The following is a 41533-nucleotide window of genomic DNA, read 5'->3' on the forward strand; positions in this document are numbered from 1 at the left end:
CTGTCATTTGGTTTTGAATAAAACTACATCAATCGAATCAAGCCTGCAACTGCCAAGTTACAAATAATTTACAAGTAAACGTTTTCACCAATAGTAAACCATTGTTTTTATTGGAAATAAAAATTAGGAAAGTCTTCATTCAGTAAACAATAACACTAAAAGAGAGTGCTAAATGATAGGATAAGAAGCTGTTTTTCCTGGTAAAAATAAGTGTCGCACTCCATTGAACTCGGCATTGATTAGCGCGAGTACAATGGAGATCACACGGAAAGTAACTAGGTAATTTAAGCTTGTGTAGAGGCGCGAACAACCAGTTCAGGAACGAAGAATCTAGTCGAAGGTTGTTGGGTTTTGCCACTTTTCTTCCGAAACTTCAGACTTTGAATCAAAGAAGATGCCGCACTTTGAGCAATCAAACTGGTCGGCTGGGCTGCTGTTGTGAGAGGAGGAAAGGTTTGGCTAGAGAACGGGCTATCCTCGAACCCTGCAATAGCTAGATCTTTGGGAACGTCCAACCCTTTCATGCGCGAACCAAACAAGGTTCCCGCCGCAATTTCATCGTTACACGCAAACACTGCAGTAGGTTTGTGCGTCATACTAGCGATGGTATCGGCACTTTTTACACCAGTCTCAAATGAGTAACTCCCATCAATAACAAGAGATTCGTCAAAGCTAATCTGATTTTCTGCCAAAGCAGCTTTGTACCCTTCTAAGCGTTCAATCGTAGATTTATGCTCTTTCTCACCCGAAATAAACGCAATGCGTTGGTGGCCTTGTGAAATTAAGTGCTCGGTAATGGCGTGGGCCGCTTTAAAGTCATCAACCAACACACAAGGCAAGTCGGTTTGTGGTGACTCGCTTCCTGAAAGAATACGCACGTAGCATATCCCCTTCTCGTCGAGGGCGTTTAATACGTCTGGCATTTCGGACAACGGTGGTGACAAAATCAGACCTGCGAGCCGAGCACTGGCGACCATGCTAAGTATTTCAGTAATGATAGTTTCGCTCGATGCGTCACAAGGGTGTATCAACAACTCATAGCCACTGTTACGGCATTCATCCAAAATACCTTGCTGCATGTTAATGATGTAATAGGCGTTGGGGTTGTCATAAACGTAACCCAACACAAAGTTGTCTCTTCCCGCCAAATCCCGAGCGGCCTTGTTGGGGCGATAATCCAGTTTTTCGATGGCTTCTTGTACTTTTGCCAAAGTTTCTGACTTAACCGAGCCTTCGTTATTGATAACTCGAGATACGGTTTTAAATGACACTCCCGCGTATTCGGCGACATCTTTAATTGTTGCAGCCACGTTTTCTCCAAGATGCTGTAGCACTATTTTTTATTATTGAATGGCCTGCGTAAAGGGTACAAGCGCAGGCCGTTATCCCACGAGTCTATTACGATTGGGGCAAAGATTAAACCTTTGCGCAACACCTGCCCTTCACTATTGCATGTTCAAAAAATTAGCAATTTGTTATTTTTTGTTTGCAAGTTTACTTTTTGTAATGTAACTTTATCGCAAATGACAACGCTGTCATTTTATATCAACAGCAAAAAAGTGTAAGTACATAAATGACTCAAGCAACGTTTTACATAGGAATAGACGGTGGCGGCACTAAGTGTAGAGTGCGCATTGAAGATGCTGACGGAAAGCATCTTAGTACAGCCACAAGTGGCTCTGCTAACATTATGCGAGATATGCCACTCGCTCAATCGTCTATTATGCATGCCATTGAGCATGCCGTAGCAAATGCTCCTGTCCCTATTCCCTTGGAACAGTGCGTGGTGGGCGCAGGACTCGCTGGTGCTAACGTGCCATCAGCTGCCCAGTTGTTTAAACAATGGAATCATCCATTTCACTCAGTTTATGTACTCAGCGATTTACATGCCGCCTGTATAGGGGCTCACGGTGGTGAAAACGGCGCAGCTATTATCATAGGAACAGGGTCTACCGGTGCATCATTTATCGATGGCAAATTCGAAGATGTGGGTGGACATGGCTTTCCTATAGGAGACATCGGTAGCGGTGCATGGCTTGGTCTACAAGCCATTCAGCACACACTACTATCACTCGATGGGCTGCAAGCGAGCGATGCCTTGAGTAGAGCAACGGCAGACCACTTTAACGCGAAGACCCCTTTAGACTTGGTACAAACCTGCGCTGGCTTTGTTCCCTGTGACTACGCATCTGTAGTGCCTAAGATTGCTCCACTATTAGGCGATAAGGATCCGGCCGCATCGCATCTGTTCGACCAAGCAGCAGCCTATATACAGAAAATGGCTGACAAGCTCATCGGTGACAACGACCTCCCCTTATGCTTGATTGGTGGCCTGTCTCACATCATTGCAGAGCGTTTATCTCCAAAAACACAACGCAGATTACGCAACGGCGTGGCTTCACCTGAGAAAGGTGCCCTGACCTTTGCAAAACAATCCCTAAATTTACAAGAGATCATTGTATGACCACCACTATTATGGCGAAAGAGGCAAAGCAGAGCCCTGACGTTATTCGTGAACAACTCAGTGCCAACAAGCCCGTGTGTGAGGCTATTGCTTCAAAACTTAAAGCGATAAAACCAAACCTCGTATTTTTAATTGGTCGCGGCTCGTCAGATCATGCTGGGGTGTACGCTAAATACCTTTTTGAAGTAGAACTTGGTTTACCTGTCAGTAGTGCTGCTCCTTCGGTGTCTGGGGTTTTCAATCAAACGCTGAGCTTAAAAAATAGTGTCGCTATTGTGATTTCGCAGTCGGGCAGAAGCCCAGACATTCTAAAGAAAACCGAACGAGCTAAAGCGGGCGGAGCTTTTACCATTGCATTAGTGAATGACGAGACCTCACCGTTAGCTAACATGGTTGACGCGGTACTCCCACTGCGCGCTGGTCCAGAAAAAGCGGTAGCGGCAACAAAGAGCTATTTGGCAACACTCTCGGCACTATGTCAGCTGTGTGCCACATGGTCGGAAAACAATTCACTACTTGAAGGGCTAGACGCACTACCCAATGCTATGGCGGAGGTGATTAGTCATCCAGCTCAGCTAAGTGCAGAGAAACTAAAAGATACACGAAACGCCGTGGTGCTTGGACGCGGATTTGGTTATGCCGTAGGTCGCGAGGTTGCCCTCAAGTTAAAAGAAGTATTGAGTATTCATGCCGAAGCCTTTAGCAGTGCAGAGTTTATTCACGGCCCGGTAACCCTAGTAGAGAACGAGTTGCAAATCATCAACCTTCCGGTTGACGACGAATCCAAACCGTTTCACGACGAAATCATTAAAGATGTTGAGCGCCGAGGTGCTGAACTGCAAACTATTGATATCGGCTCGCCAGCATTGCACAAAAGGTTATTGCCACTGCTTACTCTTCAACGTTTTTACCTTGACATTGAAGCCATAGCAGTTGAACTTGGGCTCAATCCTGATACGCCTCCTGGCTTAAACAAAGTAACTGAAACCCATTAATCATGAAATTATCTGTAGCACGTATTCTGACCAAAGACGGTTGGCTGTCGAATCAAGTTATTGAAGTAAATGAAGGTGTGGTGTCATCTATTTCGCCTATCAAAGAAGGCGACGCAAAGGGCACACTGCTCCCTGGCCTAATTGACACCCAAGTCAACGGTGGTGGCGGTATTTTGCTAAATCAAACCCCTACCCTTGAAGGCATTGAATGTATGGCCAAAGCGCATTTGAGCTTTGGCACCACAGGTATGCTGCCTACCTTGATAACCGACTGCGCCGACGTGATGGCACAGGCTGCAGATGCTGTTGCTGAAGCTATGAGTGAAAATTTACCCACCATACTGGGTATTCACTACGAAGGGCCGTTTTTGTCTACCGCGAAAAAAGGCGTGCACGATGCGTCTTTTATCCGTGTTCCTACAGACAAAGAGCTCGCAAGCTTGATGCGTAAAGACATTGGCAAAGTGATGGTCACCTTAGCGCCAGAATCAGTATCCACCTCTTTTATCAAAGAACTCGTGGCTGAAGATGTACTAGTGTGTTTGGGCCATTCTAACGCCAATGCGGAGCAAGTGTTTGATGCGATAGAGGCAGGTGCAACTGGCTTCACTCATTTATATAACGCCATGTCACCATTAACTAGCCGTGAACCCGGTATGGTAGGCGCGGCTTTGTTAGCCGATAGCGCCTATTGTGGTTTGATTGTAGATCACCATCACGTACACCCCAAAAGTGCTGAATTCGCTATAAGAGCAAAAGGTAAACACAAAACCATGCTGGTTACCGATGCTATGGCTCATGTGGGTACTGACCTAGACAACATCCCTTTCTTTAATACAGAAATACGCCGTACGAACGACAAATTAACCACCCCAGAGGGCACCCTTGCAGGCAGTTGCCTAGACATGATTGGTGCAGTGCGAAACACCCATCAAGACTTACAGGTACCTTTGGAAGACGCCGTTGTAATGGCAAGTCAGACACCTGCGGCGTTTTTAGGAATGAGTCATTCCCATGGCGCAATAGATGTGGGCATGCAAGCAGACTTTTTGCTTGTTGACGACAACTTGAACATAGAAAAGATTTGGCTCAAGGGAGAGCTAGTTTAAGCAAAGTATTGGGCAGGTCACCTGCCTAAGCGAGATAACAACAAGAGGTTCACAAATGAATACCACGGCTACCCCTATAGACAGAACAGCCACCAGTAATCTAATGCCCATACTCAGTATCGGCTTACTGTTCTTTATATTTGGCTTTGTCACTTGGCTCAATGGCGCGTTGATCCCTTTTTTACAAATGGTATGTGAACTCAGTGAAATCGAAGCTCTGTTTATTGCCTTTTGTTTTTATGTTGCTTATGTAGTGATGGCGCTGCCCATGGCAAAAATACTAGAAAAAACGGGCTATCAGAAAGGTATGTCATTGGGATTGGTTATCATTGGTGTGGGGTGTTTGCTCTTTGTGCCCGCTGCGATGAGTCAAACCTTTGCTATATTTCTTATTGCTCAGTTTATTGTTGGGTCTGGCCTAACCATCCTGCAAACCGCATCAAACCCCTTTATTGTTCGACTCGGCTCTGAAGAGAGCGCAGCGGCGCGTATTGCCTTTATGGGCCTGCTTAATAAAGCTGCAGGTGTTCTTGCACCTATGGTATTTACCGCAATGGTTTTGGGCGAGTTTTCTGGTATCAACCAAGTACAACTAGCGTCAATGGATGCGGCCACCAAAGCAGCACAAATCTCAAAAATGTCAGTGCAGCTTGTACAGCCCTATTTGGCTATGGCTGTTGCGCTACTAGTGCTGGCTTATCTGTTTAGTTTGCTAAAACTTCCTACTATTGCGCAAGACGAAACCACCAGCGACACAACCGAATCCGGCCAGCGCATTACTGACTTTCCACACCTTATTCTAGGCGCTATTACCCTATTCTTTTACGTAGGCGTTGAGGTTGTTGCCGGTGACACTATAGGGCTTTATGGTTCATCAATCGGAGTAGCGAATGCCACATCGCTGACATCATTTACCATGACAGCCATGGTTATAGGCTATGTTCTGGGGCTGATTTTGATTCCAAGAGTTATCTCACAAAGTCATGCTTTGCTTGGCTCAGCAACACTCGGTGCGGTGCTTACTGTTGCAATCACCTTTGCCTCTAACTCATCAACAGCTATCAGTGACGTTTTGTGGGGCTGGTCAGGTATTCAAACGCTACCCAATAGCATTACGTTGATTGCATTATTGGGGTTAGCCAACGCCATGGTATGGCCAGCTGTATGGCCTTTAGCACTAGCCGGGTTAGGTAAACTTACCCCTAAAGGTTCTGCCATACTCATTATGGGTATTGCAGGCGGTGCGATTTTACCTATGGTGTACGGCGGATTCAGCGAGTGGTTAGACGGGCAATCAGCCTACTGGATCATGTTACCTTGCTACTTGTTCATTGGTTATTACGCGCTTTGGGGCCACAAAAAGAGCCAATGGTAATTCCTCATTTACGACCATTCTGCCCGTAAACAACTTGCCCTGGGACTACCTAGGGCAAGTAAAACTTGCCGCACATCGAAGATAAATCTATATCGGTAGAACGAGAAATTATGGCTATGTAGCCTTTTTCCTTTTCTTAAATTGCTCCCACAAAAATATGACAAAAGGTAATAGAAGTACCTGAATTAAGTACTGCCAGTTATTGCTTATGAAGTCTGATAGCGAGCGTTGTGTAGATACTGCAACCACGACTCTTTTAGGTTCATCAATCAATACTGGTTTTTGCTCCACGCCATTGATGGAAGCAATCACACCTACCTGTAAATAGAGTGTTTGTTCGCCCTCTTCTATTGCTTCGATTTCCCAGCGCCAAACGTTAGGCGTTAATGCAGAAATGGTCATTACTTTACTGCTATTGAGGCTTCTAACGCCTAGGCCACTCGATGCATCTAAGGTGGCATACATCTGATCGCTCAACAGAATAGTATCTATCGATACCGCTGGTAGTGATACTCCCTCACGCTCAGCAAACTGCCGCCGAATATTTTCAACACCAGACGATGGAGACAACTCAAGCGAAATTGTTTGCTTGTCACCCTTCACCATGCTGGAAGGTGTGTTGTAAACCATACTTCCCGAAGGGAGAGTAGACAAAAAGTCATCGAGTGCACTAACGAAACTCGCCGTACTTGCCGTTTGGAGTGCAACGTTTTGTCTTTCTAATGCTTCAACGTCGGCATTTCGTTCTTCAAGTCTAGTTTCGAGTTGTTCCATTAGCTCATTAGAAGCAGTAAGCTGCGCCATCGCTTGTGTATATTGCTGACTTTGCCTGCTCAATTCATATTGCGTGGTTTCCACGTTTTGCTGCGCTACTAAGTAATTTGAAGCGAGCTCTTCATTAACTTGCTGGCTTTGTTCAACGGCCTGCTCAATCTGATACAAAGCATCTTGTGCCTGCTTTAACTCCTTTTCTGTTCTTATTTTTTCAGCCTCTTGCTGCGCCACCAGTACAGCCAAGTCATTACTTTTCGCCTCGGCTTTTTCTAGATCTTGGGTGAGTTGAGTTACTGAACTGGTGGTATCTGGGGCGCTTCCGGTGGGGTTTGACGAGGTACATGACTGCAAGCACAAGGCAAAAAGTAAGACTGAAAACGATCTAATTAACATGTGGGCTTCCTTGTATATGTGGTCAAAACTACCACCAAACTGTATAAAAAACACGCAAGCGCTTTAAGCTAGTGTACAAGGAATACACAAAACTAAAAGTAATTAATCAATAAACATACCTCAAGAAAACTCCACAATAATTGCGCAGCTTCTGCACAATTCAGAATAGATTCAAGAATATACTAGCTGACGTGCAAGACTGATTGAGGAAACGTTACGAGGGGCAGTCACAGTGCGCAACGAAAAACTCTAAGTTCACGTACGAGGAATACAAGAATGATTGATTCAGTAAGCGGAGGTTTTAGGACTCCTCCACCGCCAAGAGATGGCAGCAATGACACCATTACTGACGAGCAAAGCTCGCTCATTGAAGAAACGCTATCAAACTTTGACGCGGAAAATTTATCAGCCGAAGACGCTGCCAGTATTGTAGAAGCCTTTTCTGAAGCTGGCATAGGCCCTAGCCCAGCGTTCGCAGATGCTCTTGCAGAAGCTGGCTTTGACGCAAGAGAAATTGGCGATTTAGCAAATGTTGGCTCGGGTAACCGACCACCACCTCCGCCTCCTCAAAGTGAATCCAGTGTTGACCTATCGTCAGTAACTGATTACTTGGAATCTTTGTCTGATGATGAAATTCAAAGTTCCACAGGCTCTAAACTGGCAGAAAAAATCGCACAAGAGTTTGGTCTTACTGAAGGGCAATCACTCATCGACGAAACCGTCTAGTACAAATAACTAGCGAGCATCTGCAACAGTTTTTAAGTGAAGGCTGCCTCACGGCAGCCTGATGTGTTTTATTTTAACGTGTCTCTTGGTGACAAGAACAATGTAGTCTGTCCTTTTTTGACATTTTCAGCGCTGTAGTTAACCCAATCCACTCTTTGATCATTATTGTCGTACAGCTTAATAACATCACTTTTATTGGAGAGTTGTAGCGAAGATTGAATATTATCGAACACTCGAGATTCCCCTGGTACAAGCGTTGGCCTAAACGTTTGACTCGTAAGACTATCAAGTAAAGCCTTGTTACCACTGTTGTCACACAGTGACCATCCGGTTAAATCGATATCATCTACGCCCAAGTTTATGACTGAAATCCACTCTTTACCTCTGTCGTTACCGTCGGGGTCAATTAACGCTGCCGCGATGTATACGTCAATGTCATCGTCTAGCACCGTTTCTCTTGTCGTGTTTTCATCAACAAGATCGTCAGCTTTTGCTACTTCGATTCTTTCCGGTACCCGAATAATGTTTTTCGACGAGTCTCTATGCTCCTCACATGCAATAAGTGGATTGGCTTTATAGATATCACTAGAAAACTGCAATCCAGTGAGCGCCTCAATCTCAGAAATAGTCACCTGATAGTGTTGATTATTGTATTTGGCGGCACCTTTGCGATCTTTTATCGCCTCTTCATCTTGGTACATGATAAAGGCTCTTACGTCCAACTTATTGGTATGTTTGTTGATGAAACAAACCACCTTAAAAAAACCAGCGGGAACAAGTGCTACGGGTTGTCCAGAAGGGCGAATAACTCTGTCGTACTCGCCGTATATCGGTCCATTCATCGAAGTAATTTTCTTATCTTTGGCGATATCGAGATGTTTCACCCACTCTTCTAATACGTTTAACCACTCGTCTTTATTGATATTTTCGTGTTGTAAAACTGCGTTAGTGTAGTAATAGGTCTCTTTAGAACGAAATTGTGCCTCGCTCTCAGTGTCGCCCCACGCAGCGGTAGCACGACGAGCCATGTGTCCTCTATCCCAAGGATTTTTATAGTAATAGTCATTATCGAGTTGATAAGTGTCGCTGAACCTCGGGTCAGTTTTCCATCGGCCACTTCCTACTTTGTAGTACTTCGATTGATCAATATTAAGCATAACAATAGCGGGGGAGCGCTTATCTTGATGTCCGTTTTGAATAACAGAATAATTCGGGTAATCAAAAATCTTCCCTTGCTCAACCAGTTCACTTTCAAGCTCAAGCGTGAAGGTTGGCGGCGGTAAATGTACACCTATAAAATCCGGATCGTAACCACGCATCTCTTGTTCCTTTTAGTCTATTTATAAAGGTAAAAATGTTGTTCCTCATACTGCGGGCGAACAAAATTTAAACAGAAAGAAGCGTAAAAGATAAGTAAAAATTAGTATTACCGTCAGTTTATAACGACGATATCTGCGTTACTCTGTGCACTGGTTTGAAACATAGTTTCATTTATCGTTTCAGATTAAATTTTACTAAAAAGCTAAATACACACTACTAAATTTTGGTCGAGGGTAGTAACATCGCATTGAACAAAAAACAATCAAATGGAATTGAATAATGAAACAAAGTAGTGTTTTGTGGATAGTCCTCGGTTCGGTTTTTGGAACTGGTGCTTTGGCTTTCCTATTTTTTGCTTGGCTATCCAAAACGCAGGGAGAAATGTTTAATACCTTTGACGTAAATACTTCCACCAGTGTCTCTGTTGATTCGAATCAACGCGCGATCACAAGTGTTCTAAGAGAAGAGCGAGATAAATCAAACAATGTTGTCAGCTCGCGTTTTGTTGTATGTGCAGAACCTAGTCCTGATAGTATGCTGGGCAAAAGCGGTTCAATGACAGCGGAAAATTCATCTCCGAGTTTGCTAGCTAGTTCTAGCCAAGGGCAGAAAATGACAGTCTCTGGAGAGCAAACTATTACCCCATCTACAATAGGGGAACGAAACGACACGATACAGTTGTTGAGGGACGGGTTGTATCGGTCTTGCGAGGCTTATCAGAATGGCGCGCTTGATGAGACGGAATATAGTCTTTTGGCAAATAAGTATGCCAATATCATGGTGACATTACTCGCGATTGAGAAAATGACCGATGCTGTTGAAAACTTCTCATCGAATGGGACTCCTAACAATTCCTCAGAGACATCAACTGATCCAAAAACAAATCCAATTGAGGTTCTTGCTGCATCAATCACTCAACTGGTAAAAATAGGACTTCAAGAAAACACCGAGAGAGTGCTTACCAGACGCTGCTTGACTTATTTGAGTGGACTAAAGTATGAAGACCCAAATCTTCCATTGGTAAAACTTTGCGAATCAGAGTTACTCAAACAATCTGATCCATCACCCGAATCCAGTTTGTCTCCAACAGGCGTACCCCAATACCGTGGCGAGAACCTAAATAATATCGACTTAAACCAAATCGCGACAAGATTTTTGTTGGACGAGGAAACTAAGTGGTTTAGCTTTGAATTGAGTTCGCCAGAGCAACTCTTAATTTCTGCGATACCTGAGCAAGAAAGCGGAGACCCTTATATCTATCTCTACAGGTTTGAAGAACCTGGAGAAGCAATACTCTTAAGTCAAAACGACGATGCTGATAATTTGATTGTAGAGTTTATGCAAGATATGACACCTCGAAGTTCATTGATTCATGAGCCACTAGCACCCGGGAAGTATCTTATTGCAGTTCAGTGGTACGGAATTTCTGATAACATTGGAGACTTTATGCAACAAAGATTGCGGCTTCAATTACAAACAGCTGACAACTTTGACGTGCAAGGAAAATAAACTCTTTAGAACAAATTACTCCCGGCGATAATTGGAACAATGTGTCTCTCGATACAGAGAGTACTTACACACTATTCAGAGTGCAGATAGAAGAAGCTGGAGACTACGAGCTTTTTGTTAAATCAACCAGCTTTGATCCTGTAGTTCTATTGAACAACTTTAGGAATAATACGTTTCAGCAACTGTATGCTAACGACGATATTGATGTTAGTAATTCTTCAGTAATGACCGAACATGACCTAGCCTCGACAGACTCGTACATCTCTGCATATTTAGAGAGTGGGACATTTATAGTGGCGATACGCCCTCTAGGTTCAGCTGGAAGTGCAAGAGCTCAGCTAAAGTTAATACGAAAAGTTCCTGATGGAACAAGCGCAGAAAACTAACCCTTCCGCCAAACCAATAAAAAGTTGTTTGATGGCATGTCTACCACGTGCTCGAGTACAAGCTGGCCGTTACTCCACCTAGCCATGTCATCAATATCAATTAATCCACCATAGCCTTGTTGTTGCAGCCAAGTGTGAAACTCTTGGTTTGACTCAGTGGTAAATTCGCCGTCTTTTTTAAACGGGCCGTAACAAATAAAACGTTCCCCCTGTTTGAGCTTGTCGCAGACTTGCTCAATCAGGCTTTTTGCTTGGTTTGGTTGGATGATATGTAACACATTGGCGCAATACAGGGAGCTGGCCTGTACATCAGGTAACTGGCCTTGGTCAATGGAGTAACTCACTGGCGAAGAAAAGTTGTCGATTCCCTCTTCGCAAGCAACTTGAGCCCACGCCTGTAAAACAGGGAGTCGTTCTTCAACCTCTGAAGGTTGCCATTTGAGGCTTGGCGCAAGCGCACAGAAGTAAATGCCGTGCTGCCCCGTACCCGACCCTATTTCAAACACAGTGCCATCCAGTAAACCCAAAGTGGAAAGCGCCTCATATATGGGCTTTTTATTTTTCTCAGCAGCCTGATTTACAGGTAGCTCGGTGGTATTGATTAAGCTCACCCCGTTGCTCCATTACCTAACAAGAATAAATGGGGTCAGTGTACAATATAGAGAGACGTTATATTACTCTGACCCCATTTATTTATTCAGAGCTTAATGAATATGCGCTTTTTGTAGAGCCAATGAGATAAAGCGTAAAAGATACTTACTGCGATGAGCGCAAAAGCCAGTGACGCGGCCTTTTCACTGAGTGGAATTGTGAGTGCTTGATAAAGGGCACCATAGGCAGAGGTGTTGCCTACAGGGATGAGCAGCAACACACTGGCGTAAAGCCACGCGAGTACATAGATAAACAACGGGTTGGTGCCGTAAATCTCCATCCACTTAAAGCCTTTGTCTTGCTTCACAATATCAACCACAAAAATGATAGCGGCCAATATGATCCATGCCCACGCGGTGGTTACCAATACATATGAGCTTGTCCATAGCGCTTTATTAATGGGCAGCACCGTGTTCCACACACAACCGGCTGTAAGCGCAATAGCGGCTAGCGCCAATAGCTTTTTACACTTGTTTTGTGCGCCACTGGTGTTAGAAAGCATGGCACTGGTTTGATAGCCCATGAGCAAAGTCACTACTGCGGGTAAGGTGCTTAAAAGCCCTTCTGGGTCGAAGGCTACGCCAAAGCCTTGATACAGGTGATTAGCACCAATCAGTGCTAAATCCCATTGCCTTACGATATTCCCTTCTAAGGTGTAAGGTTCAGGTACTGTGTTTAACAGCCCCCAGTACCCCAGCAAAATCCCACCGCAGGCTATCCATAAACCGTTTCTGGGCAAGCTTACAATCAGCACAGCGCCAATAAAGTAAGCAATGGCTATGCGTTGCAGCACTCCCATATAGCGTAATGATTCAAAGGCTTCGGTAAATGGGAAGGCATTTAAGCCCAGCCCAATTAGAAATAACAAGCCAGCGCGTTTACCAATGCGCTTTCCTGGAATAGCCTGCCCTACTAGCTTCCCCATTGAATGGAACATGGCAGCACCCACTATAAACACGAAGAAAGGAAAGATCAGGTCAGTTGGCGTTATGCCGTGCCACGATGCGTGTCTGAGCGGGGCATAAATGTGCGCCCACGTACCCGGCGTGTTCACCATTATCATTGCGGCTAGCGTTAAGCCGCGAAACATATCTAAGCTGCGTTCTCGTTGCTGCATGATGAATTCCTTACTCTTGGCCAGCGTTGAGCCACAAGGTGTGACTACGTCGATTGTTTTCATGGATAAAGCTGCGAACACCAACCTTTGACCCTGCTGCAAGTTCCACTGATTCTGAATAGGCCACCCAACTTACACCGCCATCTAGAGTGTATTCAGCGGTAAGCATTGGCCAAGAGTTAATGACTTCAAGCCTATTGTTTTCAATCACAGCTCCCGGTGGAGGCAATCGATAAAACACGCCTGCACGTTCTAAGCGCGGCAATATATTCGTGCCAAAGGCATGAATAAAGCCCTGCCAGTCGGCCCTTTGCTGCGCTTTCATATCGTCGGTGAAATAGCGAGTTGCAGGGCCATAGCTTCTACCAGCCTCATAGGGTACTTCCCAGTCTGCTTTATGCCACGCACGTTCCGCCACTGCTACTAAACGAGGGAACAACATGTATTCTGCTTGCGCTTCGTGACGCAGGGTTTCGCTCCATACTTGTGCTTGAATACCTGCAAATCCGCTGCCACTGGTGAGTGGAGAAGTATCATCACTGGAATACGAGTTACCCATGTTGTCTTGCCAGAATTCGGCGTGTGCGGGTAGGTTTTCAGGCATGAACTGGAACACTTGAAAGGTACTGGTGTATCTAGAGCCCCAGTAGTAACCGCTTTCGTCTGGGTGTGGCATGTAAGGAAAATCGAAATACAACACGTCGGGCAGTGATAACACCGCATCCCAGCCTAAGTTAGCCATTTCGTGGGCTTTGTGCTGACCACCAGACGGTAACGTTTCCCACAAGTTTGATTGAATGCGACTACCGAGTTTCATGGGCTCAACATGGCTTAGCCCGTCGCTCCACGCTCCTGCCATGACTCCCATGTCGTTGACCATTTTGGTGACCTTAGCAACAAAGTACGCGGTGAGGTGTTTGGCTTCATCAATCCCCTCTTCTTCCATGAGTACTTTACAGGCGGGAGATTCAACCCATGCACCGGCGGTTTCATCGGCACCAATATGGTATCGCTGAAGCGGCACGCCGGCCTCGTCGTGCATGGCTTTTATTTCGGTCAGTACTTTATCAATAAAATGATAGGACGATGGCAAACACGGATTAATGGTGTTGTCGTTGTAGTACTGAATCGACGAATACACAGTGGTATCTTCAGGCTCAATCAGCATAAACTCATTTGCACGCTCAGGCATTTCTTGTTGAATAAATCTGTCGTGTCGTGCGTTCATTGCTTTCACTGCAGCACGAGAGTGCCCCGGCATATCCAGCGACGGGATCACTTCGATGTGATGTTGTTGTGCTACCTGTAGCAGCGTTTTGTAATCCTCTACCGTTAAATAGCCATTCACCTGACTGGCGGGATCAGTGCCTGCACCAAGTTGAGGCTGTAAACAGGTTTTGTCTTCCAAATCTAAACAGCGTACCGCACCTATTTCCGTCAGCTCGGGTAACCCGGGAATTTGCAAACGCCATGCTTCATCTTCTGCCAAATGTAGGTGCAACTTATTGAATTTAAGCGCCCCCATTTGTTCAATCAGTCGCAATAAAAACGCTTTGTCGTGATAGTTTCGGGCAACGTCGGTGTGCACGCCACGAAAGGCAAATCGAGGCGCGTCAGTCGCCTGCCCCATGGGAAAGCTCTGAGATTGTGTATCAAAAAGTTGTGTAAGCGTCTGTACGGCACAGTACAAACCTGCATCGTCACCTGCGGTGATCACAATGCCATCGTGTGCGATCTCTAAACCATAGCTTTCCGGTGCCATAGACTGCTGAGTAAAGTGAATAGGCAAGCCATTTTCACTCACCGTAACGCCTACTGCATTTAAGCTATCTTCAAGCACTTTAGATAGCTCAAAAGTCGTGTTAACGCCCGCCGCTAGCTTAATTCGCTCGTTCGTCCATTGGGTGTCGAGCAACGAGGGAATAACACGATTTTCAGAGATTGCAGCATTGGACTGCTGCCCTTGATATTGCTCGTAAAGCCACTGTGCAGTGGCCAGAGGTACATTGTCGTTCGCGCTTCTACGCCACTGTTCCGGTGTGGTAAATTCACCGGCGTGAGGCAACTCCCATAATGACGTTTCAGTGTTAAAAACCTCTTGGGTAGAGGCAATCACCACTGGCGCGTTGTTACCTTGTTGATAGATAAAATTGGGCATTACGTCATTCTTAGTCACCGTTGCCCCCATGGCTTGAAACGGAATTACGTAAGATGTGTTTGCCACAAACCCAGTGAACTCAGCAGTTGGCGTAACCTTGTGTAAATCGCCATTGATATGCTCAATATCAAATAAAGAGCTACTGTCGTACTTAATGGGTTTAGTATTGCTAAAGTAGATCGCCCAGTCGGTATGATTGGTATCAATGGGTAACGTAAGCGTTAGCCTTGCATCAAAACAGTCACCAGCAAACTGACAGCTGTTGTTGAGGTTACTCACCACTTCATAGTGAACATCGAGATTGTCAGCTATCTTCGTAGACGAAACCACAGGCGCAGTTTGTGTACTGCTTTCCACCTGTGTAGACGATGACGGCTCACATCCCATCAACCCGACACACAGTGCGCTTAATGCAAACCTTGCTGCTATTACCTTCATATGAATTCCGTCTTAAATACCGATTACAAAATCTATCATTAAAATCTACGTCACATTGGTTTGTACAAAGTATCGTTATGACAACCACTGTGACAACGTTGTCATTCATACTAACAAATGTTACATTAATTGCAAACAGATGTTATAAACCTTCACCAGTAGGTTGGTACAAGGCCATAAATTTGGGGAACCAAAAAATGAGTAAGGCAGTTAAACACCTGGTTATTGTAGGTGGCGGCACCGCAGGGTGGATGGCGGCGGCCAGTATGCAGCGCTTTACGTCGTTAGGTGCTTTCGAAATTACGCTTATAGAATCACCCGATATTCCTACCGTTGGCGTGGGCGAAGCAACGATTCCCAACATCGTTAACTTCAACCGCAACCTTGGTATTGACGAAATTGACTTTATTCGACAAACCCAAGCAACGTTTAAATTAGGCATTCAATTTGAAGATTGGGCAAACCAAGGAAGTCACTTTTTTCACCCCTTCTCAGATTACGGCATTGCCATAGACGGCATTGGTTTTCATCACTATGTAAACCGACTGAATCACGCGGGCCATAAGCTTCGCCTAGCCGATTACTCAGTAGTGTGTGCCCTTGCCGAACGCAACAAGTTTGCACAACCTTTAAATCCGCCACCCAATCCACTCGCCGATTACGCCTATGCCTATCACTTAGATGCGGGCTTATATGCCGAGTACTTAAAAAAGCTGTCGGTGTCTCGCGGGGTTAATCACATTTCCGATAACCTTGCCCATGTGGATATTGATGAAAATAACGGCTATATCAAAGCAATACAGTTAGCCAGTGGACAACAAATTCAAGGCGACTTTTTTATCGACTGTACCGGTTTTAAGGGGTTGTTGATAGAACAAGCCATGCACACCGGATACGAAGATTGGAGCCAGCATTTACTGACCGACACAGCCCTTGCGGTGCAAACCAAAAGTAGTGGCGAACCACTCCCCTACACGCGTTGTATGGCCAAAAAAGCGGGATGGCAGTGGCGTATTCCGCTACAGCACCGTACGGGGAACGGCTATGTATTTGCCAGTGATTTTGAAAGCCATGCCGATGCTGAAACAAGCCTATTAAGCAACATAGACAATACAACCATTACCGACTTAAAAACTATTCACTTCACACCGGGCAGACGTAAAAAGATTTGGAATAAAAACTGTTTTGCGCTGGGCTTAGCCTCTGGCTTTTTAGAGCCACTGGAATCTACCAGTATTTCTCTGATTCAAACAGCGATAGCCAAGCTACAAACTTTTTTCCCACATGCAGGGTTTAGCCAAGCCAGCGAAGATGAAGTGAACCGCCTTCACAACCAAGAACTTGAACGTATTCGCGACTTTTTAATACTGCATTACAAGCTGAACAATCGTGATGACAGTGAATTTTGGAAAACCTGCCGCGACATGACAATACCCGACAGCCTTGCTCACAAAATAGCGATGTTCCAAGACACAGGACACATTGTTGAGTACGACCATGAGTCGTTTGAGCCAGCGAGTTGGCTGACTATGTTTAATGGGTTTGGTATTCAGCCCAAACAGCTTGATATTCGCGCAGAGCAAATCAAAGAAGAAAAGCTTGTGCCCTATTTAGCACAAATGCGCGAGGCTATTCGTCAAGCGGCAGACAATGCCGACACGCACCAAGGTTTTATAAACAAACACTGCGGTGTGTAGCGGTTAGCTACCACCGCATCCGCCCCCCGAACAACCGCTTGCGCCGCCGTCGCCGCCACCAGTGCATCCACCGTCACCAGCGGTACCTGAACAGCCGCTCGAACAGCCTATATGAGTAGCACAGTAGCTAGCGCCAGCTCCACTATTGCCACTACCGTCATCTGACTTTTTACAGTCGAGTTCGTAAGTAAAACCATCATCAATAGCAAGCGCTGAATCTATAGCAAAAATAAGGGTAATTTTGCAGGTGACAGCGGGTTGATGTTTTCTCTAAAGCACGCAATGCGCCACGCCCGTTTAATTCCCGCTTGGGCCCCTGTTGGCGATTCCATTGCCTCGGCAGGTGTGTGATGAATGAATCGCCCCAGCGCTTGTTTACAAAAATAGGCGTACTCTTTGGTAAAGAGTATAAATTCATGCCACGCCACATCGATAACCTGAGATGGCATAGCCACTACGCGGTTTTTCCCTGCAATATTGATCACATGAAAATACTCACGAAGACCACGCATAACACCATCGAGATCATCTTCAGACAAATGAGGGTAAACCTTGTGAACTTTCGCTTTTATTCCCTCGGGAAACGCATAGGTTCGAATCATCTTTTCTCGGTAGCGCTTCACGTTTCGGTTGTAAATCACTGCTGCAATGAACAATAAAAAAGCAACACCACCCGCGAGTAAAATAATATGCATAACCATCCCTGAATCAGTTTACATAGGGTTTTTATACGTTAGCTGGGGGGTTTGAATCAACTTGGTGGGGACAGAGGCTAGTTTGGAGAAGCTATTGGTGCTTTGGAAATGTTAATTAGGTTTAGCGAAGACGTCAAAAAGTTTTAGAACTTGTTGCTTGCGCTAGCATCTGATGACTTTGAAAGCACTTTCGGCCTTGACTCCACTAACATATCTACCTAAACGGAGGTCTATACTGTCAAGAGTTAAGCGTACTGGTGACTCTTAATGAATCATTTTTATACGCTGAGCACTCCCCGTTACTCCACTTCTGATTTTCAAACAAACTATATCAAGTTATAGTCGTATACTGAGAACTAAACAACTGCTTGTACATAGTATATATTAATAGGCACTACCGAGTATACCTCATGGCTTAATAGCCAAGACACTAAAAAAGCACTGTCAATCAGTGATTGCCAATTAATGCACCAGCGATTAGCCGGGAAATTAAAGTTCAAGAAAGTCGGTAACGCATATTTCTATTTGATCCCTTCAGAATAGGATTGTTCTAGTTAATGGACTTTAAAGAATATAAATCACTAGTTGCCAATGTAGTTGTTGGAAAGTCGTTGCCTGACTCTATGTACGTTCATATTTCCGCGATCGACGCTTTGCCTAAAGAGCTGTCAATTTTGATTGGTCGAATACTTACAGGGCTTAAGATTAAAGATGGTAGTTGGAACATTATTAAGTTAATGAAACGTGACTTTCGAGTTGCACTACTCAATTATCCTGATTTTGATTCCTACGCATACCCAGCGTTAGTGCAGAGTACGAATATTGATTTAGAGAAATTATCTGTACGAACGACAAGTTATCAAAATTCTAAAAACCCGCCAATTCTGCACCGAAAGGAAACCTTTGTTAAAGCTGACTATCCGTTGTTAGCACTTTTTAAAGAAATCACTGAAGAAGGCGAAGCTGCGGGGCTTTTTGAAAATACAAGAAGCATTGGCTTTCAACAGAACTGGTTGAAAATCATAAGAACAAAAGGTTTAAGCCTAGATGACACAGGCAGACTTTTAGGTGAGGCTAAACCCAATATTGAAACCTCAGAATGCATCGATGTTCAACGACACCTAACAGCTATTGAGCGCAACAAACTCTCAGCTCCTATGCAGTTGTTGGCTAAACACGGATATTTAGATGGGGAGTTTTCTATATTTGATTATGGATGTGGTAAAGGTGATGATGTTCGTGAGCTTGAAGCTCATGGATTAGATGTTAACTCCTTTGATCCCATTTACCACCCTGAAGGTAATATCGTAGAGTCTGATATCGTAAACTTGGGTTTTGTTATCAACGTCATAGAAGATAAACAAGAGCGGATTGATACTTTAACAAAAGCATTTTCATTAGCTCAAAAAGCACTGGTTGTTTCCGCCATGCTTGGTGGTGAATCCTTAATTAAGCAATTCACTCCATATAAAGATGGAATAGTTACATCCAAAAATACGTTTCAAAAGTATTACTCCCAATCAGAGTTAAAACACTTCATAGAAAACAGTCTAGCTGAACAAGCATTCGCTCTAGGACAAGGCATTTTTATCGTATTTAAAGATGAAGACGATACTCAAGAGTTTTTATTAAAAAAGGCAATCTTACAAGAGGGAATGGCAGCATAAATTAATAAAGGCCCCCAAAGCAATTTCAAATGAATTCGACGAAGTTAAATATAAAAAGCACAAAGAGCTTTTTGATGCTTTTTGGGAATTAACCTTAGATCTTGGCCGATGCCCAGCTAACGACGAATTTGAACAAACTGAGCAAATTCGAAGAGTTTTAGGTTCACATAAGAAAGCATTAGATGGATTAACTACGCTATTTGGTGAAGAAGAATTAAAACTGTCTAGGCGACTAAGAAAAGAAGACTTGCTTGTTTACTTTTCATTAGGGTTATTTGAGAAACGTAAAGCACATAGCCATATGCCTGATAGACTTAAGCGCGATCTGAAAGCATTTTTTAGGTCATATAATCAAGCGATTGAGCTTGCAACTGAAATGTTGTTTTCTCTAGCGTCAACAGAGCTAATAGAAGAAACGTCTTTAGTTAGCAAAGAAAGAATTGGATGCGGAGAAATACTCGAAAATCATTCATTCATTTTTCATAATGACTATTTAGGTCAAGTGACTCCAGAGTTACGAGCTTATGTAGGTTGCGCCGCACAATTGCTTGGAGATATTGATGAATTCGATTTGATAAAGGTCCATTTCGGTTCAGGAAAAGTTTCATTTATGAAATATGATGACTTTTCAAAAGGCGAACCATTGCTTTTAAAAAAGAGTAAAAGTACGCTTGAGAGACCTAGATTTTGATACTTTTGAATATGGAGGGGCTTATCAAGCCCCTCCACTTAAAAACAAAGACCTTTACATTCAATCAAGGTCAATCTTATAGTTTGGTTTATCTAAAATTAATAGCATTCTTGTACTACAATAGTCAGCAATCATTTTCTCATTCTTTAACGATTTTCTCTGCATGGCTACTGATTTAAGTCCATTCAGTAAAAGACAAAAGCATCTTTTGACTACCAGGAAGAGATTTATTAGCAGATTTATCCATAATTCTTTCAATATATTCTTCAGATGTATCGACTTCTGAGTTGTATCTATACCAATACAAAATTAGAAGCTCATAGATTTTCTTTACTGCACTATTTGAGTATTTAATAGTTTTTGAAACTGGGTTTTTACTAATCCCTTCCCACAGTTCTCCCTCTTCTGAGGACACTTCATCAAGTAGTATGTTTGTATCAAATATTCCTTGCTTTTCGAACTGGTTTGCAAAAGTAAGCCACTTTTCTAAAAATTGTTCTTGATCTAGCTGTTCTCCTAAAATGGCCTTTCGCTGATGAAATGCAAATACAGTAGCTTTTTAAAAAAGCTTTCTGCCAAACAACCATGAAAGCCCACTTCTTACTCTTAAAGGAGTTCAATTGAGCCTCTGGTAACTCTACTTTCTTTTTTAATTCATCCTCAGACCAAGATGTTGTTTTTAGTGTTTTTTGAGCTGATGGACTTAAGCTGTTATAGAAAGCCAAATCGCCATCTACACCTCCAACCTCCTTAGATAAGTCCCAAAATGCCCTATAAGGAGAGAAACCAGCAAAAACTCCATATATTAGTGGGCGATAGTTTTTATTAAATGAATCTACCGCAGCCAACGAATATTCATACGGCAATATCTTAATTGGCTCTTCATCTTCAATAACTTTTGGTAAGCAATAATCCTTAAGGCTCAATTTCCCTCTGTATACGTCGGCATATTCACCTTCTCCATTTTTTATAAATGAAGATAAAAACAGTGAGTCTTCGACACTATTGATAAACTTGAGCACAAAATCCTCGTCAAGAGGGTCTTCTGGATACTTTATATTAAGCAGGTCCTTTATAACCAAGTGCAAAACACTAACGGAAGTAAAATGAGAACCAGTGTCAAACTTTACCGAGTCATCATTCCAATTTACTAGCCCCAATGGCAATCTTAAAGGGGATTCCTCACGAGTTTTCTTACAAAGTAAATTACGAGTACAGATAGACTCTAAATCTTGATCATCAAGCAAGATCTGCCTAGCATTGGACACCAACTTAGCGTGTTTATTTAAATCTACAAACACTTCTCTAACTACTGATAACAAAGGATTATCGTCTGTATTACCTACTACATCAGGCATATCGAACCCAACTCGTTTATCTAGTACCAAGAAAATAACAGGAATCCTTGTATCTCGTTGAGCTACGGTTAAGCTAGAGGTCTCGACAAACTTTTTTAGCGCTGCTAATCTATGCTGTCCATCAATAGTTGCGGCAAAAACTTTTTCTTCATCCCACCTCAAATATTGGATATTCGATGTGCTTTTAGCTTGAAATGCTACTTGAACACCACCAACGCGAACCTTTTCATAATTTTCTTTGTTATAGGGTGCTTCCGCTGGCGGATCATATGCTAAGTCTTGATAAGAACTTTCCAATTTTCCTGTTGCAGACACTGGCAACAATGCGACAGTTAGCGCATTAAAGAACGAACGCTTCTCTTTTCTTTTCAGATAATTAACTACTATATCTTCTTCAACTCTGGGCCAATTAATGTCTCTTTGAAAAAGCTCTTCTAATGACCACTTATGTCTTTGATCCGAAGGCATATCCTCAACCAATTTTAAGTGCCTATGCACTTCTTCTAAAGTAAGATTTGCTTGAAAGTATGGAACACTGTAATTTGATAATGCAAAATCACCTTTAAGTACAGCCTTAGTTGGCGTATATTTATAAGCTGCGTCCAGTCCCTCTTCTTCAATAAATTCGCTCATTTTATTCTTCTCCATCTATAATATGGCCGCCTATTTTTCCGATAAATCTAGGCTTGCTGTAACGTGTAATTAATTCTTCTAATAAATGTAATTTTAGCTTTTTTCTGGATTTTCTGAGGTACTGACATTTCCAGCATTAAAAAACGCCATTAGACTTGTAGATTCTTGAGTTATGTCTTCTTCTTCCATTAATTCTGAATAAGAAATCTCAAGGTCATCTAAAAGGATATAATTTAAATTCAAATCCTTATAATCAATCCCTTCAGACGATAACCTTCGAGTCAGATCTGAGTCTGCGTTCAAATGCTGCTTAACGCGCTTATTTAGGTCATGTGATTCGCCGACGTACATAGCCGACGAGAAATTACTTAGCTTTCCAATAAATGCTTTTAAAAATTTGATAAAACTAGGGTTTTCAGTTTGAAGCTTTACAAAGTTTATAGGCTTGATGTAGCTGAATGGGAAATTCATTCCATACCTTATGCCAACGCTTTCAAAAGCACCTAAAGTGCTATTCAATTGCATACCATGAGGTAAATTTAGTATTCGTTCTAGTTCACTACATACACTATCAGCCCACAGCTCAATACTGCCATATGAATCAGGCTGATAATACTTTTCTTCCATTCTCAAATTGAGAGTGAAGCTATATATTGCAGGAGCTTCAGGTATCGTTTCCAAAATAAATTGGATAGGTGTTTCACCTTTGAAAGAAATTGTTTCCCAACTTTCCATATGTAGTCCTTTAGTTAAAAGCTGCTTTTAAGATATTAGAGTTAGCTTTGCCCTTTTTTATCGCCTCAAAAATATCTGAATACATTGCATTTTTTAGAATACTACTTTCCAAAACTTCTTTTTGCGATGATGTTTCAACATAGCCTTCAAGCTGATTAAAAATATTGTAATATTTTCTTAATGCGGAACTATAAATTGAAGCGTGGCTTTGCACTTTTTTATAGGTGGCACTTGTATTTTGCGTATCTATCGAAATGCAAAAGTCACAAAATAAGAAATCTTGTAATATGTTGGGATGTTTTCACTAGACTGTTTGAATTCATCAATATCTTGTTTCATAACATCAAAAACTTCACTGAATACTTTAATATTATGTTCCAGTCCGGTTGTATATAATTTAGTGACAGCAAGCTCTTGTTCTAAATCTGAATTTTCTCTTAGCTTTTGATATTCCTCTCTAGTCAAGGCCAGCTCAGATTGCTGAATGAAAAGCCCTCCTGCCAACCAAATAAAAGCAAGCGCTCCTGCAATACCAGCAATTGAATCTCCGATTTCGTTTAAATGTTCGGGTATACCAACTCTACTTACACCATACCCGAATACGGACAAAACTATAGCAGTCAATAAAATACAGACTACGGTAATAGATTTTGACTTCATAACTTCCTTTTTATAAACTACAAATTAAACACGCTTGATCTTCAGGATCATCCTCTTCCATATTTTCTAAAACAGTTTGCCACTTTTCGCGGTCCGTTGTTTTGTTAGTGAATATGATCCCTTTTTCTTTTTCTTTCTTCTCTGCTAATTCAACCACCTCATCCAAGGTCATACCTTGAACCCATGTGTAGCCATTACCTGATTTTTTCTCAATCTCTTTAGCTTTTGCAAATAAATCCGGGTGTCTTCGTTTTAGCCCTAGCCATTCATCTCTTCTTTGGAAGAAACAAAAAAAACAACCAGAGCGTGAGCGCCATTCATAATATTTGGGCACTCCAACTGTTTCTTCTAAAAGCTGATAAATATCAGCTCTTACCAGTTCATCTTCTTTAAAAGGAAACACAGCTTTTATCGTTGGCTTAGAGCTAATATACCCATCTCGGTGCTCATCAGCCCTAATACCTATATAACTAATCACAGGATCATCGCCAACGAACTGCTCGAATGGTTGCAGTTTAAGTTTCACCGTACACCAACGTTGTCTGGGTGATGGTAAGTAGTCGTTATTTACTTTTAACCAGTGTTCAAATGGCTTTTCACTACCAATACGAACAATTTCTTTACCCAAGTATGATTCTAAAATTTCCAAAAACTCATGTACTTCATCTAGTTCAGCACCAGTATCAGAGAAAAAGTATTCTATTTTTTCATGAATGTCTGGGTAGTTATGTTTAATGTGAATCGCTAAAGCAGCACTATCCTTACCACCGGACAAGCCAAGAATATGTCTTGAGCTTTTGTCTGCTAATGCTTCTTTGATTGTAAAATCGTTCTTCATAATAAGTGGCTGCTCTACTTTTGTTCTTCTAATCTGTCATCGACGATATCAGCCAAGGCTGTAAGCACTAAGTTTGGATCTGCGTTCTCAAAAAGTTGCTCAATTTGACTTTTTAAATCATCCGCAGCTTCTTTTTGTGAGTCAGATATTGCTATCATCTTATGCTTCTGCGCTTTCCCTTTCTTAATGCTCTTTAACATAACAACTTCAAAGTCACCAAGGTTTTGGTCTCGTTCTTCTTCAGCAAAGTGCTTGATATCCAATAACTTTTGCTTAAACCCCGCAAGCTTATAATCAGCTTGACTTCTATCCTTATCGTACCATTTATGAGGTGGTTTAGAAGCTAAAAATGTGAGTATATTTTCAAGCCATTGATAATCACTACCTTCCTTGTTAGTTAAGCGTGCTATAAACGCCTTTGTTCCGTCAGTATCAACAGAGTAACCATCAAGTCCTAAAAAACTGCCACGTATACTTTCTCGAATATCAGAAATTTCGGTCAAACTATCAAAGGAAAATGCCGTAGCAATTAGCCTAAGCTGTTCGTAGAGCATCTCTTTGTAGTGATATTTCAACTCTCGTAACGTTTCAGTTAATACCTCAGAAAAGCTAGATAATATTTTTTCATCACCATTTTCAATTACGTCTTCATTAAAACCGAGTGCTTTGGGCAATTGATTGAACAGAAGTTTATGCGGAGACTTACTTGTCTCAAAAACTTTGGATAACTTTTTAGCTTTTGTGCTCAATGTTGGTGAAGTGGTATGGCGCGTATATTCTTCTAAGTCAGCAATAAACTTTGCTAAAGGTCTTGCTATATCTATCACTGTTCGCTCTTTTAAATCAGCTTTATCACCAAATAAAGCTGATTTATAACTGCTAAACAAGCTAGCTTTTAAACCTTCAATTTTAAAGCTCTGAACCGAGAATAAATGAGGCACTTTGAGGAAGCGCTCTGCTGCTTCTATGGTTAAAGATGGTTGAAATTTCCCTTCTTCAAACCATGCAAGTTCATTTTGTTTAACCAAATAGTAAACTAGATAGACTATTGGTAGAACCCCTTCTTTAACGCCGTAAGGTGCCGATTTTAACTCTTCTGATATATCAACAAATGAGCGTGCTGAATCTTCAGCAGAAGACGCGAACTTATCTAAACGTGTCCAAACAGGCACTAAAGATGATGTCTTATTAGGTTCAGATAATACCCACTTTCCTTTTATCTGTTTGTGAAGACCGTGTTCTAAAATAAGTGATAGGTACATTGATTTTTCTGGTGGAAATTTATCACTTGAAAAGCCAAGCATTTCTTCTGATGCGTTATGTATCAGTCTGTTAATCAACTGTTTTCTGCCAGCCGCAGCTTGGCTAGATGGTTTGTCTTTGTTTATCAACTCATTGTGAAAACTAGGTGCCTTTTTATAAAGGCTATCCATTACATCAGACAGTACAGACTGCAATTTCCGGCTTGATTGAACTTCTAGTTTAAATCCATCAAAGTACCAGTCAGCAAGTTCAGGCTGTGTAATACATGACTTTGCCAAGTTGTGACCTAACTGTATTGCAGCAGCATAACGTTCAGAGAACTCTTTCTTTGCTACAGGATCTTCTTTTAATGCTTGCGAAGATTCTTCAATTCGTTTCAATGCAAATATCTCAGCAAAAGCATCTTTTAGTTGCGAAGAGTTGCGAGCTAAAACAGCTATGTTTTTCTTGCCAACTTGCTTTACAAGTTTGTTAAGAAACAAAGTTTCATCATCTTGACCGAAAGACAAAAAGAATATGATTTTAGGTGCACTCGTTTCCCGTTTAATAGTGCAGTTAAACTGTGTAGCATCAGTAAACTCTGGAAGATAGTATCTTATCGCTCCATTAGTTATGGTGTATTTCTTGGCTACAATAGGCTCAAGTATTTCAGCTTCATTTAACTGTTCAGCTAACGAGAAGTTTCCTAACATACTTAACTGATTTTGAACTTCGTCTTCTAAGTCGAAGTCACTACCTTGCCACACACGATATTCATCATTAAATGCTCTATATGTAAGTATTGATTTTGAAACTAGCAAAGAAATATCTTGTTTATACTGAGATTCATCAGAGTAAATCGTTTTAAGTAATTTTTCTGACGGCTTAAATTGCCCTTTACTACCAATGATGTTGAACAAGCCAATTAGCTTTAACAACTTAATTGCTGAAACGGGCGCATTATTACCAAGGCGCTCTAATGCGGAAATAACTTCAGCCCATCGTCGATGAGTCGTGTTGTCGGAAATAACAGATGCTTGATTTGTGATAAAATAGTCAAATACAATATCAGGATCAATGAAGTCTCCAATTCCAACCAGTTTCTTAACTGAATCTTCAAACCCGAATTCTTCTTTACTTCCCAGGAAACTAAATAAGGTTCTCTCATTCTGAGCTAGTTTTTGACACAAATATGGCAACAGCAACGACGTTATCGGATGAAGTGGGTAACAACCATTAAACAGTGCAGACGCATCTTCTAATTGAAGAACACTAGGAAGAGCTTTTTCAGTGTTAAGTGCTGATGTCACTTTTTCAACATTAGCCTCTACATGTTTTGATTCTTCTTGATCAAAATCGTGAGCAATAGCATTAGCTACGACTTTTAATGTTTGTTCAGCTGACTCCAAAAATGGAACCTCTTCGTACCGACCTTGAACCTTAGCCCACTCATTTTTTAAGCTTTCACCAAGACCTTTCGAGTATTGTTCAAAAGACTGGTGCAGCATAACAAATATTAAAAATGTACACTCGCTTGCTTCACATGCTTGCTCCGCTAAAGTCTGAAGCGTAAATATATCGTTTGCGCCGTAGTGTCTTGCTTCGTACTCTAGAAACTTGCCTAGCTCGTCAATTACAAGCAAAATACCCCTAGGTTTTCGAGTTGTAAGCTTGTTTAACTCTGCTTGAGTTTGAGCGAAAAAGTCGGAGACGTCTTTTCCAGTGAGATTACTAGATATTGCTTCTTTAAGCTCTTTAATAAATTTAGGCTTAGGGCCTTTTCTTGATGACCAATAGACACTTACCGCATTATGAAGCCCCGACAGAATTCGCTTAGATAGAGGCTCTGGGGAGCCTGAAATTAGAACCTGAATATATCCATCTGAGCCTTCAACATGTTGTTTAATTATTTTCCCATGCTCAATATTATTCGACTCTAAAACCTCGTGCGATAGCTTAAACTCATCAGAATCTGAGTTACTGAGCAGATGAGAGAGAAAAACACTGAAAGACGACTTTCCTGAACCGTACGGCCCAATCAGAGAGTATGCTCTTGGGGCGAGTTCATTATTTAGTACGCTTGTTATTCTCTCGTATAAGCTTTTTGCTCTTGCAGTTGGAATATACGACGATATTAATTTCTCATTATCAGAATCTCGCTCTAAGTTAATAGAACGAGTATATAGGCTGTTAACACTAATTTTACTATGAAGGGTCATCTATTTATCTCCTTCATAGTACGCTCTGAGATAATCAAGACTGTTGAGTTCATTTACTTTATACACTTGGTGTACACCCGCAGTTTCTCGAATTTCAAAATTTCCAGGAATTGAATCAATAGCTCGCTCGATATGCGCTAGAGCACTATTTTCAGGTAACCTGAAAACGGCACCAATAGCGACACTTAACTCTCTGCTGTAAACTAACTCTTCAACAGACAAACTGGTAGCTGATTTAAAGTTAAATAACTCACATAAGGCAAAACCAATAATATATGGAGATATATCTCTATGTTTTATTTGTGAAGAGAACTCTTTGTTTAGTTTACTTTGAATTAGATTCAACTCAACAAGTGGTGAATCAAGAGTATCTTCAATTGCAGTTTTCTTATCCAATTGACTTTTTGCATACATACGAGTTAGCACGCTAACGTCATTTTTTAGCGTTGCAGTTGAGATTTTGGTGTCTATGTTTTCTTTTGCAAAGTCAGAAATTGCTGTCTTCAGTTCTTCTTGAGTGAAATTGGACTTATGGTAAAAATTGAAAAACCAAAATGGAGTTGTTGCCAGTTCCGCATTAGATGCAACTAACCAATGTATTAGCCATAACGTATTTTTATCCTCTAGATAAGCGTCCCAACCTTCTTCTTTTTCGGTACCCATTAAACAAGTACCAAGCTCTGTAGGCTTCAGACCTTCTTTAGTTGACTCAAAAAGCTTGGTCGCTTGTAACCAATACTTAATAGAAGAAACCATGTTCTTACCAGCACCCAAAGAGACAACCGCCTCCTCTTGGCGGAAAAAGTCTAAGTCGCTATTCTGAGAGAATTCATTTGCTTTCCAGAAACCTTTAGTAAGCCATCCTAAGCGACAAAAAAATGTTTCATGCCTACCAAAGGCTGTTTTATTAGCTATTAACTTCATTGTCTTTATTTTTCTTATTGTCGTTAAGCAACTCTTTCGACTGTAGTAAAAACCACTCTTTCAAAGTCATACCGTTTGACTTTAATTTTGTGTAAATTTCCTGCTTTAACTCAGGATCTATCTCAATGACGAGACGTCCGCTTGTACCAATGCTCATGATATTAATTTATGTTATGTGACATAACACCCATGATACTGTTTATATATCCAGTTTCAAGTAAATATTAGCATTGATAACTTAAAAGGCTAGAAAGCAACCTACATAGTTTCCTATGCAGATTCCTATATAAGGTCAGGATTAATTTTGGGACTGAGAAAGCTCGCGACTACTTGGTTAAATACCCACACTCGCTTGCCTAGGTAGAGCCCTCAATGATTTTAGGCTAACACAATTGGGAAATCTGGCGGTCCAAAAAATCAAATTGCCTCTTAATAATTAGCGCGAAATTAACTTGGCTCGCAGAACAACAAGGCCACTCCCCACTTAACATGATTTCGCAAATTTACGGAAAATGGAATAGAGATGATAAGCCAAATTACATGGGAGTTTTGGCATGCTAGCTTTGACAAACCTACTAACCAAATATCCTTATTCTAAGACTCAAAAGTCCAGATCTAAAATCTGGACTTTTTATTATATAACTCATGCCCAATAGTGACTAACAAAAACGTAGACTTCTACACCCCATATAAAGTAAGGGGTTTATGTCTAAAACGGCATTTTAAAACCTGGAGGAAGTGGCATTCCGCCAGTAACTTCGCCCATTTTTTCTTTGCTAGTTTCTTGCACGCGGCGCACGGCGTCGTTGAACGCTGCTGCGACTAAGTCTTCAACCATGTCTTTGTCGTCGTCCATGAGTGAATCGTCGATGTCTACGCGACGTACATTGTGGTTACACGTCATGGTAACTTTTACCATGCCTGCGCCTGCTTCACCTGTGACTTCCAGCTTTGCTAAATCGTCTTGAACTTTTTGCATGCGATCTTGCATTTGCTGGGCCTGTTTCATAATGTTGCCCATGCCACCTTTAAACATATTTTCTCGCCTTTGTTTTGGTGTGAATAATGCTACCTTGGCTTAATTGAGGCTTCGACCACAGAGGCGTCGAAGCTAGCCAGTAGCGTTTGAATTTGATCATCCGTTTGAACCACGTTTTTGGCGTGGTCTAAACGCATAACTTGAATATCTTGTTGTAATTGAAGCGGTGTTTTATCGGGGTTACCCAACGACATAGAAACACTTACGCCTTCACCTAGCGCGTGATGCAATGCATCTACCACTTGCTGTTTTGCACTATCATTTATTAAGTGCGACTGACTTTGGTCAATTTCAAGTGACACCTGGTCACCTTCTCTTGAAAAAGTAGCATTTAATACGAGTTGCTTGAGTAATCCAGCCAGCGGTAATTGCTCAACCAAGTTACTCCATTGGTCGATTTGACTAGCATGAACCAACTTACTGCCATCATCAAGATACGCTTTTAAGTCGCCGTTATACGTTACTTCAAGGTTCTGATTTTCTTGATGATTAAATGGTGCTTCTTGAGGCGCTGACTCTTGAGAGATTGGCTCGGGCGCTGAAGTGTGTGCTTCCTCTTGGAATTGAGGTGCACTTGATTCCCACGGTGGTGTATCGTCCACTGGCGACGCTGATTGTAACGCAGGCTCTGGCTCAACCATTTGGGGCTGAGGCGCTTGTGGTTGCGGAGCCGGTGATTGCTCAGCTTTGAATTCTTGAGCTATGGGCGCAGCATCCAAAGGCTCATTGGCGCTTTGGTCTTGCTCTGGCTGTGGTCTTTTGAGTGCAGCTAACGACGGTGTATCGTCACTAGACTTTTTTACTGCGGCTTCAGGCTCCTCCTCTCGCCGCTGCTTCATGCGTTGACGCAATGCGAGCATTTCAGAGGTTGAGGTTAACTGCTGCTCTTCTGAAAGTTGATTTTGCGGTGCAGTTACGTTCTGGTGTTCTGGAATGTAAGGCTCGCTTTCAGGCGGAAGCATATCGTCGTGATGATAGTTTTCAACCGGTGGATACGGCTCCATTTGCTCTACAGGTGGAAATTCTTCACCCATAAAACCGTTTTGCGGTTCACTTGCAGGTTCAGCTTGTTCAGCCACTGTAGCTTCTTGTACAACCTCAGTAGTAGGTTGCTCAGTAGTTTCATTAACTTGTGCTGAAGCTTGTTCCGCTGCTGGTGCCTCTTGTGGAACAACAGGAGCTTCTTCCACACTTGTTTCAGTTACTGGCTCTTCAACTGATGGCTCTGTAGTTGCTCGCTCGGTTACTGGTGATTCTGTAACTGACACAGCTTCTGCACTTTGTACTGGCGCTGCCGACGCGCTTGCAATAGGTACATTACCGCTCCCCGTAGGAGCTTGTGATGAAATCACGTCGTCAATATCGGCCAATGGTGTTTTGGGCGCAAAGGTCATCATTCGCAGCAGTGTCATTTCTAACGCACTGCGACCATCGGCGGCCAAGGGTAAATCTTTTCTGCCTTGCAGTACTATTTGATACAACAACTGAACTTGCTCTGCAGGAATAGATTTAGCCAACTGATATATGGCTTTTGCAAAGGTTGTTTCTAGTTTGCACGCCTCTGGCACCCACTGGGTCAGAGCGATCTGATGCAATAAGCCATTGAGTTCAGCAAACACTTGGTCGTAATCTGGCGCTTGTTCGGCTAATGCCTCTACCAATGCCATGACTTCGGCGGGTGTTTTACTTACCACACTGTGAAGCAGCTTGAGCAGAACGTTTTTGTCCATTAACCCAAGCATATCGGTTACCACCGACGCTGTTACCTGATTACCACCTTGGGCAATCGCTTGGTCGGTCAAGCTTAGGGCATCACGCATACTGCCCTGTGCAGCGCGTGCTAACAGCGTAAGCGCTGGCGCTTCAAAGCTGATGGACTCTTGACCCAGAATGTGAGTAAGCTGCCCTGAAATTTGCTCGCGAGATAACGCTTTTAGATTGAACTGCAAGCAGCGAGACAAAATCGTAATGGGCAGTTTTTGCGGGTCGGTGGTTGCCAGTAAAAACTTAACGTGTGGCGGCGGCTCTTCTAAGGTTTTTAACAGTGCATTAAAGCTGTGCTTTGACAGCATGTGCACTTCATCGATAAGATAAACCTTGTAGCGCCCGCGAGTCGGTTTGTACTGTACGTTATCAAGAAGTTCTCGGGTGTCTTCAACCTTAGTGCGAGACGCCGCATCTATTTCGAGTAAATCGACATAGCGCCCCTGCTCTATTTCAACACACGTACTGCACTTACCGCAGGGGTTAGCCCCTTGGCCTTCATCACAGTTTAGACTTTTTGAGAATATTCTCGCGATGGTGGTTTTACCAACACCACGAGTACCGGTAAACAGGTATGCGTGGTGTAATCGGTCATTATCAAGGGCATTAGAAATGGCAGACACAACGTGTTCTTGCCCCACTAATTCGCTGAATTTACCGGGGCGCCATTTCCGTGCTAAAACTTGATAACTCATCGTAGGTAAAAGGCTCCCTATTCGCCTTCGAATTCACAAATGGTGTAGCTTGAAATGCCTGCCTCAGACAGTTTTTCATAACCGCCTAAGTCTGGTAAGCCAATGATAAAACCGGCGTGTTCTACTTCACCGCCCAAGCTTCTGATCAGCTTTGCAGACGCATCAATAGTGCCACCTGTGGCAAGTAAGTCATCAATCAACAATACTTTGTCACCGGGCTTAATGGCGTCTTTGTGAATTTCTAATGTATCTGTGCCGTATTCTAAGTCGTAAGTTTCGCTTACAACTTCACGTGGCAATTTATTTGGCTTGCGAACAGGTACAAATCCGATACCCATTTCAATGGCCAGAGGCGCTCCAAAAAGGAAACCACGGGCTTCGGTTCCGGCAACCTTATCAAATCCCATTCCTTGATATCGCTCAAGTAATAATGAGATAGAGCTGCTGAACGCTTTGTGATCTTCTAAAACGCTGGTAACGTCTCTAAACAAAATACCCGGCTTAGGATAGTCGGGTACGGTTTTTACAACTGATTTTATATATTCGGCGGTCACGATCTAGCCTTAAGAAAAACGTGTTATAACCAGAACGTGAACCAACCACAGATGATGTGCATCAGTGGGAAGGCCAATAGCGTTACTAGTGAGGCAAGAAAGTACCATTTATTATAGACTTCTTTGAAATCTGAATTGTCAGCCATGTGTACAACCTTAGCAAAATTTATTAATAAAAATGGTGCTAAATGGTAATCGAAAGACGGCCGGAAAGACAGCGTTTATAGCAATAATGCGCGATAAAAACGGTCACATTGCGTATTTTTAAAGCGGCATTGTGTACAAGACTATTCTGATTTAATCAGTATTTCGCTTTCAAGCATGGTACTTATTGTATTTTCTACACCCTTAGCAATAGCGTCGCGAGATACTTGAGGAAGCTTTTCAGTCAAGGCTTCTACTAACGCCTCAGCCGTAATGCCCTCATCACATTGCTCTATGGTATCCAGCATAATGGCCGAAATTGGGGTCACCGTAACAAAGTTTACTTCGTGACTGCTGTTGCGATACACCACGTAAAAGTGTCGCTGCGCGGAAGGTTCAGTAGGCTGAAATTCTTCACCTATCATATGTACCGGATACGCATATGACACCAACGACGCCAGCGGAGAAAACACCAGAGTTCCTTCGCTGCCTTCGTTAACTGCTTTACCCTTGCGAATACTGATATCAAGCTCTAACCATTCGTAGTGCACCAATTCACTGAAAAATTCGGGGAGGAGCTCCACGATTTTGGGCGATGCAGACAGGTACTCTACAAAGGCTTTACTGATATCAGCAAAGTACGGGCTTTTGCAGCTGTGATGAATGAAAAAATCTCGCGCCAATTGGGTCCACTGCTTTTCGGGCAGTAACTTTTTGGCAATGGGAAAAGCCGACGCTAAAAAGCTTTCAATATTGTTGAAGAACAAAGACTGATATATCGCCATACGGCGCTGAATGTCTTCGTTTTGATATTCAGCCGAAGAGGGATCTCGTATATCGCGAGCAAAAGCCTCTTGGAGTTCAATATGATTGTCGATCACGCTAACGCTCCACTCACCATTTGGGAAGAAACTCTGCGCTGGATCGCTTTGATCTGTTCAACTTCTTCCAGCAACTCTTTGATATCTGGAATGTTGAAATCACGCTCAAGCAATGTGGGAAACACACCGTGAGTAAAATAAGCTTCTTCTAACAGTGCCCATACAGGCTCAATAACACTAGTGCCGTGAGTGTCCACTTTAAGGTCGGGCGCCTCGTTGTAATGGCCAGCAATATGACCATAAACAATTTTTTCAGACGGTAACCCTTTGATAAACGCGCTAGGATCGTATTTGTGGTTAATGCTATTAACGTACACGTTGTTTACGTCGAGTAGCATTAAACAGTTAGATTCGTTTAACACCGCGTTAGTAAACTCTAATTCGGTAAGTTCTTTCGACGGGCTAATATAATAAGACACATTTTCTAAGACCAACGGCCTTTCAAGTATATCTTGTACTTGCTTTATTCGCTCAGATACATGCTTTACTGCACCTTCGGTGAAGGGAATAGGCATCAAATCATACATATGACCGTTGCCAGAACAGTAACTCAAGTGTTCGCTATAAAGTGTAATATTGTGCTTATCTAGGAATGTTTTTACTGATTTGACAAACTCCACGTCGAGCTTGTCTAAGCTGCCAATAGACAATGACAACCCGTGAGTAGAAAAAGGGGCCTGAGAAACGCATTGCTCAAATCTTTCCTCAAACTTACCACCAAATGGGATCCAATTTTCTGGCGCTACTTCCCAAAAATCTACCTCTTTAGGTAATGTAGGAAGTAAGGATTTCAACATCTCTCTTCGAAGCCCTAAACCTGCACCGTGAATATTCTTCATTTAGTTACTACCCATTTATTTAAGCAAAGGCTAAGAAAGTGGACTGTATCTGCAACAGCCCCTTTCTAGCTGTGTCATTGTGTACGCGTAACGATTAACCGCCGCACTTACCTTCGCCACATTTACCTTCTTCTTCTTTACCTTCGCCGCATTTGCCTTCACCACACTTGCCTTCAGCTGCAGCAGCGCCGTCTTCAGCAGCGTGAGCTTCACCTTCACCACATTTGCCTTCGCCGCACTTACCTTCTTCTTCTTTGCCTTCGCCACATTTACCTTCGCCGCACTTGCCTTCACCACATTGGCCTTCTTGTGCGAACTGCTCGTAGCCAGATTCTAATGACTGCATGCCAAATAAATCATCATCAGCAACTACTGCAGTAGATGCCAAAGACCCAAGAACAACAGCACCTAACGCGGTAGCAACAGCTGACTTTTTAACTTGTTTCATCGATATTTCCTCATGACTTATTGTTGATAGTGGCATGCATCATACATGCGTATCAATAAAGACCTTGGGCACATCAAATCCCTTTCAACAAAATTAATTTTTTTATAAACACATGATAAATATAAAACTATTTACACAAATAATTAACTTTGATGCTGTTAAAGCATTTACCCACCCTCAAATTTAAGTTAGCTTATTTTCGGGAACTATGCCGAAGTTCATCACTAAATGTGCCCGTAAAGGCAAGGATATGAATGATTAATCAGCAGTTTTATTTGGGCGATTGGCTCGTAGAGCCAAGTTCAAACACTCTTCAATTGGGAAAGACAAAGCGTACTGTTGAACCCAAAGCTATGGACGTGCTGCTACTGCTTTGCCAGCAAACTGGTGATGTAGTAAGTGCTGACGACATTGTTGCCCAGTGCTGGCCTGAATCTGTGGTTGGCGATAACCCTATCCACAAAACCATTACCCAACTACGAAAAGCACTCGACGACAAAGCCAGTGCGCCAATCTACATAGAAACCATCAGAAAACGAGGATATCGGGTTATTGCCGATGTTCAGTTTATTGATGATGACCAATCAAAAGCGGCTAATACCGATTGGGAAGGTCAATCTCCCTTCCCTGGACTTTCCGCGTTTTCAGCCGATGAAAGTCGTATTTTTTATGGTAGGAACGCTGCCGTTCGTCAACTGCTTACTAGGCTCTCTGATCAATTTAGTAGAAAGCGTCCATTCACTTTAATTATCGGCCCTAGCGGCTCAGGTAAAAGCTCGTTAATACATGCGGGTTTGCTGCCCAGATTACTTAGCGACAAAGGTGCCAATGGTGTTCACGGATTAAATTACGCCAGTATCGATTTTGCCGATGTCGCATCATCGCAAGTGTTGAATGAAATTGCTGCCTATATGCTTGATTGGGATGTAAACGACACTCCTTTGTTTGACGGGTACAGTACCGACAAACTTGCTAGGTGGTTGTTAACTGCTCCAGAAGAAGTTGCTACCCATATACAAAACGCATTGACTGCTCTTTCGGATACCGCAGCACACACTTGCTTCGTTTTGGTTTTAGACAGGCTAGAAGCTTATTTGTCGTGTCAAAAAACGTCTTTTGCCGACAAGGCCAAAGTATTCGATATTCTAGAAGTGCTCTCTAATAGCAATACCTGCTTGATCATACTGGCGTGCAGAAACGACTTTTATCCATTAGTGGCAGACTACCCGGTGCTAATGCGAGGCAAAGACAGAGGAGCACATTTTGATTTGCTGCCGCCCAGCGCCGCAGAATTAAGCCAAATGATCCGCCTACCCAGCGTAGCCGCAGGGCTTAAATGGGAAGAAGACACGGAGTCAGGTGCCGCACTCGACGATATCATACTCACTGATGCAGCAACCCAGCCAGACTGCCTGCCGCTGCTACAATACACCCTTCAAGAGCTATATCTTCAACGAAAAGACAACGTATTGCTACAAGGAGCCTACAAGGAACTTGGCGGTATTGAGGGCGCTATTGGGCACAAAGCAGAAAGTATTTACCAAGGGCTTGCTGAAAACGTAAAACAGGCGATAAACGCCGTATTACCACTGGTGGTATCCATGGCTGATGAGGGTAAGAACTTAGCCAGCCGCACAGCACAGTGGAGCGAACTTAAAAGCGAAGAAGAGAAGCAGTTTGTTGAAGAAATGGTCGAGCAACGGCTATTTGTTTCTCAACTTCATCAGGACATACCGTGTTTTAGAGTGGCCCATGAGGCGGTGTTAAGACGCTGGTCTCGCGTGAGTGAATGGTTAGCACAACACCAATCGGCACTCGTTATCAGAAACCGACTTACCAACCAGACTACCCAATGGCTAAACGACAACAAAAACAAAGCATTCTTGTTATCTGAAGGAAAGCCACTTTCCGACGCCGAATCGTTGCTGAGCACATACCGATACACACTGACAGACGACGAACGTCTCTATATCAAAGCCTCACAACGAAACGTAAATAAAATTCGTTGGATAAAAAGAATCACTGTATCTGCACTCGCCTTCCTTACTGTGGTGTCCTTAGCTAGCACCTATCGCAGCCAGCAGTCTGAAATGCTGGCAGAGCGCAAGCGGGTTGAAGCAGAAAACTTAATGGGCTTTATGATTGGCGATTTCGCTGACAAGTTAAGAAGCGTCAAGCGAATGGACCTATTGGAAGGCATAAGTGAGCAAGCACTCACTTATGTTACACAATCTCAGGAACAAAGTAGCGACGGGCTATTTACCCCCAAGCTCCCCCCTGCAAGCTTTGAGCTTCGCTTTCAACACGCACTCTCATTACAAGCAGTAGCAGAAGTTCGGTATTACCGCGACGATGAAGCAACCGCGAAAGCCACTTATGAAGAAGCTGAAATTCGACTTAACGAACTACTTGCAGAGCAACCTGAACATTTTGAATTGTTAAAGGCAGCGGGAGCGAATGCGTTTTGGTTGGGGCAGATTTCATTGGATCAAAGGATGTATGTTGAATCGAGAGCAAAGTTTGATCAATACGTAGAGTTAAGCAAACAGCTATTAAGCGCCTTTCCCGGTAACCCTATTGCACTTCTGGAACTATCGTATGCATACAGCTCGTTAGGAAGCATAGACTACAAAACATTCGAATGGGACTCAGCACTTAATCACTTCAATAAATCCCTTACTCTCAAACTCCAGCATAATGCGCTTGAGTCAAATATGAGTCAAGTTAATAGTTACACCGCTGATACACTATCCTGGATAGCTTCAACTCTCGAACACAGAGGACAAATGAGCGAAGCTAATTCATATTTAGACCAAGCGAAAGAACAACTAGAGAAGCAATTATTAAGTAACCAAGGAAACGCCGAAGTAATTGAAACTCTCGTATATATTTATCAAAACTTAGCTGAACTAAATGAAGTCATGAATAAGCCTGAAATCGCGATCTCCAATCTGAAAGCGGCCAAAAACTACATTTATCGTGCGCTACAACAAGATCCAGAAAATGCTTACTGGAGACGTGACTTAATGTATACAAATTCAATGATTTTGAGAAACTCCATACATATAAACGAGACAACAGCACATCAAATTAATGATATACGATTGATGGAAGAGCTGCTTTTGATAAAAGGCGCTGAAAAGGCGAAACTAATCCTTGCTGACTATTTTCAGCATAAAGGCGAATTTCGATACAGTGATACCTTACTGTTTGAAATAGAGAACAATTTTACAACTAGTACAGAAAGCCTCACTCCTGAATACATCTTAACCAATGCAGATATACTAGTGGCATATCACAGGATAAAAATAAACCTGAGTCAGAATAACCAAAATTATTCAGAAAATAATTGCCATGCCCTCGAAGCGGTAACTGAAAACCTTATGCAGGTAAGTTCGAAGCCCAAATTTCTCGTTGCAGCTTATATTGCAAAAACATGCCTCGGTAGTTTGGAGGAAGCTAAGGCAATCTTTAACAAGCTAGAAGTTATGAATATTCACCCATGAAGTTTCCCAAGCCAGTACAAAAAGGAGTACTACGATGACAGCACCGACTATTAACTTTACGGTATCCGTCGACACAACAACAAACCCTGTTACTTATACTATTTACGATTCACAAGGTAATCCGACTACAGACGCAGTTGTTGTTACTATCGCAAATACGATTATTACATACACATTAAGGCCAGACAGTTCTGATTTACAGTTTATTTCCCCTGTAATAGCAGGAGACCCTGGTCACGACCTCAGTGTTAATATATCTAAAGATGGGCAAGCTCTTACAATTATTGATTCAAACGCAGATGAAGAGGATATTTCGTTAAAGCTTGTTACTGTTCCCAAAGACAAAGTATATATTAGCCCAGATCCTCAGGTTAAGAATCGCCCTGCTGGTAACTAATACTCATAGTAAACGCCCATTAAATGGGCGTTTCTATTAGACGGCAATAAATCTGATAAATTAGTTGTTACTCAATCAGACTACTGTTCTCAGGTTCTCTCTACAAATAACAAATCTGGTCTCGACCTTGTGACTTAGCTTGATACAACAAGGTATCAGCAGCGTTCACCAAACCCTCACTCGACAGATAACGTCCATCAATATGCGTGGCAACGCCCATACTTACTGTTAACTGACTGGCTTGTTCTGCCATAAATTGGCGGGTGCTGAGCTGTGATATATGGCGTTTGATTCGTATTGCCAATAGTTGTGCAGTTTGCGCCGTGCAGTTAGGTAAAACCAGTGCAAATTCTTCACCGCCATATCGCGCTGCAAGGGTATCTCTGTTGGGTAAACTGAGTGATATAGTTTCACCAATACGCTTGAGACACCTGTCACCTGCTATATGACCGAACTGATCGTTAAAGTTTTTGAAATGGTCGATATCGATAAAAATTACGCTAATAGGAAGATTTTCACGCTCACACTTGTCCCACTGCTGTCCTAAATAATCTGCAAAGTGGTGTCGGTTGGCTAAGCCTGTTAAAAAATCAGTATTGGCTTTGCGTTTTAAACTACCGTACTCGGCTTTGTGAAGTGTTAGGTCATGCAAGATACAAATGTACAGTGTGTCGGTAAAGGTCAGTTCTGCTGGTAATGTGGATATAGACATTTCTACACTTACAAGTGAACCATCATCTCTTCGCAAACTCATTTCAACTGGTGGTGAACTTAACGGTTCATGCTTATCGCCACTCAAACATGTTTTAATGAAAGCTGAGGCACTGCCTGAGGCATCATTTACGAATGCAGAAAGGTTTTGCGTTATTGGGAACTCGCGATCGACGCCAAGTAAAGTTGCGGCCAATGAATTGACTATTTCAATACGGCCCTCTTTGTTAATTACTAATACCGCTTCATTTAGAAAATTAATCATTCTTGCGAGAGAGCAATCTTGATAATAATTAAACAATGGTTGTCCGTCTGGGCTTATTGGTGCTTTATTAATCATTTGTGAGTACATCCTCTACTACCCTATTTAGTAATTGATGCAACAAAGATTACTCGAGCGCCGCAAGTTTATCCTTCCGACAACCTTACGATTCAGACCATTGATTTAATTGAGTTTTTATCCTTTCGGAAGATTAAGAATAGTGAAAAAAACAGGAATTAAACCTAATTACTTAGGCCAAGTTTGCTTTTATTGACACACCTAGCAACTCATCTCCATGGTGTAATCGACTATGAGTAACATTGGTGAAACCTAATTCAGACATCGACACAGACAAACTGTCCATTCGATCATTGTCTAATGCGACTGAAAGTAAGTTATCGAGTCGTTGTGCAAGAGTTTTCATTTCGCTTCGGAAACTTTTGAGTTTGCTTTTACGAGATTTAAAGTCGATTGATGAAGAAGACATTGTATCTTTGAGTAAATCTGGAAACCCAGTGCCGTATAAGCCAAATTTGTTAGCACGAGATAACTGTTGAATTTGCGAGTTCAGAGAATGGCGATATTTTTCAGCAGTAGGGTTATTCTTACCAAACTTGTGAATAGCGTTGACGAACATAGACATTACATCGAAGGGGCCGTTCTTAATCATTACCTCGTCTACCGCTTTGCGAATTAGAGCATTGGGCTTAACAATCACCGAGTCTTTATGATGCATTACAAAGCAAACCTCTCCACCTGACTTCACACTACGCGAAAGCTCTTTGAGTGCTTTATCCATGTTGGTATATTCAAAACCAAATTGCGAAATAGCAACATCTATGGTGCTGCTATCAAATGGTAGAGACTCTGCTCGTGTATTCTGGTGGAAACGCACGTTTTCTTGAGACAGGTGTTTAGGAATACTCAATTTGGCAGTATCAACGCCTATATAGTTTGGTTGGCTGTACTTGAAGTTGTTTAACGCTAAATCAATTAGCGCCCCGTTACCGGAACCAATATCAACAATATTACAGTGAGGAAGGTTATGATTGCGCAGAAACTCTTGCCAAAATGAAGCGATTTCGCCTGAATAGTTATCTTGATTCGATTGCGCAAATGAACTCAGATGACCCGCTTTCCAATAGTCAGACCAATAATCACTCATTAGATACACCTTCCCTATACTGCTACTTTGAGAATACTTAATTTGCGGTATAACCGTATCATGTATGGACAGTGTAAAGTCCCGCTTAAGTCTGTTTTAAATATAATTTTTATTAATTAAAGAATATAAAACAAGCAATTTTGGTTATAGAAGCAGGTTGGAATTTATGAAATGCACAAAGCAAAAAACCCGCCATAAGGCGGGTTTCTTTAATGAGGACCTGGCAGTGTCCTACTCTCACATGGGGAAGCCCCACACTACCATCGGCGCTAATACGTTTCACTTCTGAGTTCGGAATGGAGTCAGGTGGTACCGTATCGCTATGGCTGCCAGGAATAAACTGGTTAACAATTT

At 42.4% G+C, this 41533-nt stretch carries 34 protein-coding genes and 1 rRNA gene; 12 read left to right on the top strand and 23 right to left on the bottom strand.

What is annotated here, in order from left to right:
- Window positions 1-284: 284 nt before the first annotated feature.
- Window positions 285-1310, bottom strand: a complete 1026-nt coding sequence (locus tag EYS00_RS19570; protein WP_130639602.1) for a LacI family DNA-binding transcriptional regulator — start codon at window positions 1308-1310, stop codon at window positions 285-287.
- Between the two features lie 263 nt (window positions 1311-1573).
- Between EYS00_RS19570 and EYS00_RS19575 the strand changes: the two genes are divergently transcribed.
- From EYS00_RS19575 to EYS00_RS19590, 4 genes are read left to right on the top strand one after another with little or no spacing between them, the layout of a single operon-like run.
- Entirely contained in the window at window positions 1574-2464 is an 891-nt protein-coding gene (locus EYS00_RS19575) for a BadF/BadG/BcrA/BcrD ATPase family protein (protein ID WP_130639603.1), read from the top strand.
- Window positions 2461-3459, top strand: a complete 999-nt coding sequence (gene nagB-II / locus EYS00_RS19580) for a glucosamine-6-phosphate deaminase NagB-II (protein WP_130639604.1) — start codon at window positions 2461-2463, stop codon at window positions 3457-3459. Before EYS00_RS19575 ends, nagB-II begins: the two co-directional genes overlap by 4 nt.
- A 2-nt stretch (window positions 3460-3461) precedes the next feature.
- Window positions 3462-4568: an N-acetylglucosamine-6-phosphate deacetylase gene (nagA, locus tag EYS00_RS19585; protein ID WP_130639605.1), complete on the top strand. Its 1107-nt coding sequence runs from the start codon at window positions 3462-3464 to the stop codon at window positions 4566-4568.
- A gap of 55 nt (window positions 4569-4623) precedes the next feature.
- On the top strand, window positions 4624-5943 hold the full coding sequence (locus EYS00_RS19590; protein WP_130639606.1) for a sugar MFS transporter: 1320 nt from the start codon (window positions 4624-4626) through the stop codon (window positions 5941-5943).
- A gap of 114 nt (window positions 5944-6057) precedes the next feature.
- Here EYS00_RS19590 and EYS00_RS19595 read toward each other — a convergent pair whose 3' ends face one another.
- Complete coding sequence (locus EYS00_RS19595; RefSeq protein ID WP_130639607.1) at window positions 6058-7110, bottom strand: hypothetical protein; 1053 nt, start codon at window positions 7108-7110, stop codon at window positions 6058-6060.
- Window positions 7111-7386: 276 nt separating this feature from the next.
- Between EYS00_RS19595 and EYS00_RS19600 the strand changes: the two genes are divergently transcribed.
- Complete coding sequence (locus EYS00_RS19600; RefSeq protein WP_130639608.1) at window positions 7387-7836, top strand: hypothetical protein; 450 nt, start codon at window positions 7387-7389, stop codon at window positions 7834-7836.
- A 68-nt stretch (window positions 7837-7904) separates the two neighbouring features.
- Here EYS00_RS19600 and EYS00_RS19605 read toward each other — a convergent pair whose 3' ends face one another.
- The gene (locus tag EYS00_RS19605; protein ID WP_130639609.1) at window positions 7905-9155 is read right to left on the bottom strand and encodes a DNA/RNA non-specific endonuclease; all 1251 of its coding nucleotides are present in this window, start codon (window positions 9153-9155) and stop codon (window positions 7905-7907) included.
- A 280-nt stretch (window positions 9156-9435) separates the two neighbouring features.
- On the opposite strand from EYS00_RS19605, the gene EYS00_RS19610 reads away from it, so the two are divergent.
- Window positions 9436-10665, top strand: coding sequence for a hypothetical protein (locus tag EYS00_RS19610; RefSeq protein WP_130639610.1), 1230 nt, complete (start codon window positions 9436-9438; stop codon window positions 10663-10665).
- Between the two features lie 41 nt (window positions 10666-10706).
- A complete protein-coding gene (locus EYS00_RS19615; RefSeq protein ID WP_130639611.1) occupies window positions 10707-11051 on the top strand; it encodes a hypothetical protein in 345 nt (114 codons plus the stop codon).
- Here the strand turns inward: EYS00_RS19615 and EYS00_RS19620 are convergent.
- From EYS00_RS19620 to EYS00_RS19630, 3 genes are all read right to left on the bottom strand, one after another.
- On the bottom strand, window positions 11048-11662 hold the full coding sequence (locus tag EYS00_RS19620; RefSeq protein ID WP_130639612.1) for a DUF938 domain-containing protein: 615 nt from the start codon (window positions 11660-11662) through the stop codon (window positions 11048-11050). The two genes, EYS00_RS19615 and EYS00_RS19620, sit on opposite strands and share 4 nt — an antisense overlap.
- A gap of 86 nt (window positions 11663-11748) precedes the next feature.
- The gene (locus EYS00_RS19625) at window positions 11749-12819 is read right to left on the bottom strand and encodes an acyltransferase family protein (RefSeq protein WP_130639613.1); all 1071 of its coding nucleotides are present in this window, start codon (window positions 12817-12819) and stop codon (window positions 11749-11751) included.
- Window positions 12820-12829: 10 nt separating this feature from the next.
- The gene (locus tag EYS00_RS19630) at window positions 12830-15415 is read right to left on the bottom strand and encodes a family 20 glycosylhydrolase (RefSeq protein WP_130639614.1); all 2586 of its coding nucleotides are present in this window, start codon (window positions 15413-15415) and stop codon (window positions 12830-12832) included.
- A gap of 197 nt (window positions 15416-15612) precedes the next feature.
- On the opposite strand from EYS00_RS19630, the gene EYS00_RS19635 reads away from it, so the two are divergent.
- Window positions 15613-17112 carry a tryptophan halogenase family protein gene (locus tag EYS00_RS19635; RefSeq protein ID WP_130639615.1) on the top strand — a complete coding sequence of 500 codons (1500 nt, stop codon included), beginning with the start codon at window positions 15613-15615 and terminating at the stop codon, window positions 17110-17112.
- Between the two features lie 218 nt (window positions 17113-17330).
- Here the strand turns inward: EYS00_RS19635 and EYS00_RS19640 are convergent, their stop codons facing one another.
- On the bottom strand, window positions 17331-17807 hold the full coding sequence (locus tag EYS00_RS19640) for a hypothetical protein (protein ID WP_207301735.1): 477 nt from the start codon (window positions 17805-17807) through the stop codon (window positions 17331-17333).
- Window positions 17808-18364: 557 nt separating this feature from the next.
- Between EYS00_RS19640 and EYS00_RS20725 the strand changes: the two genes are divergently transcribed.
- A complete protein-coding gene (locus EYS00_RS20725) occupies window positions 18365-19474 on the top strand; it encodes a DNA phosphorothioation-associated putative methyltransferase (protein ID WP_207301736.1) in 1110 nt (369 codons plus the stop codon).
- Between the two features lie 22 nt (window positions 19475-19496).
- Window positions 19497-20165, top strand: a complete 669-nt coding sequence (locus tag EYS00_RS20730; RefSeq protein WP_258313045.1) for a DNA phosphorothioation-associated putative methyltransferase — start codon at window positions 19497-19499, stop codon at window positions 20163-20165.
- Between the two features lie 437 nt (window positions 20166-20602).
- Here EYS00_RS20730 and EYS00_RS19650 read toward each other — a convergent pair whose 3' ends face one another.
- The 13 genes from EYS00_RS19650 to EYS00_RS19705 form a co-directional block, all read right to left on the bottom strand.
- Window positions 20603-22156 (bottom strand): DGQHR domain-containing protein, encoded by a 1554-nt coding sequence (locus EYS00_RS19650; protein ID WP_165399441.1) that lies wholly within the window; start codon window positions 22154-22156, stop codon window positions 20603-20605.
- 93 nt (window positions 22157-22249) lie between these two features.
- Window positions 22250-22891 carry a hypothetical protein gene (locus EYS00_RS19655; protein ID WP_130639617.1) on the bottom strand — a complete coding sequence of 214 codons (642 nt, stop codon included), beginning with the start codon at window positions 22889-22891 and terminating at the stop codon, window positions 22250-22252.
- A 246-nt stretch (window positions 22892-23137) separates the two neighbouring features.
- Window positions 23138-23551 (bottom strand): hypothetical protein, encoded by a 414-nt coding sequence (locus EYS00_RS19660; RefSeq protein ID WP_130639618.1) that lies wholly within the window; start codon window positions 23549-23551, stop codon window positions 23138-23140.
- A 10-nt stretch (window positions 23552-23561) separates the two neighbouring features.
- Window positions 23562-24389, bottom strand: coding sequence for a phosphoadenosine phosphosulfate reductase family protein (locus EYS00_RS19665; protein WP_130639619.1), 828 nt, complete (start codon window positions 24387-24389; stop codon window positions 23562-23564).
- A gap of 14 nt (window positions 24390-24403) precedes the next feature.
- Window positions 24404-27850, bottom strand: a complete 3447-nt coding sequence (locus tag EYS00_RS19670; RefSeq protein ID WP_130639620.1) for a hypothetical protein — start codon at window positions 27848-27850, stop codon at window positions 24404-24406.
- Window positions 27851-28774, bottom strand: coding sequence for a DUF4007 family protein (locus EYS00_RS19675; RefSeq protein WP_130639621.1), 924 nt, complete (start codon window positions 28772-28774; stop codon window positions 27851-27853).
- 709 nt (window positions 28775-29483) lie between these two features.
- On the bottom strand, window positions 29484-29810 hold the full coding sequence (locus EYS00_RS19680) for a YbaB/EbfC family nucleoid-associated protein (RefSeq protein WP_130639622.1): 327 nt from the start codon (window positions 29808-29810) through the stop codon (window positions 29484-29486).
- A gap of 32 nt (window positions 29811-29842) precedes the next feature.
- A complete protein-coding gene (dnaX, locus tag EYS00_RS19685) occupies window positions 29843-32272 on the bottom strand; it encodes a DNA polymerase III subunit gamma/tau (protein ID WP_130639623.1) in 2430 nt (809 codons plus the stop codon).
- A 17-nt stretch (window positions 32273-32289) separates the two neighbouring features.
- On the bottom strand, window positions 32290-32826 hold the full coding sequence (gene apt, locus EYS00_RS19690) for an adenine phosphoribosyltransferase (protein ID WP_130639624.1): 537 nt from the start codon (window positions 32824-32826) through the stop codon (window positions 32290-32292).
- 23 nt (window positions 32827-32849) lie between these two features.
- A complete protein-coding gene (locus EYS00_RS21120) occupies window positions 32850-32972 on the bottom strand; it encodes a hypothetical protein (protein ID WP_258313044.1) in 123 nt (40 codons plus the stop codon).
- Between the two features lie 141 nt (window positions 32973-33113).
- Entirely contained in the window at window positions 33114-33851 is a 738-nt protein-coding gene (locus EYS00_RS19695) for a DUF2063 domain-containing protein (protein ID WP_130639625.1), read from the bottom strand.
- Complete coding sequence (locus EYS00_RS19700; protein ID WP_130639626.1) at window positions 33848-34690, bottom strand: DUF692 domain-containing protein; 843 nt, start codon at window positions 34688-34690, stop codon at window positions 33848-33850. The genes EYS00_RS19695 and EYS00_RS19700 overlap by 4 nt, the downstream gene beginning before the upstream one ends.
- A gap of 94 nt (window positions 34691-34784) precedes the next feature.
- The gene (locus EYS00_RS19705) at window positions 34785-35138 is read right to left on the bottom strand and encodes a hypothetical protein (protein ID WP_130639627.1); all 354 of its coding nucleotides are present in this window, start codon (window positions 35136-35138) and stop codon (window positions 34785-34787) included.
- A 254-nt stretch (window positions 35139-35392) separates the two neighbouring features.
- On the opposite strand from EYS00_RS19705, the gene EYS00_RS19710 reads away from it, so the two are divergent.
- Together EYS00_RS19710 and EYS00_RS19715 are read left to right on the top strand one after the other, a co-directional pair.
- Window positions 35393-38644: a winged helix-turn-helix domain-containing protein gene (locus tag EYS00_RS19710; RefSeq protein WP_130639628.1), complete on the top strand. Its 3252-nt coding sequence runs from the start codon at window positions 35393-35395 to the stop codon at window positions 38642-38644.
- A gap of 34 nt (window positions 38645-38678) precedes the next feature.
- Window positions 38679-39041 carry a DP-EP family protein gene (locus tag EYS00_RS19715; protein ID WP_130639629.1) on the top strand — a complete coding sequence of 121 codons (363 nt, stop codon included), beginning with the start codon at window positions 38679-38681 and terminating at the stop codon, window positions 39039-39041.
- Between the two features lie 100 nt (window positions 39042-39141).
- Here EYS00_RS19715 and EYS00_RS19720 read toward each other — a convergent pair whose 3' ends face one another.
- The 3 genes from EYS00_RS19720 to rrf form a co-directional block, all read right to left on the bottom strand.
- The gene (locus EYS00_RS19720; RefSeq protein ID WP_242618849.1) at window positions 39142-40092 is read right to left on the bottom strand and encodes a diguanylate cyclase domain-containing protein; all 951 of its coding nucleotides are present in this window, start codon (window positions 40090-40092) and stop codon (window positions 39142-39144) included.
- Between the two features lie 172 nt (window positions 40093-40264).
- Window positions 40265-41179, bottom strand: coding sequence for a class I SAM-dependent methyltransferase (locus EYS00_RS19725; protein ID WP_130639631.1), 915 nt, complete (start codon window positions 41177-41179; stop codon window positions 40265-40267).
- Window positions 41180-41397: 218 nt separating this feature from the next.
- Window positions 41398-41513: ribosomal RNA gene (gene rrf / locus EYS00_RS19730) — 5S ribosomal RNA — on the bottom strand.
- Window positions 41514-41533 lie beyond the last annotated feature (20 nt).

It is taken from the genome of Alteromonas sp. KUL49 (genome assembly GCF_006538345.1).
Lineage (GTDB): Bacteria > Pseudomonadota > Gammaproteobacteria > Enterobacterales > Alteromonadaceae > Alteromonas.

Coding starts and splice junctions, on each gene's coding strand:
- EYS00_RS19635 (WP_130639615.1), top strand. CDS start 15,613: ATGAGTAAGGCAGTTAAACACCTGGTTATTGTAGGTGGCGGCACCGCA.
- EYS00_RS19720 (WP_242618849.1), bottom strand. CDS start 40,092: ATGATTAATAAAGCACCAATAAGCCCAGACGGACAACCATTGTTTAAT.
- EYS00_RS19605 (WP_130639609.1), bottom strand. CDS start 9,155: ATGCGTGGTTACGATCCGGATTTTATAGGTGTACATTTACCGCCGCCA.
- EYS00_RS19700 (WP_130639626.1), bottom strand. CDS start 34,690: ATGAAGAATATTCACGGTGCAGGTTTAGGGCTTCGAAGAGAGATGTTG.
- EYS00_RS20725 (WP_207301736.1), top strand. CDS start 18,365: ATGGACTTTAAAGAATATAAATCACTAGTTGCCAATGTAGTTGTTGGA.
- EYS00_RS19625 (WP_130639613.1), bottom strand. CDS start 12,819: ATGCAGCAACGAGAACGCAGCTTAGATATGTTTCGCGGCTTAACGCTA.
- EYS00_RS19715 (WP_130639629.1), top strand. CDS start 38,679: ATGACAGCACCGACTATTAACTTTACGGTATCCGTCGACACAACAACA.
- EYS00_RS19640 (WP_207301735.1), bottom strand. CDS start 17,807: ATGCATATTATTTTACTCGCGGGTGGTGTTGCTTTTTTATTGTTCATT.
- EYS00_RS19725 (WP_130639631.1), bottom strand. CDS start 41,179: ATGAGTGATTATTGGTCTGACTATTGGAAAGCGGGTCATCTGAGTTCA.
- EYS00_RS19650 (WP_165399441.1), bottom strand. CDS start 22,156: ATGAGCGAATTTATTGAAGAAGAGGGACTGGACGCAGCTTATAAATAT.
- EYS00_RS19575 (WP_130639603.1), top strand. CDS start 1,574: ATGACTCAAGCAACGTTTTACATAGGAATAGACGGTGGCGGCACTAAG.
- EYS00_RS19630 (WP_130639614.1), bottom strand. CDS start 15,415: ATGAAGGTAATAGCAGCAAGGTTTGCATTAAGCGCACTGTGTGTCGGG.
- EYS00_RS21120 (WP_258313044.1), bottom strand. CDS start 32,972: ATGGCTGACAATTCAGATTTCAAAGAAGTCTATAATAAATGGTACTTT.
- nagA (WP_130639605.1), top strand. CDS start 3,462: ATGAAATTATCTGTAGCACGTATTCTGACCAAAGACGGTTGGCTGTCG.
- EYS00_RS19675 (WP_130639621.1), bottom strand. CDS start 28,774: ATGAAGTTAATAGCTAATAAAACAGCCTTTGGTAGGCATGAAACATTT.
- EYS00_RS19660 (WP_130639618.1), bottom strand. CDS start 23,551: ATGAAGTCAAAATCTATTACCGTAGTCTGTATTTTATTGACTGCTATA.
- EYS00_RS19710 (WP_130639628.1), top strand. CDS start 35,393: ATGATTAATCAGCAGTTTTATTTGGGCGATTGGCTCGTAGAGCCAAGT.
- EYS00_RS19665 (WP_130639619.1), bottom strand. CDS start 24,389: ATGAAGAACGATTTTACAATCAAAGAAGCATTAGCAGACAAAAGCTCA.
- EYS00_RS19595 (WP_130639607.1), bottom strand. CDS start 7,110: ATGTTAATTAGATCGTTTTCAGTCTTACTTTTTGCCTTGTGCTTGCAG.
- EYS00_RS19680 (WP_130639622.1), bottom strand. CDS start 29,810: ATGTTTAAAGGTGGCATGGGCAACATTATGAAACAGGCCCAGCAAATG.
- EYS00_RS19655 (WP_130639617.1), bottom strand. CDS start 22,891: ATGGAAAGTTGGGAAACAATTTCTTTCAAAGGTGAAACACCTATCCAA.
- EYS00_RS19610 (WP_130639610.1), top strand. CDS start 9,436: ATGAAACAAAGTAGTGTTTTGTGGATAGTCCTCGGTTCGGTTTTTGGA.
- EYS00_RS19590 (WP_130639606.1), top strand. CDS start 4,624: ATGAATACCACGGCTACCCCTATAGACAGAACAGCCACCAGTAATCTA.
- EYS00_RS19705 (WP_130639627.1), bottom strand. CDS start 35,138: ATGAAACAAGTTAAAAAGTCAGCTGTTGCTACCGCGTTAGGTGCTGTT.
- EYS00_RS19600 (WP_130639608.1), top strand. CDS start 7,387: ATGATTGATTCAGTAAGCGGAGGTTTTAGGACTCCTCCACCGCCAAGA.
- EYS00_RS19670 (WP_130639620.1), bottom strand. CDS start 27,850: ATGACCCTTCATAGTAAAATTAGTGTTAACAGCCTATATACTCGTTCT.
- nagB-II (WP_130639604.1), top strand. CDS start 2,461: ATGACCACCACTATTATGGCGAAAGAGGCAAAGCAGAGCCCTGACGTT.
- dnaX (WP_130639623.1), bottom strand. CDS start 32,272: ATGAGTTATCAAGTTTTAGCACGGAAATGGCGCCCCGGTAAATTCAGC.